Here is a 57,671-nt window from a genome sequence, read left to right as displayed (position 1 = left end):
TCACGGCTGGCTGATCCGCAATGACCTCGGCTGGATGGTTGGTGGTGGCCAGGAACTGTATCTGGGCGCTGATGTGGGTCACGTCGGCGGACCGCCCACTGCGTGGGAGTTGGGTCAGACCTTGGCCGGTGTCGCGCTCGGCTTGCGCGGAGGCTGGCATGGCTGGGCATGGGATGTCTTCGTCGGTGCGCCCATCAGCAAGCCCCACAGCTATCGCACCGCCAATCCCACCACCGGATTCAGCCTGAGCTGGTCGCTCTGACCAGTCTGAACACCTCTCGCTTTTGCCCGCCTGCCGCATCGCTTTGAAGGACCTCACGGATGAACAAGCACCTCTATCGCATCGTCTACAACCACGCCTTGGGTCTATTCCAGGTCGTGTCGGAATTGGTGCGCAGGCCAGGAGGCGGTGCATCGGCCAACGATGCCTCGATGACGACCGCCACAGTGCGACCGGTCAGTCTGAGTCTGTGGGTCGCGTTCGGCTGGATCGGCTTCGCCTCCCTGGCGACGGCCGGACAGATCGTCACCGACCCGAATGCACCGGGCAATCAGCGCCCCACGGTGCTGGGTTCATCCGGCGCGGCGCCGCTGATCAATATCACCACACCCAGCAAGGCCGGCGTGAGCCGCAACACGTATAGCGATTTCAGCGTGGACTCTGCCGGCGTGGTGCTCAACAACTCGCGCACCAACACGACCACGCAGCTTGCCGGCACCGTGGCGGGCAATCCTTGGCTCGCCACAGGCACGGCCAAGGTCATCCTCAACGAAGTTAGCGGCTCCAATCCGAGTGCGCTCAATGGCTACCTTGAAGTGGCCGGCGATCGCGCGCAGGTGATCATCGCCAACCCGGCCGGCATCAGTTGCGATGGCTGCGGGGTGATCAACGCCAACCGTTTCACGCTGACCACGGGTACGCCAGAACTCAACGGCGGTGCACTGGATGGCTATCGCGTCACCGGCGGCGCTGTCCAGATCGGCCCCAACGGCCTGGACGCGACGCGCGCGGATTACACCGACATCATCGCGCGTGCCGTGCAAGTGAATGGTGGCATCTGGTCGCCGCAGCTGCAGGTAACGACCGGCAGCAATCAAGTGAACGCGGACCAGTCCCAAGTCACCGCTATCACGGGAACTGGCGAGAAGCCCACGCTGGCGCTGGATGTGAGCGCGTTGGGCGGCATGTACGCGAACAAGATCGTCCTGCTGGGTACCGAGAACGGTGTCGGTGCGCGCAACGCCGGCAGCATTGGTGCCAGCGCCGGTGACCTGGTCGTCACCATTGATGGCCGTCTGGAGAACAGCGGCAGCCTGCAGTCGCAGGGCAACACGCAGATCAGTGCCACAGGCGGTGTCACCAATACGGGCACCCTCAGCGCGGCGCGCGAACTCGCACTCACCACGCCGGCCGACGTCGACAACAGCAGCGGCACCATGAATGCCGCGCGACTCGCCGTCGATGCCGTTTCGCTGCGCAATGTGGGTGGCACGATCGCCCAAACGGGCTCGCAAGGCATGACGCTGGACGCGGGCGCCCTCTCCAACCGCAACGGCGGTCGTATCGGTGCGGCGGAATCGGCTGCGGGTGGCTCGACGGGCGCATCTGGCTCGACCGCCGGCCAAAGTGGAGGGTCGGGCGGTGGTGGGAGCGCAAGCGACAGCGGCGGTGGCACGGTGTCTGGCGGAAGCACTGCACCCGCCACACCCATCATCCCGCTGGCCGACGGCATCCTGCACATCAGCGGCCTGCTCGACAACGACGGCGGCCGCATCAGCGCCGCGGCCGGCTTTGATCTCGACAGCAGTACAGGCCTGTCGAACGATGGCGGCCAATTGGAACTGCGCCAGCTGACGCTCACTGGCGGCAACCTGAGCAACCAGGGCGGCACGTTGCTGATCGATGGCACCTCCACCATCCATGCGAATCAGATCAACAACGACGCAGGCAAATTGAACTTTGCCAGCGCCGTGGCCATGGACGCACAAGCCCTCTCCAACCGCAGCGGCACGCTGACGATGGCCGACAGCGCACCGATGACGTTGAGTGTCGCCGGCCTGTTGGACAACACCAACGGCACACTGGCCACCAACGCCACGCAGTTCACCTTGAACAGCGGCACGCTGATCAATGAGCACGGCACGATCAACCATGCCGGTAGCGACGGCCTCGCGCTGACCACCGGCGACTGGCACGGCGCTGGCGGAACCGTCGTTACCAGTGGTGCCGCTACCGTCAGTGTAGGCACAGTGGATCATCAGGGTGCCACGCTGAGCGCCACGCAACTGACGCTTCACGCCGCCAACCTCGACAACCGCGGCGGTGTCATCGCCACGGCCGGCGAAGCAAGCAACACGCTGCACGTCGAAGGCACATTGGACAACAGCGACAAAGGCGCCATCGAAACCAATGGCGATCTCGCCATCTCGGCCACGACCCTGGGCAATACCGGCGGCACCATCCAACAGGCCGGCACCACTCAAGGTCGCGCGGCCGGCACGCTGGCCATCGCCGCGACCACCTTAAACGGCCAAGGCGGCACGCTCGCCACCAATGGCACACTTGCCCTCAGCGGCACGACGACAGACCTGCGCAACGGCACCACTTACGCGCAGGCAGTGGCCATCGATACCGGCGTGCTCACCACGGCCGGTGGCACGCTACAAGCCATTGGCAATGGCGCCATGGTTGTGCGCGCCAACAGCGCCTGGGATAACACCGACGGCAAGGTCGCCACCAATGGCGCGCTGACGATTCAGGCCGGTGCCCTCGACAACACGCGGGGCACACTCAGCGCGGCGGGCTCGGACGCCACGCAGCTCACCATCGCCCACACTTTCACCAACTCGGGCGGCAAGCTGGCCAGCATGGGTGCCACCACCGTGCGTGCGGGCGCGTTACTCAATCAGGGCGGCACCATCCAGGCGGCCGCTGCGTCCCAAGAGGGGACTAGCTCCGCGTCGCCGCTTACGATCACCGCAGATGGCTTGTTGGATAACAGTGCACACGGCGTGCTGACCAGCGATGGCAACCTTACCGTCACTGCGTCCACGCTCGACAACACCCAGGGCACGATCGCCCACGCCGGCGATGGCGCGCTAACGATTGCCGCCGCCACGCTCAACGGCCAGAACGGCAGCATCGCCAGCAACGGCGCACTGACCCTCACGGGCAACACCACCAACCTGCGCGATGGCACCACTTACGCGCAGTCCATCGCCATCGACACGGGTTCGCTCACCACCGCAGGCGGCAGCCTGCAAGCGCTGGGCACCGATCCGCTGATGCTCCACGTCCACAACACGCTGGACAACACCAGCGGCACGATCGTCGGCAATGGCGCGCTTGCCCTTGACGCAGGCGCACTGACCAATCGAAACGGGCAGCTCACTGCCGCAGGTGCTGACGCTTCGTACCTGCGGGTCGCCGGGCTGTTCGACAACACCCGCGGCACCCTCGGCACGACGGGCGCCACCACGCTGCATGCCGGTGCGCTCGATAACTCCGACGGGAAGATCCAAGCCTTTAGCGCGGATATGTTCCATGTCACCGTAGATGGCCAGCTCACTAATGAGCGCGGTGCGCTCCAGACCAATGGTGCGCTCGACCTGACCGCTGGTGCACTAGGCAACCACAGCGGCACGATTCAAGCGCAACAAGCCATTGCGGCCCACGTCGCCGGCACGATCGACAACACGGGCGGCCTCATGGTGGCGGGCGGCGATCTCGACGTGCACGCGCAGAACCTGCTCAATCGCGACACGCTGACCATCGATCCTGCCGCATCACCGACCGGTCTGTACGGACAGCGCGTTACGCTCGATGCCGCCACCGTCGACAACAGGCAGGGCCAAGTCCAGGCGCGCGATGCCCTTTCCATCCAAGGCGACACACTCACCAATGTGCGTGGTGTGCTTGATGGCACCGGCGCGGTCAACATCACCGGCATGACGCTGGACAACACTGGCGGCCAGGTCAACCAGCGGGGTGACAGCGGCGCTCTCTCCCTCACGCTGAGCCAGGGCCTGACCAACATGCTTGGCGGCCGGATAGGCGCCGAAGGTGCAGCAAACCTGCATGCAGGCAGCTTCGACAACAGCGGCGGCACGACCTTCGCGCGCCACGACCTGAATGTCAGCACGGATGGTGACCTGCTCAACCGTAATGGCGGTGTGCTCCAGACCAACCATGCGCTCACGATCAATGCGTTGGGCACGCTCGACAACAGCGGCGGCAGCATGGGTGCCACGGACGCCGCCGCCATTGGTGCCGGCGCCATCGCCAATGTGGGCGGGCAAATTCTTGCTGGCAACAGTGGCAGCGCCGATGCGGCCTTACGAATCATCGTCAACAGCGCCATCGACAATCGAGGTGGCACGATCGGCGACCGGGGTGGTGATGCCACGGTTACGGCCGCCAGTATCGACAACAGCAGCCGCGGCACGCTAGTCGCGCAGCGTGACCTTAATCTCGACGCCGTCGGTACATTGAACAACAACGGTGGCACTGCCTACGCCACGCGCAAGCTCAGCTACCAGAATGGCAGCGCTACGCTCGACAACACCGGCGGCAAACTGGGTGCCGGCGATACGACGTGGCTTGATCTTGCCACGATCACCAATAGCAATGGGCGCATCCAGGCCAACACGATCTGGCTGACCACACCAACGCTAACCAACGACGGTGGCGAGGTCGACGGCTCCGCCGTCCATGCCACGCTGGCAAACCTCAATGGCCTGGGTCGCCTGTATGGTAGTGACCTACTCGATGCGAACTTCACCGGTGACTACACGCACCTCGTCAGCCAGCGCCTGGAAAGCGACGGCATCCTCAGCCTAACCGTGGCCGGCACGCTGACTAATCAAGGCACGCTGCAGACTGCAGGCGAGTTGGACCTCAGCGCCGCCCGCCTCGTCAATCTGGCCGGTGGCGTCATCAACGCCAGCAACGAGTCTGGCAACGGCGTGGTCCACATCGTGGCCACCGACTCCATCGACAATCAGACAGGTGCCTCGCTTCAGGGCGACAACCTTACGCTGAAAGCTCACGACGTCACCAACACCGGGGATATCACAGGCAACACCTTGCGCGTGGACGCTGCCACGCTCACCAATGGCGCGGACCTCGGTCAAACCACCGACAACGCGGCTTACCAAAGTGGCCTCATCGCCGCGGTCGATAATCTGTCGCTCTACATCACAGATACGCTACTCAACCGCGATGCCACGCTCTACTCGCAAGGCGATCTGATCATCGCCGGTAGCGACAGCGGCGCACGCACGCAGTCGGTGACCAATCTCTCAGGCGACATCGAAGCGCGTGGCAATCTGGTGCTGAGTTCGCAGCAGTTTGCCAACGCGCGCCGTGTGATCGAAACGAATACGTTCACGCTCTCACCGGCCGAGCAGACCACCAATGTGCAGACCGTCACGGCGCCCATGTACGTCTACGACGATCCGCTGGCCGCGCATCAAGTGCCCAACATCGATCCGGGCCAAATCGTCAGCGCTGCTCAAATTGCAAAAGCGCAAGCCTATTGCAGTGCCAACGAGGCATCCAACGACCGCTGCGTCTTCTTTCAGCAAGGAAACCATACGGGCGCTCCGGCCACCTACCAGAGCACGACCACCGACACACTGCTATCGGTGACCACCGTCACCGCTGCAAGTGCGGAAAGCCGCGTGCTTTCCGGTGGCGACATGGCGCTGGATGGCGCCGTCCTCAACAACGCCTCCTCGATCGCCGCGGGCCGCAACCTCGCCATCAATGGGCAGGACGGTGTCGCGAGTACCGATAGTGTGCAAAACATCAACTGGGTGCCGACGGGACTCATACAAACCACCGTAGACGACCAAGTTCAATCGCAATACCTCGTCCATAACCCTCGCACGTGGCTCCTGGGCGCGTGGTGGACCTACGACACCACCACCAGTTCGCAAACCGTATTGCTCCAACCCGGCAGCGTACCCGGCTGGATCACCTACGCCGCTGGCGATGGCTTGAAAGCATCGATCACCGCGGGCGGCGACCTGACCATCAACGGTGGCCCGATCACCAACACGGCCGTTGGTCGCGGCAAGACCGGTGACGCCATTACTCCCACTGACGTCTCCGGACCCGAGAGCAACTCACTCCATGACGTCCACGGCGCCGGAGCGGGCACAGTCGATCGCGTGACCGGCGCGTCCGGTGACACCGTCCATGGCGGCGGCAACACGTACAACGCCGCTGCACAAACCGTCGGCAACGCAACGCAGGCGCTACCCAACCTGGTGCCCCCGGCCAACGGCATATACAGCCAAAACGGAGACCCCGGCGCGCCCTTCCTGGTCACCACCGCGCCGCGCTTCGCGCATGGCCCGGTGACAAGCTCCGACTACCTGCTGCGCGCCTTGGGCGATGACCCTGGCAGCATCCACAAGCGTCTGGGCGATGGCTACTACGAACAAAATCTGGTGCTCGACCAGATCCTCCAATTGACCGGCCGTAAAACGCTTAACGGCGGCGACGGCCTGTCGCAATACACCGCCCTGATGAACGATGCGGCGGACGAAGCCGCGCGTCTTGGTTTGCAGTTGGGCGCCCCGCTCACCACCGCCCAGATTGGTGCACTGTCTTCGGACATCGTGTGGCTGGTCGATCAGGTAGTGAACGGCGAGCATGTACTGGTGCCGGTGGTCTATCTGTCTAAGGCCACCAGTGATGCCATGCACAGCGACGGCGCTCTGATGGCCGGCAACACGGTAAACATCCGATCGTCCGGGACGGTGCGTAACGATGGCACCATCACCGGCACGCAAGGCACCGCCATCAGTGCCGACACCTTGATCAACACGAGCACATTGAAGAGCGCGGGCACGCTGGCCATTGCCACGCGCAACGACACGATCAATGCGGGCACGCTCAGCGGCGGTGCCGTAAGCGTGATGGCGGGACGTGACCTGATCAATACGGGCGCCGTCACCAGCGCGAGCGATATGGCGCTCGTCGCCGGTCGCGATCTCACCACAGGCGCGGTACCCATCCAGGCCAATGGCAATCTCAGCCTGGTCGCCGGTCGCGATCTGACCGCCACGGCCAGCACGATACGCGCGGGCGGCAATGCCCAACTCGTCGCTGGCAACAACATCACCCTGGATGCCACCGGCCATACGACCCGCACGCAAAGCAGCCAAACCGTCCAGGAAAACCTCACCCACAACGTCACCGGCATCAGCGCGGGCGGCAACTTGGCGCTAGTCGCCGACAACGACCTCACCAGCTATAGCGCGCAGCTCAACGCCGGCAACCAGCTGGGTGTGGCGGCAGGCAACGACATCCACCTCAACACGGTCACCGACAGCCAAAGCGTGACCAGCATCAGCACCTCGGGCCGTACCGTCACCAAGACTGCGACCTACGACGAGAGCGTGCGTGGCACCACGCTGAGCGGCACCAACGGCGTCGTCGCCACCGCAGGCCACGACCTCACCGCTACTGCGGCCACCATCAGCAGTACCAACGGCGCCATCGGCCTGATGGCCAACAACGATCTCACGCTCAACACTGCGCAGGAAACCCACAGCAGCGTCACCGATACCAAGAAGACCAGCGGTAACGTCATCTCCAACAGCAGTACAGGCACGCACGATGCGGTCAGCGATAGCTACGCCATCGGCACCACGGTCAGCGGTAACAGCGTGACCATGGCCGCCGGCCACGACCTGACGGCCACCGCCGCGCAAATCGTCGCCGATCACGACATCGTGATGGCCGCGGGCAACAACCTCACGCTCAACACCGCAACCGACACCCACACCGAAGAGCATAGCGTCAGCAAAACCAAGAACGGCCTGATGGGTGCCGGCGTGGGCGTGATGGTGGGTCAAGCCAAGCAGAGCGAAACGGCCACCATCACCCAGACCACGCCCGAAGGCACCACGGTCGGGAGTATTGGCGGCAGTGTGACGATGAGTGGCGGCAACAACGTGCACCTTACTAACGCCACCGTTCTAAGCCACACCGGCACCGCCATCGTGGGCAAGAACGTCACTATCGATGCGGCGATGGGGACGATGGACGTGACACAAACCCAGAAGCAAAGCAGTAGCGGCCTTACCTTGAGTCTGGGCCGCGGCGGCGTCTCAGCGGCCCAAGGCGCGTATGCCTCTGTGCGTCGCGGGAGCGAAGTCAAGGACGATCGCCTCAAAGCGCTATACGCCGCCCAGGCCGGCTATGCGGTCAGCGACGCCGCGCCCGGCGTCGCGGCGATGGCCAATGCCGGCAGCGCCAAAGACGCCGCCTCGGCGAGCGGCGTCAACCTCCAACTGGGTATCGGTGGCAGCAGCGCCAAAGCCGCCACCACCTCGCACGACGAAACCGCTTACGGCAGCACCATCAAGAGCAACGGCAATGTCTTGATTGCCGCCACCGGCGGTGATCTCAACGTGATCGGCAGCCAGATCAGCGGTGACAACGTCGCCCTGGCAGCCGCCAACAACATCAACCTACTCAGCCTAGCCGAAGATCACACGCTCAAAAGCGAGAACAAGAACGCCAGCGGCGGCGTGGGCGTGCAGATCGGCACGGATGGCATAGGCTTCTACGCCCAGGCATCGGCTGGTAAGGGCGATGCCCACGGTAACGGCACCACACACGCCAACACCAGCGTGGATGCGAAGAACACCCTCTCGCTAGTCAGCGGCGGCGACACCACCATCCAAGGCGCCCAAGCCAAGGGCAATTCCGTGCTGGCCGATATCGGCGGCAATCTGAACATCCGCAGCGAACAAGACACCAACGACTACGCTAGCAAGCAACAGCAGGCCAGCGCCAAGGTCGTGGTCGGCTACGGCGGGAGTGTCAGCGGCAGTTACAACCAGAGCGATGTCGATAGCCACTACGCCAGCGTGACCACCGTCAGCGGCATCGGGGCAGGCGATAGTGGCTACACCATCCGCGTCAAAGGCAATACCGACCTCAACGGCGGTGTGATCGCCAGCACGGCCGATCCAGCCAAGAATCTGCTCGACACCGGCAGCCTGACCTTTGCCAACATCGAGAACAAGGCGGACTACAGCGCGAGCAGCTTTGGTGTTGCCGGCGGCACGGGTGGTGCGGCGGGCGGCCCTAAGGGCGTCGCCCCGAACATTGGTATACCGCAAGGGGACGACAGCCACAGCATCACCAAGGCCAGCATCGCTAGCGGCACCATCATCACGCGTAACGGCGAGACCGATCTGAGCGGTTTGGATCGCAACACAACGCTGGATCAGCAAGGGCTTAAACCCATCTTCGATTTGCAGAAGGCGCAAGAGCAGCAGGAGATGGGTCAGGTTGCGGGGGCCGTCGGTTTCCGTGCTGCGGGCGACATCGCCGGAAAGATGGGCTGGCCCGAAGGCAGTACGGAGCGCACCGTACTGCATGGTGTTGTGGGTGCCGGCGTGGCTGCGTTGGGCGGCGGTGATGTGATCGGTGGTGCGGCGGGCGCAGCTGCTAATCAACTCGCGATCAACGGCATGGCGCAGTACCTCGTCGATCAGGGCTATGACCCCAAATCAGCGGAATTTGCCACGATGTTGCAGGCTGGAAGCGTGGCCATCGGCGCCGTGGCGGGCGGTGGTGCAGGTGCGGCTACGGCGCTGGATGGTACGCAATACAACTATCTAACGCATCAGCAGGTGGATGCACTCAATAAAGCTTGCAAGGGCGGCGGTGCATCAGCTGCTTGTCAGCAGGCCGTCGCTGACGCAAATAAGCAATCTGATCAACAAAATACCGCAATGGTCGAGACCTGTACGAACAACCCTTCTGGGAATGCATGCCTGAATGCAATGAGTGAAGCCAAGGCCTATAGCACGGGCGCATATTACGGTTTTAATGGTAGTCAACTGGCCGGTGCGGGCGCTCTGATGACCAAAGACGTAGCCACCAGCTACGAGGCTTACAAAGAGGCCAATTATCAAGCAACCCCCATACTTCGCTATGGCAATCCAGTAGTCGACGGAGTCGTGAAAGAGATCTTCTCGTTGCTCGCCTGCGGCGGCTGCGACGTCGATTACAAGGCACCTACAGGATCGGGAGAGGTGACGCCGGTCGCGTTCCCGGGCGAGGTATTTCTCTACGGCGCGCGAGTTCCGGCAACTGCAAAGGTCGAGGGAGAAGCAGCCAGCGCCACAGGCAATACAGGTTATATGTTTGATGCAATGAATCCCGGGCCGCTGTCGAATGAGGCTGCTGGAACATTTGCTGGCGGGCGCTATAACGTTGGAGTAATCGAGGCAACGGACGGTGTACTTTATAAAGCCGGAGATGCAGCCAATGCCGGTGGATCGTACTTTAACTTCTTCCCTCCGACGAGCGTGACCCAGGCGCGTATTGACAATGCCGTGTTGCCAAATTGGACGAATATGAAAACGGGAGCGTTAACGGGACGGTCGCCGATGAACAGCGTAATCACCGCAGACTTTCCGGTCGGAACGGTTTACTACTATGGGCCGGTCGGGTCGCAGGGTGGAGCCTATCTCGGCAACAATTACAACATCCAAATATTCATTCCAAATGGAAGAAGCATTGGCACCTTTACGCCAATAGGACCTTTGCAATGACGAGAGAAGAGCAAATTAGGCTTTTGATCGACAGCTTGCGAGAGATGGTTTCCCTGTTGGAACGAGACTCGTCTTGCGGCTGGGTACGCCACTTTAAGATGAGTTTGGACGAAGCAATTGATCTGTCAATAAACGGCTGGAATGAACGGGATCTCGCTGCATTATCATCGTCAATCAGATCTGTATATGCGGGAATGGGTTCATTTAATGACTATTTTCCGGCACGCTACGATCCTGCCACAGGTCGCTATGCTTCGTTTCCGTGGGCTGATCAATTTGATCGACTGCGTGCGAGCACATTCAACCAGGCGGTCGCTCTCGTTGTTCGAACAAAGTAGATATAACTTAAGATTGTCCCGTCCACGCCTGAACAAAAAGGCGCCAGGGACAATTTCCAAAAAGGTGCCAGGGACAATTTCCGACATCAAATCGGCTGAACAGATGATGTTCGACTGACTGAGTCGCTACGTTATAAACAACGAAACAGTCGGACGTTCGTTGTAGGTGTAGGGCGTACTCTGATCTGTCGTCTGGAGTATTGCCTGCGTTGACGTGACACACATCACGCTAGTTTTCTGGAATCCACGATACGCCTCTGCTACAAGGCTATCCTATTGATCGCAAGCGTGCGATCGCGTTTCCAGGGGAATCCATGTTTTTTCGTCGCACGGCTTTCTGGCTGCTGGTGCTCTTTGGGCTGGCGTTTTCCCTCGCTACGGCTCCGACACCCGTACATGCTCAAGTCCAGAACAACGGATCGACGGAGTCCCAAGCGTACGCCGGGTGCGTGTACGACATTTCTTACTTTAATTTCTATCAGTATTACGGAACGTATTGCCGAAATGTCATCTCCCGATGTCAATGGGTGCTATACGCCCCCAGCGGCACCATCTTGGGAGGCTGGTTCTATAACTGCGGTTCTCCCCAAGATGATTTTCAAACCGCCGTCAAGAGTTTAGGTAATAGCACGGGTTGCCATTGCAGTGAGGGTGACTCCGGAGGTGGAAAGCCTTCCAGCGGAACGCCGATGGCGGGCGACCCCATAAACACATTCTCGGGCAACGCGTATCTGCAAGAAGAAGATTACAGCAGCGATCAATGGCTCACTTTTCGACGCTTTTACAATAGCTACAACGTTGTTGCATCGGCAGCGATGGGTCTGCAGTGGCGTCATAGTTTTGATCGTTCTCTGGATATCTCTGGCACACCGGCTACCGATATCGTGGTGCTTCGTCCCGATGGTACACAAGAGTTCTTTACTAAGACGAACGGGCAATGGAATACTGGTTTCGATAGCGCGGATACGCTCGCCGAGATCGATGACGGTCAAGGCAACCCCATTGGATACACGGTTTTCCTCGCTGCACTTGGCCACGTTGAGGCATATGATGCGAACGGTCTGCTTCAATCGGCCGTCGACAGGACCGGCAATGGCATCAACCTGACGTACAGCACGTCGCAGACTCCGACGACGGTCGCTCCTGCGTCAGGGCTTTTGCTGACGGTAACGGACCCTAAGGGGCGGCAACTCAAGTTCACATATGACGTCGGCTATCACCTCCATCAGGTCACGCTTCCCGATAGCGGAACACTGACATACGCGTACGACAGAGTCGGCAACTTGCAGTCAGTGCAGTATCCCGACAACTCCATTCGCACTTACGTATATAACGAATCCAATCTAACGAACGGTGGAACCCCTACGTCCGCCATGACCGGCCTGGTGGATGAGGCCTCTACGCGGTTCTTGACCACTGCGTTTGATTCGACCGGCCGGGCCATATCGACGTATCTAGCGGGTAACGTCAATGCCACCAGCGTTACTTACAACGCCGATGGCTCGTCCACCGTGCAGTACGCTTTGGGCGGTTCGACAACAATAAACTTCGCGGCCGCGAACAATGCCGTTCAAGTGGGCTCCGTCAGCCAGTCCTGCGGGACGTCGTGCGGCCAGCCCTGGAAGACACGCACCTACGATACGAACAGCAATCCAGCCAGCTACGTTGACTTCAACGGGTATACCACGGCGACCACCTATAGCAACGCCGCATTGTTGACCCAGCAGATTGACGCGAGGGGCCAGCCCACTCAGCGCACCACCAACTTCACCTGGGACACCGCACAGCGCGTCCCGCTCACCAGAACCGTCTTGGACAACAACGGCAACACCGTTGCCTACGGTGCATGGGTCTACAACAACGCCGGTCAGGCGAGCGCACGTTGCGAAGCGGACCCCACGGTCGCCGGAGGCCTGGGATACGCCTGCGGCAGCAGTGCCAATGCCCCTGCCGGCGTGCGCCAATCGCGCTATACCTACTGCACCGCCGTCAACACAACGCAGTGCCCGCTCGTCGGTCTGCTGCTGAGTGTTGATGGCCCACGCACCGATGTCTCCGACATCACTAACTACAGCTACTACCTCGGCACGGATGAATCCGGCTGCGGTACGCAAGGCGGCGCTTGCCACCATGTCGGTGATCTCTATCAGGTCACCAACGCGCTGGGTCAGGTCACAACCTATGTGGCCTACGACAAGAGCGGCCGTGTGGTGCGCCAGGCCGACGCCAATGGCGTGATCACGGATCTCACCTATAGCCCCCGAGGCTGGCTACTGACGCGGACGGTGCGTGCCAACAGCAATGGAACGCCCTCCTCCGGCGACGCCGTAACCACCATCGGCTACACGCCCTACGGCTCGGTGGCCTCGATCACGGATGCCGACGGAGTCAAGGTGAGTTACACCTACGACGCCGCGCATCGCCTCACCGACATCACCGATGCCTTGGGCGATCGCATCCACTACACGTTGGATGCGGCGGGCAACAAGACGCAGGAGCAGACGTTTGATCCCAGCGGCACGGTACGTCGCACGCTATCGCGTACGTACAACACCCTGGGCCAGCTCACCAAGGTGACGGACGGGCTGAGCCATGCCGTGTTCAACGCCACCTATAGCGACAGCTACGACGCCAACGGCAACCTGGTGCACACCGCCGATGCGCTCGGCGTCCAGCGCAAACAGGGTTATGACGGGCTGAACCGCCTGATCAGCACCATCGACAACTACAACGGCACCGACACCGCCACGCAGAACACGCAGAGCGTGTTTGCCTACGACGCCAATGATCGCCTGGAAGGCGTGGGCGATCCGGATGGGCTCAACACCACCTACAGCTACGATGGCCTGGGCAACGCGACTGGCGTGCAGAGTCCCGATACGGGCGGCACCACGTACGTCTACGATGCAGCGGGCAATGTCACGCAGCGCACGGACGCCAAGGGCGTAGTGAGCAACAGCACCTATGACGCGCTCAACCGTCGCACCGCCACCACCTATGCCGATGGCACGCTCAACGTCGCCTACGGCTACGACGAGCCCAACAGCGTCACCGGCTGCACGGCCTCGTACCCGACCGGTCGCCTCACCCGCATCGTCGAAACCGCCGTCACCACGGTCTACTGCTATGACGCGCATGGCAACGTCACGCGCAAGAGCCAGATGCAAGGCACGGGCACCGACATCACCGCCTACGGCTACACCCTGGCCGACCGCGTGGCCAGCACGCTGACGCCGTCGGGCACATCCATTCAGTACAGCCGCGATGCTGCTGGGCGGATTAACGGCGTCACCGCTCTGCCTCCGGGCACCAGCGGCGCGGGGGCGGGCAATGTGGTCACGGCCATCAGTTACCTGCCCTTCGGGCCTATCGCCAGCTACACGCTGGGCAATGGTCAGACCATCACACGCACCTATGACGCCAACTACGCGCTCACCGACGTGGTGAGTCAGGCGCTCAACTTGCACTTCGCGCGCGATGCGATGGGCAATATCACGGCCCTGGGTAATGCACCGGGCGCCAATCCGGCCGTGGAGAGCTACAGCTATGACCCGCTGTATCGCCTTACCAGATTGACCGACGGCAACGGCAACGTGGAAGAGGCGTACACCTATAGCAAGACCGGCGACCGCCTGAGCAAGACCGCTAGCGGCCTCGCGACGGGTGTCTACACCTATCAAGCCGGCACGCATCACCTGGCCAGCATCGGCAACGCCTCGCGCGCTTATGACGCGAACGGCAACACCACGGGTAGCGTCACCGGCGGCAGCACATTCGGCTACGGCTATGACGGCCGTAACCGCATGACGGTAGTGCAACGCGATGGCAGCACTGTAGGCACGTATACGTACAATTCACTCGGGCAGCGTACTGCGAAGGTGGCGACCTTCCCTGCAGCTGGCAGCCAGCGTTTTTCGTACGACGAATCGAGTCAGCTACTTGGCGAGTACGGCAGCGCTTTGCGCGACTACATTTGGCTGGGCGCCTTGCCGGTTGCCGTGGTGGATACGGCGGGCGGCGTCAGCGTGGTGAGCTATGTGCATGCTGATGGACTGAGTACGCCCAGAGTGGTCACGGACGCGACAGGCGCTTCCATCTGGCAGCTGGCGTATCAAGGGAATGCGTTTGGCGAGCAGCAGCCGACGACTTCAGGGGGCTTCGCCTATAACCTGCGATTCCCCGGCCAGTACTACGATGTGGAAAGCGGCCTTGTCCACAATGGTTACCGCGACTACGAGCCGGCCATTGGTGGATACGACCAGCCCGATCCGTCTGGGTTAGCTGCAGGACCGAGCTTGTATGCCTATGTAGGTAGCAATCCGCTGAGCTTCGTGGATTCGCAGGGATTGCAGGCAGAGAACGAGCGTGACTTACTCGAACCTGTCGATCTGGCCGGGCCACTCCAAGGCGCCAATTACCGGGAAACGCTCAATCGTGTTCGGCAGTATGACCCGGACTTCGAAGACTCCGTCGCCTCACGAAAAGAAGCAAACTACACGCGAGCTGACGTTGAGCGCTTGGAAGAAGTGTTGCGCGGGAAAGCGATGGAAGGATGCCGCGCTCCATCAGCGCAACGTCCGTCTAAGACTCCAAATACCGGAGCGCCGGGAACAACCTACACGAATCCAGGGAGCGGTCAGCAGCGCACATATGGCCCGGACGGGAAGCCGCTTTTTGACGTGGACTACGACCATGATCATGGCCAAGGAGTGCCGCATACGCACGATTGGACTGATGGTGTTCGCGGGCCTGGCGTGCCATTTAATCCCAATAATGGGAACTGACTTTTCTCGAGACCAATGATGACCGACACAATTGCACTAGTTTTAAATCCGCAGCCCGTGGAGAGCCTTTCTGCGCTCGCTGAAAAATTACCAGTGTGGGTCGTTTCGACATCGGAGAATGCAGCGGCGGTTCAAGCGTTGCGCTCATCGTTGCCGCCAGGGCATTTGACAACAATTCTTAAACGCCCCGGCGAGAGCGACGAAGATCTTGCTGTTCGATCGGCGCTGGATATTGATGATCACTACGGCGCAGCAAGCCAACCCAACCCCTACACCGTGCTTTGGGTTATTGGATCGAATGACAAAGTGCTTGCTGAGCAGTTAAAAGAAGATCTTGAGTTTAATGGGGTAGAAATGACTAGCGATGGGTTCAAGGTAATGCGCTAACGATTGCGCAGTCTGAAAGGCGGAGATCATGGACAATGATGATCGCTTGAGGCTTGCCGTGGAGCGTGTTGCCGATATCGCCGAATCGATCTCCGGCGACCGCGACAAAGCGATCGAGTGGATGAGCCAGCCACTCGCCACGTTCGCTGGAAGAACCGCGCTTGAACTGATCGCCGAAGGCAGCACCGATGACGTGATCGGTTATCTGCAATCTTGTTCATCCGGCTACGTCGGATGAACACCACGAGCACGTGACATCGGTAGCGCGATACTCCGCTACCGATGTCACGTGCCAGGAGAGAGGTTGATGAGCTACGCCACCGACGATGCATAAATGTCGAGCACGTGGGAAATCCTCTTCCATTGCAGCGGCCTTCTCTCGCCAGAGATACCCTAGAGGCCATCCGACACATCGCCCTGACTTGTAGTCAGGGGACAGACGTGGGTGGAGTGAGGCGTGGCGCTGACTGCAGAGGCATTGGATGAGCCAGCCGCAGTTTGGGGCGCACAGGGGGCGCCATATTCGTCGGCCGTGCGCACGGCGCGACGCGCGACGCGCGACGCGTTCAATCTCGCCGAGCAGCACCTCAACGCCACTGCTATCACCCTCGGCACGATGCAGCGCGAGAACGCCGCGCTTGAAGTCTTCCGCCGCAGCGTCAACGCGAGTGGTGATGTGCGGGGGTCGACCTCGGAGCGGATGCCGGTCTTTCGCTTCAGAGAACTGATCAACTTGCCAAGCTCAGCGGACGGGTCGAACGTCTTTACCTTCCGCCGGCTCATGCTTGCCTCACCGTTCTTGGCGTGTGTGGTGTCTTCCGCCCGTTCTCGTCGAGACCGTATTCGGCAAAGATCTGGGCCATCGTCTTTTCGCCAGAGGCGATTTGCTTCTTCTCAAGCTCGAACTGTTCTTTACCAATGATGCGGTCTCCCCGAACCTGGCTAAAGTCCGGCTCATACACCGGCCAGGCATATTTCGGTCGCGGCGGCAGCGGCTCAGCGTCCAGGTCGTCAGCGTCGTCGTACCTGACAATTGTGGTGGTCATTGGTTGGAGCCTTCCTTGGCCAAGAGATAAATAAATCTGACCCCGCTATTGCGCCGCAGCCCCTTCCGAACGGCACCGCCGGTTCATTGCCCCTGCGACCGCCAGGGCCGCCAAGGCTCTGCGTCATGCCCCGGAGGCCTCCAAACGTCGTCCTGACCCGGCGACGGCCATCGCCCGGCCACGAGGCAATCAGTGAACCGGTGGCGTCAGGAAGGCCGGCCCGGATCTGATCACCGGACCGCCGAACAGGGGCATTCCAAAATGGCTCCCGGCAGCCTTCTTTGGCGTTGCCATGGACTGCACCGACATAGCGCCACTCCCCGCCGCTTTGGAGAGTTGCCATACTGCGTTCCAGGGAGTTCCGGAGGCACCCGATCAGAGGCGTAGCTGGTTGGGGTCGTGACGCGGTCGTGCGATGCGCACGGCCATCGCGATGAGCGGCACATCGGACGGGGAGAACGGATATGGCCTTACCCCTGGCGGCACATGGCATCGATCTGAATTCACGATGATGCCTGCACGCATGAGTCGCTCGCTCTTGCAGGCGATACTTGCCGCGCTGCTGCTCCACGCAGCAACGGGGCACGCGCAGGAGCTGGAACCGCGAACCTATTCACCCTCCCCGACAGGCACGAATTTCGTCGGCCTGGCCTATAACCGCCTTACGGGAGACGTGCTGACGGATCCTTCGCTTCCGATCTCGCATGTCGAGGCACAGATCAACACCGTCGCACTTGGCTATGTGCGCACCTTCGGACTGGCTGACCACACGGCCTCGCTCGGCATCGTCATACCTGGCGTCAGCGGCGACCTCAGCGGTAACGTGATCGATGCGCCCACCGCCATTCACCGCGAAGGCATGGGCGACGTACGCCTGCGGTTCGCATTGAATCTCGTTGGCAATCCGGCGATGTCTCCCGAGGAATTCGCCAAGCGCACGCCCGAGACCTCGATAGGTGTGAGCCTGACCATGTCCGCGCCGACGGGACAGTACACGTCGTCCCGACTGGTGAACATCGGCACCAACCGTTGGTCGTTCAAGCCCGAAATAGGACTGATGCAACCGTGGGGGAAATGGTTCGTTGAAGCCTCCGTCGGTGCGTGGATCTTCACCACCAATCACGACTACTACGGCGGAAAGACGCGCAGCCAGGACCCGTTAATGACCGCCCAGTTGAACGGCGGATATACCTTTGGCCCGGGACTCTGGCTTGCGGCTGCCATCGGGTACGCAACGGGCGGCAGAACCAGCCTCAATGGCATCGATGATGACAACCGACAATCCAACGCCCGCTACGGGCTGACCCTGTCTGTCCCCTTCGCCCGAGGCTGGTCGGCGAAGCTCGCGCTGACCAACGGACTGGTGACACGCGTCGGTGGCGACTACAAAGGCGTCTCCCTGGCCATCCAGTATCACTGGTTCGATCGGTGAGTTGATCGCGTTGGCGTGGTGCTCTGACCACAAAGCGGTGATGGCGGCGACTCGGTTGCGGATTCTGATCAACGCATAGCCTGCCCAGCACGCGCCTCTCCCAACACCGCACCACGTCGCCCGGGGGCCTGAATCAACGCAGCGCGATAGGCCTCACGCGCCGCTGCGGCATCGCCTTGTAACAGCAGCAACTCGCCCAATTGCTCGCGTGCGGGAACTGCCGGGCCGGGTGTTACCGGGCGCTTCTCCAGGCTATCTTCGCGATCGGCGGCGGACTGCAGCAGCGACCGCGCCTGGTCGGCATGGCCCGTGGCCTGGCTCTGCCATGCGGCGACCTCGTCGGCGAGTATGGCCGTCTGGGTGGCCCAATAGTCATCGCCAGAGTCACGCAGCTGCTTTTCAAGCTGACGGAGCCGCGTGACTTCTGCACCGGCGTCCGCTGGGTGACCGGAGCGCGCAAGACCGATGCCTTTGGACCAAACCGCGATGGCGAGGATGGTAGGCGATGCCCGGGGCATCGGCGCCACCTCAGCCGCATCACTCCAACGACCGCGCTCGACCGCGAGCCGTATCGGCATGATGGTGGCTGCATAGGCGATCGCGAACTCCGTTACGTCCAGTGCACGCATGGCTTTCATCTCATCAACCACGCGTTGGGCGTCGCCATCTTTCCCCTCCTGAAGATAGGCGTAGACCAGGTAGTCCATGGCGTGAAACTCGCCCATCGTATCGCCATGCTGATGTGCGGATTCCTTGGAGGCGAGATTGGAGTGGACCGAATCGTCCCATAGGCCAAGCCGGGTGAAGATGTGCGAAGGCATATGCAGCGCGTGGGGTGCTGACGGGGCGATCTTCGCGTACACGCGGGCGGCCGGCAGACCTTGCTTGGCCAGTTCTTCGCTGTCGCAGGCATGGATCATGTAGTGGGCAAGGCCCGGATGATCTGGATGCGCGCGAAACAGCGGCTCCAATATTGCGACGGCATGCTTCTGCTTGGCGTGTGTCTTGTCGGCTGGTGATGCATTGGATAGCAGGGCCAGGGCGTAAAACACCTGCGCTTCCATATCCGTCGGGTGGTCGCTTGCCACTTGCTCCATCGCCTGCTCGTAGGCTTCCGTTCTCTGGTTCGCCTTGAGCCCCGGGGTCGCCTGAAACAGCACGCTGCCGGCGCTGATGAAGCCCTTTTCGCGATCGGATGCCGCACCAAGCTCGACAGCCCGCTGCATGTTCCGCTGCGCCTGCCCAAAGGATGCTGGCGGTAACGATGGCGACCACACCGGATGAAAATGCACCATTGCCAGGCCCCAATACGCCATGGCGCAATGCGGGTCCTTCTGCGCAATAGCCTGGAAAGCCTGCTCCGCTGGCGCGTAGGCGAACGAATGCAGCAAGGCGACGGCGCGATTGAAGGACGGTTGCACCGAAGGGGCGCATGAGATCGGGAACGATACGTCTCCCAACTTTTCAGGGACGCCGTGATCGTGGGCCTCTTGTGCCAGGGCAGGCGAAGCGATCAAGACAAGCACGTACAGAGCTCGCAGGTATCGAAACATGGGCTACTCCCCGGAGTGCGCAGGTATTGTGCATCACTGGCGGGCGAGAGTTTGTGCATGGCACTCGGGCGTATGGCCTATTTCTCGCTTGGCGCGAGAGCAGACCCTCGATTGCAGCGGGTCGCCAAAGCAGCATTAGCGGGGGAAAATGCACCCTGCCCCGGCCTCACCAGTTTCAGCGCACAGGATTTGCTCCCACAAAGAGCAGCCAAGCAACGTTCAATCCGTGACCCATGGGCCTGCGTGCCCCCTTGTGGGAGCGCACCTTGTGCGTGACCGCAGCGCTGGGATGTGCCGCTCCGAAGGCTTGTCGCGCACAGGGTGCGCTCCCACAAATGGCGGTCCGCTGCCGTTGATCCACGACCCGAAGCCGGTGCCATCCACTGTAGGAGCGCACCTTGTGCGTGACCGCAGCGCTGGAATGTGCCGCTCCGTAGGCTTGTCGCGCACAGGGTGCGCTCCCACAAATGGCGGTCTGCAGCCGTTGATCCACGGCCTGAAGCCGGTGCCATCCACTGTAGGAGCGCACTTGTGCGCGACTGCGGCGCGTGGATGGACCGCTCTGTTGGCTGGTCGCGCACAAGTGCGCTCCTACATAAAGACTCTCGGTCAGGTTGCCTGTTTACGGGTGCGCTGTCGTCCTCGTTGCTCCTGTTCCAGAACCCGTTGCCGCCTCGCTCGTCGCCCGCAACGGCGCCAACGATTCAAACTTGCGCTGATATTCGTCCGTCACCTGCTTGGCTTCTTCACTGCTGGTGATCACACGCAACGGAAACACCACCTTGATTTACACTTTCGAGCGTTGAAAACCGTGGTAGCGCAGCGCATAGTCATGCCAACCAGGAATCTCCCGGGCGTCCCGTTACATCCAGCCGTGCAACGCTTGCATCGAAGGATTGGCTCGTTGAACGAAGAGAAGGCTCGGTACGGCATCCTGATCACCGACGACCATCCGGTCATGCGTGATGGCTTGCGCATGGTCATCGAGGAAGAGCCCGACCTTGAAGTGGTCGGCGAGGCATCGGATGGCAAGGAAGCGATCCAGCTGTTCCGCAAGTTTCTTCCCGACCTGTTGTTGATCGACTTGCAGATGCCCGAGGTCGACGGCTTGCAGGCCATCACCACGATCCGCGGCGAATTTCCCGATGCCACCATCATCGTGTTGACCACCTACCCCGGCGATGCGCGCGTAGTTCGCGCGTTTACCCTGGGTGCGACGTCCTACATTCTTAAAACGGCCCGCCGCGACGAGATCATCAAGGCGATACGCGGCGCGCTGGCCGGACGTCACACCGTGGCGCCTGAAGTCGCCCAGGAGATCGCCACCCATACCGGCCGGGAACGACTGACGGAACGCGAGATCGGCGTGCTGCGCCTGGTCGCGGAAGGCCACAGCAACAAGCAGATCGCCGAGGTGCTGTTTATTTCGGAGGACACCGTCAAGGCGCGCATGAAAAGCATCATGGGCAAGCTGGAGGCTGAAGACCGCACCCATGCCGTCATGATTGCCATCCGGCGCGGCTTCATGGATGCCCCCAGATAAAGACATCCATGCTTGCGGGCAGATGCTCAGACCGTCGCCCTGCCATGACTGGCCAATGATTTGCGCCACGCGCGAGGCGTCACGCCCATCTTCTGGGTGAACACGCGGCTCAGGTGGCTTTGATCGGAGAACCCCACGTTGCAGGCGATATCCGCCAGCGATGCGTCGGGATTCGCCATCAGGTCAAGGGCCAGCTCGAGGCGACGCGACAACAGCCATTGATGCGGCGAGACGCCGGTGCTCTTTTTGAAGCCCCGGATAAGCGCGCCCACGGAAATACCGCAAGCTTCGGCCAGTTCGCTGACCGCCACGCCTTCAAAGACCTTGTCGCGCATCATCTGCATCACCAGCCGTTGCTGCCACGGCGCCAACGCACCGCGGGTGATCACCGGCCGTTTGGCCGTGCCACCGTATTCGGCCGCCAGATAGGCGCACAGGCCGTGCAGCAGGTGCTCCACCAGCTTCTGGTGCGCGCCGCCAGGGCTCGCGAAGATGGGCAGCAGGGTCTGGCCGATACTCGAAATGATCGAGTCATGGAAACATTGCCAGGGCGGCGTGGACAGCTCACCCGCATCGCCCGTGTCGCGGCATGCTCCGAGTTCTCGCAATGCCTCTTGCGGCACGTAGAAATACAGCGAGTGCAACGGATCGCCGATGTAGGCCACCGGATCGCACCTCAGATCGAGCACATAAACGGTGCCGGCGGGATACGGCGTCGAACATACCGATCGTCCGTCGTACCAAAGCTCGTGCGTTTTCTGTTCAAGGAAATTGAGGCAGACCAGATAGGCGTGCTCCATCCCCATCGGACTGGTGATGCCATAGCCTGCGCGGTCGATCCGCAGCTCGGTGACGGCGAGCCGGATGCCCTGCTGCGTCTGCGCCCGCAGCACGCGCGGATTGCTGATCTGGAAGGAGCGACCGAGTCGCTCGCCAAAGGCACCTTGATACATGGATATCTCCGGGCCAACGTCTTCGTAGAAGCTTGCTGGCTCAGCTAGCCCCTGAGCTCAGCAAGTTACCGATGACGAGCTAGGCCCGATGCCTCCCTCCGGGTACCTGTGGTCACCCGAAGGCCTGAACAAAATGACTCGAAAGTGTCGAAAAGAAGCCCGGCCCCCGCGAGGGCCAGGCTGAAGTTATCGACTTCGCAGGATTTTGCCGCCGACCGTCGAGCAGCCTTGATCAGGCGCACGGTCTGGCAAGCGGTCGCCTCAGCTTGTAGTGCTGGTGGCTGGTTTGGCGCCCGGGCCGGTTTCATGCAAGAAGAACGAGACGACAATCCCGATCGCAATCACCACCACCCAGAACTCACTGGAGTGGAAGAAGTGAACGCGGGGATCCACCACCGACGAGCCCACCGTGTTGCCCAGTTTCCGCGCGAACACGGGGCCCACGAGCGCGGTGACACTGAACGTGATGAAGTTGATCGCACCCGTCGCACTGCCTTTCACGCGATCAGGATTGGCTTCCTTGATGATGGTGTAAGGGATCATGGCCGATCCGGAGGCCACGCCAAACAACAGCAAGGTCGCCCAATTGGGGATCAGATCGGGAAGCCAGGTCAGTTGTATCGCGCAGATCAACATCAGCACTGCGCCAGCGATGAGCGCCACCTTCCGCCGACCCAGCGCATCGGCAAGCCAGCCGAACAGCGGGCAACCGAAAACCCATCCCAGCGGAACCATCGAGATGGCGAGCACGGCGTCGTGATAGCTGAACTGCCGGTCCAGCTGAAAGAAGCGCACGCCCCACACCATGTCGCCGATGGTGGTGGGAACAAACAGCAGGCCGGCAACGATGCCGCACAGATACGACTGCGGGTTGCTCAGCACCACCTTGTATGGCGCCAGGAATCCACCCGGCTCATTCGCTTGCCCTGCCCGGCTCTCGCTGGGCGTCATGGCCAGCAGCGCGACGCCCACCAGCAAGACAATCGCCCCCATCGCATTCCAGAATTGCGGAACGCTCACCATCCCGTGAATCAGCGGCCCCACGGCGAGCTGCCCCATGGAACCACCGAGCATGCCCAGGCATTGGGTGAAGCCAATCACCGTGGCCAGGCGCGTCGCCGAAAAACCCCGCGACGCCAGGTAGACGGCGCCAGTAAATGCAAATGCCGAACCCGCGCCTTGCAGCAATCGGCCAACGGTGCCGGTATTGGCATGAGGCAGGGCAAACAGAAGACATCCGAGCGCCAGGATCAGCATGCCCGCGGGCACCACATAGCGCGCGCCCAGGCGATCCAGCAGTACGCCTGCCACCAGGCTGGTCACGGAATAGGTGTAGTAGTAAGTGCCAAGGATGCTGCTGACGCCCAGCGCATCGACACCGAAGGCCCGCATCAGCTCGGGCAGCATCACGGCGGGCGACGATCGCGAGGCGTACTCGAGAAAGTAGAAGATCGCCGCCAGACACCATGCGACCACAAAAGCCGTGTGTTGCCGGGAGGGAGACACGGAGACGGAAGGCTGGGTCTTCATCACATCGACGCCTCGTTGGCCAAAAGGCAGCTGCGCACACCCCGAAGCGAAAAGGCACACGCCACCGCGTTCAGGGCGGCATGTCTTCCAGCTTCATGTCGTCCCGAGCGTAAGGATCGCCATCGCACACTGATTGGAGGATTGTGTGCGGGGTTGGCAATTCCTGATCCGTCCATGCTGGCGATGCCCTGCACCACTCAGGCATCTGTCGTGGGTCGGCCACCGGGCGGAAAATAGTGCTCGATGAACATGCGCGGAAGAATAAGCCCGATGGTCATGAAGAGTACGACCAGAAAGGCGGTTGTTCCGTTGGCAATTACGCTGGTGATCAGCTCGATCGACGCTGCCTGCGAAGTACCGCCCACCAGACGAAGCAGCGCACTGGCCGATTCGAACAGATAGTACCCAGGCATCATGGAGACGACTGCCGAGAACGCGATCGCCGCAAACGGCAAACGCAGGCGATCCACCACGGGCGTGATGACGGCGCCCACCAGCAGGCAGGCGACGAGCGCCGCCGTTGTCACGTGAAAACCCGCCAACGCGATAAGCACCCAGCGCAGCGCGTGCGCGAGCATTCCGATGGCGATGGGAAATGGCAGGAGACGCCAGGGCATCGAGAAGAACGTGCCAAAACTCGCCACCGCGAAACCCGCGGCGATCACATCGGCTAGGAACGGCACCGCCGCCGGCGTATCGGCCGGCAATGCCGTGATGCCGCCTGCGCCGAGTCCCGCAAGCAAGCCCACGCAGGTCAACAGGATCAACACACCCGCATAGGCGAGCCGTGATATCCCCAGCGAAATGCGGGTGCGTGCCAGGTCGATCGCGCCGTTAAGGATATGCGGACCGGGAATCAGCACCATGCACGGGCAGAAGGCCACCAGCGTCGGCGACGTCGACAGATGCATGCGAATGACGATGGCTCCAAGCAGTCCCGCCATCGCCGAGGCACATAGCGGCTGCGCCAGCGGACTGGTCCGCAGCCGCGCCAACCCGCGGCGCGCCAGCGCACCCGCGCCGGCACTCAGTGCGATAAGCCACAAGCTTTGGGCACTCAGCGCGCCGAAGATTACGCCCAGCGCCGCGGCGCCCAGGGCCGAAAACAGAACAAAGCGCAGCGTGGAGACCGCGCCTGTGCGTCCGGCCTCAACCAGCAAGGAATACGCGGTTTCTCTGGGCAGGGACTGCTTGCACACCCGATCCACCGCGTGGGATACGGCGAGCACTTTCCCCATGTCCACGCTCAGAGGGGCGCTCGAGGACACCTCGGAGAGCAGCGTGCCCTCGATCTCAACGGTCAATTCGCCCCATTGCGGCAGCACCCTCACGTCCAAACCGAAGGATCGCCCAAGCTGCTCCGTGGCAACCACGGTCCGTTCGGTCGTCTGCCCGTTTGCAAAGAGCAGACCGGCGGCAAGAGCGACCGTATCCAGCGACAGATCGCGCTCTTTTCGAACCGCGGCCGAGGGTGGGCACTTGCCGGCATCTGTCATGGCCCTGGTCCCTGCTTTCGACGACAAAGCCTTGCCTGATGCAGGTTGCATCTATCGGTGGAATGTCCTGCGCCAGGATAGGCAGCGCGCGCTTCTGCGGATTGGAGATCTTTGAGTCGAGCTGGAGATTATTGATACTTTCTGCACGGCTCTGCTTCGAAAATGTGACCCTGATCGTCGCCATCAAACACGGTGAGACACACGGGCATGGCAACGATTTTTATACCTGCCGTGTCAAACCCATTCAATCCGGCGTGATCGATTGAGCGTAATGTTCGTCTGTTGGAATAGCCCCATGCATTGACGCCGGAACCTGGGTGCAACGAGTGGCCGCCATCGGCCGCCTCTGCCATACGAGTCTCAGTCATATGAACGAAATGCCCGCATTCGCCTCGGACGCTCCGATCGAGACCCATCTGTCCGGCTTCGACTTGATCAACACCTCGATGCTGAACAAGGGAACGGCTTTTACCAACGAAGAGCGCGATCGCTTTCGCCTCCACGGCCTGCTCCCTCCCCATATCGGCACGCTCGATGTACAGGTGGCACGCCGCTTGAAAGTCCTGCGCGCGTTCAACACCGATTTCGAGCGTTATGCGTTTCTGCGCGACTTGCAGGACATCAACGAAACCCTTTTTTATGCGTTGCTGGTGGGCAATCTCGCCGAGCTGCTGCCCTTGGTTTATACGCCCACGGTGGGCGAAGGCTGCCAGCGCTTCAGCGAGATATGGCGCAAACCCAGGGGCTTGTTCCTGAGCTATCCGAACAAGCACCGCATCCGCGAGATTCTGGCTGACCCGCGCTTGGACAAGGTTCGCGTGATCGTTGTCAGCGACGGCGAGCGCATCCTGGGGCTGGGTGACCAAGGCGCCGGAGGCATGGGCATTCCGATCGGCAAACTGTCGCTCTACACCGGTTGCGCCGGCATTCACCCGGAATTGACGCTGCCCATCCTGCTCGACGTCGGCACCAACAATCAGGAGCGTCTTGCCGATCCGCTCTATGTTGGCTGGCAGCATGAGCGCGTCACCGGCCAGGACTACGACGACTTCGTCGAAGCCTTCGTCAGCGCCGTGATCGAACGCTGGCCGAATGTTCTTCTGCAATGGGAAGACTTCGCGGGATCCAATGCCAGCCGCCTGCTGGAACGCTACCGCGACCGGCTGTGCACGTTCAACGACGACATCCAGGGCACGGCCGCGGTGGCTACGGCCAGCCTGTTGGCGGCGATCAATGTGACCGGTGTGCAGCTGACCGACCAGCGCATCGCGATCGTTGGCGCCGGTTCGGCGGGCTGCGGCATTGCTTCACTCCTACTGCAAGCGATAGTCGATGCCGGTGCCAGCGAAGCAGATGCGCGTCAGCGCTTCTTCCTGGTCGACCGCAATGGACTGCTGGTGGAGGGCATGGCGAATATCACGCCCGCGCAGGCGCCCTTCGTGCAGAAGCGCTCGGCGGTGGCGTCCTGGACGCAGGAAAGCGCGAGCGAAATATCCCTGCTCGATGTCATGCGCAACGCCAGGCCAACGGTCCTGGTCGGCGTATCGGGGCAACGCGGCGCGTTCACCGAGACGGTCGTTCGCACCATGGCGGAACATGCCGAGCGTCCGGTCATCTTCCCACTGTCCAATCCCACGTCTCGTTCCGAGGCGACGCCGGAGCATTTGCTGGCCTGGACCAATGGCCGCGCCCTGATGGGTACCGGCAGTCCGTTTGATCCGGTGGCGTGGGACGGGAAGATGGTTCCAGTCAACCAGACCAATAACTCCTACATCTTTCCCGGCGTGGGACTGGGCGTGCTCGCAGCAGGCGCACGACGGGTCACGGATGCGATGTTCATGGTCGCCGGCAAAGCCGTCGCAGCGATGTCGCCAACCGTCAACGACAAGAATGGTCGGCTTCTGCCCCCTGTCGCTCAGCTGCGTGACGTGTCCATCGCCGTGGCCAAGGTGGTCGCCCGGCAGGCCCAGCTCGATGGTGTCGCCGATGACTGTGACGAGGCGACACTGTCCGCACGCATCAGCGCCCTCTTCTGGGAACCGCACTATCGGCCTTATCAGACTGCAAACGAGGCGTGATCGATGGGCGCGTAGCCTCGCGACAGGTGGTATCGCTCGCCAGTTTCACGGTGCCGCTTGCTTACTCTGCTGAACATCCGTACCAGAGACCCTGGTGAGCGTGTCGACACTCCAGTCGCCACCAACGGCCTTGATCAAGCGGACATCGGACTCCAGCTGACGCCGGGACAACTCGACGTAGGCACGCCGCTGCGCAAGGCTCACGCTTTGCGTGGCGACCACTTCCAGGTAGTCGGTGGCTCCCGCCTTGTAACGAGTGAGGGCCAGCTGTTCGGCGCGGCCGGAAGCGTCGACTGCGCGTTGCTGCGTGCCCGCTTCTTCGTTCAATACATGCACGGACGCCAGGTTGTCTTCTACGTCCTGGAAGGCCGAGAGCACCGTCTGTCGATAGTCGGCCGCGGCACCGTCTTCCTGGGCCTCGGCCTGGTGCAGCGCCTGCTTGCGGCGGCCGCCATCGAACAAGGTGCCGACCAGCGCTGGGCCAATCGCCCAGAAGCGGCTGGGCAGCGTCGCCAGCTGGGTGAATCGCGAAGCCTCGACACCACCCGACGCAGACAGCAGCAAGTCGGGAAAGAACGCTGAGGTTGCTTCGCCGACATCGGCATTGGCGGCAGCCACCCTACGCTCGGCTGCGGCAATGTCAGGGCGTCGCTGCAGCAAGGTCGAAGGCAGGCCCGGAGGAACCACCGGCATGGCGATCGCGCTGGTGGATGCGGCAATGGACAACTCCGCCGGTGCCACGCCGACCAACGTGGCGATGGCATGTTCAAAACGCGCGCGACTCTCGCCCAGGTCCACCAGTTGCGCACTGGCGACCTGCAACTGGGTCTCTGCTTCGGCAAGATCCGAATCCGATGCAATGCCGCCAGTGAAACGTACCTGCACGAGATCGCGCGCCTGCGTAAAGTCGGCAACGGTCTGCTGCAGCAAGGCCGTCTCCGCATCCACGCTGCGCAGGTCCACATAATCGATGGCCAGTTCCGCATGCATGGCCAGTCGAACGGAGGCGAGATCCGCCTCGTCGGCCTGGTAGCGCGCCTTGGCAGCGTCGACCTGGTGACCGATGCGATCGAACAGATCCGGCTCCCACGAGACATCCAGTCCGGCCTGGTAATCCGACACGGTTTTGCCGGCCAATGAACGCCCGACGACGTTCTGCGAGGTGTGGTTGCGGTCGGCGGCGACACCGGCCGTGATGGTCGGGTAGTACGCGGCACGTGCCTCCTTTTCCTGCGCCTTCGCGGCCTGCAGATTGGCGATGCTCTTGGCGATGGACTGATTGCCTGCATCGACACGTGCTTCGAGCTGGTCGAGTGTCTGGTCATGGAACAAGGTCCACCAGTCGCCGCGGCGCACCGTGTCGTTCGGCTGCGCGGCAACCCAGCCTGGTGCGGCACGCTGTGCCTCGGTTGCAACGGGCGCCGCCTCCTTGAAGTGATCCGGCACGCTGATCGGCGGCCGCACATAGGCCGGCCCCGGCGTGCAGCCCACCGACAAGCCCAGGCCGACAGCAACAGCCAGCGTGCTGGCGACGCGCGAAATAGTTGGGTTACGCATGGCTATGCCTCCGTCGCTCAGGTTGCATCTGCGGGGTGCGTGTTGATGCTCACCGGTTGCCCGTTGCTGACGGCATCGCCCGGGTTGACGATCACACGCTCGTTGCCACTCAGGCCCGTGAGAATCTCAACGCGCGTGCCGAAATCCCGGCCCAGGGTGACCGTCATCAAGCGCACTTGCCCCTTGCCGTCGACCGTCGCCACCTGCACGCCCGATGGACGAAACAGCAACGTATTGGCCGGCAACGAAAGCATGGCCTTGGGTGCTGCAAGGGCGAGACTTACCTGGGCATAGGCGCCCGGGGGAACGGCGCCATCGGCGTTATCCATATCCACTTCCACGCGCAGCGTGCGGCTGGATGGATCGATCGCGCCAGCCGTGCGTGCCACGCTTCCCACAAAGGTCCGGCCCGGATACTGCGGCAAGGTCAGCGTCGCACGGGCACCGATGGCCACATCCGCGGCATTGTCCTGCGGCACGTTGACGAAGATGCGCAGCTTGTCCGTTTCGGCCAGTTTGAAGAGCGCAGCCGGCGTGCCACCGTTGCCGGCATCGATCAAGGCGCCGACATCGATATTGCGCACGGTGACGACGCCATCGAAGGGAGCGTAGACCTTCTCGAACGATTGCAGCTGCTGAAGTCGGTCCACGTTCGCTTGTGCGGCTGCGAACATGGCTTGCTTCGCCTTCATCGTGCTCACGTTCTCCTGGCTGGATTGCTCGGATACCGCATTGCTCTTGAGCATGCTCTCCCAGCGCGAGGCGGTGACCTTGGCGATCTGATAGTTGGCTGAGGCGGTCGCCGCGTCTGCACGAGCCTGCGCGAGCTGCGCATCAACTTCCGGCGATTGGATTTCGGCCAGCAGCTGTCCGCTGTGAACATGCGTGCCGATATCGGTCAGCCACCGTCCCAGGTAGCCGCTGGTGCGCGCATAGATGCTGGCCTCCTGGAACGCCTCCACGTCGCCTGGCAACACGAGTGACTGCTGGAGCGGTGCATGGTCCGGGGCAACCACGGCCACCGTCGGCGTGCTGAGCGCCGCTGTCTGGCGCACCACCGCCGCGTGTGCAGACAGCCTCGGCAATCCACCGGCAGCCAGCGCCAGGCAGATGGCAGCCACCGGCAGAATGGCGGGAAGGCGCGAACGTGACGATGTCGGAACTGGAATAAGCGCGTTCATGGTGACTCTCCCATCAGGGCGTCGGAAGCGGGGAAGGAAGTGCGGGCAAGACATGTTGGCGGCGGCCGAGCCACGCGTGCACGGCGGCGAACACCACCGGGACGAAGACCAGCGTGGCCACGGTGCCGAACATCAGGCCGCCGATGACCGCGCGGCCCAGGGGCGCGTTCTGCTCACCGCCATCGCCCAGGCCCAGCGCCATCGGCAGCATGCCGATGAGCATGGCCAGTGCCGTCATCAGCACCGGACGGAAGCGGGTGCTGCCGGCATCAAAGGCGGCTTGCAGTGCCGTCGCGCCTTGCTGGAGCCGATCGCGCGCAAAGCTGACCACCAGGATGCTGTTCGCCGTGGCGATGCCGATACACATGATGGCGCCGGTAAGTGCGGGCACGCTGATGGTCGTACGGGTGACAAACAGCATCCACGCCATGCCGGCCAGTGCGCCCGGCAGCCCGCTGATGATGATCAGCGGATCGGTCCATGACTGGAAGTTCACCACCATCAGCGCGTACACCAGCAGTACTGCAAAGGCGAGCCCGAGCATCAGGCCCTTGAACGAGGACTGCATGGTCTGCACTTCGCCGCGCACCGCGATGCTTGAGCCCGCCGGCAGATGCGCCTTTGCCGCTGCAACCAGGCGATCGATATCGCCCGCCACCGCACCCAGGTCGCGTCCCTGCACGCCAGCGAAGATGTCAATCACGGGCTGCACGTTGTAGTGCGATACCACGGCGTCCTGCGACGTGCGGCTGAGCGTGCTCAGGGAGCCCAGGATCGGCGGCGCCACTTGCTTGACGCTGCCTGCGGTCAACGGAATATTGCCCAGCGCCTGCAGCGAATCGATGGTGTACTGCGGCGCTTCCGTGGTCAGCGGATAACTCACCCCGTTCTTGGGGTTCAACCAAAAGTTGGGCGTGGTCTGCGCGCTGCCTGACAAGGCAATGAGCAGGTTCTGGGCGATCGTGCGCTGCTGGAAGCCTGCTTCAAGCGCCTTGACGCGATCCACATCGACATTGATGGATGGCGCATCGTTCGGCTGCTGGATGCGTGGATCGACCAGGCCATCCACGTGGCGAAGCTGGGCCAGCAGTTCTTCGGCGACCTTGCGATTGCCCTCCTTGTCGTTGCCCACCACCTGCACGTCGATCGGCGACGGCAAACCGAAGTCCAGTGTCTGGCTGATGATGTCCGCCGGCAGGAACGAGAACGTCACGCCGGGGAAATCGTGATTGAGATGATCGCGCAGCGCGCTGACGTACTCCTCCGTGGGCCGGTGGTCGGGCTTGAGGGAGATCAGGACGTCGGCATCCGCAGAGCCCACGGGCAACGAGGAATCATAGGTCATGTTGATGCCGCTGACCGGCAGCCCGATGTTGTCGAGCACGCTGCCCAGCTCGCGCGGCGGGATGACCACGCGGATGCGCTGCTCCACCAGATCGACAAGCCGTGCGGTCTGCTCGATGCGCGTACCGGTGTGAGCGCGCAGATGGAGGCGGATTTCGCCCGTATCCGAGGTCGGGAAGAAATCACGGCCGAGGAAGGGCACCAGCAGCAGCGAACCGCCGCACACCAGGGCGAATATCACCGCCAGCCCGCGTGGGTGGGCAAGCAGTGTCTGCAAGGCGCCCTGATACCGCCCGTGAAAGCGCTCGAAGCCACGCTCGAAGCGCTGCTGGAACCGACGCAGCGCGCCGGCGCGCCCCTGCCCTGCACCATCGGCCACGCGATCGTTGCGCAGCATGTACATAGCCAGCGTAGGGATCAGAGCGCGCGAGAAGAAATACGACGCCAGCATCGCGAACACCACCGCTTCGGCCAGCGGCACGAACAGATAGCGCGCCACACCGGACAGCAGGAACATCGGCAGGAACACGATGCAGATCGACAAGGTCGATACCAGCGTCGGCAAGGCGATCTGCGCCGAGGCATCGATGATCGCGTCATGCAGCGACTTGCCCATATCCCGGTGGTGGCTGATGGCCTCGATGGCCACGGTGGCATCGTCGACCAGGATGCCCACCGCCAGCGCCAGGCCACCCAGGGTCATGATGTTGATGGTCTGCCCGAGCACGGAAAGCGCAATAAGCGAGGTCATCACCGACAACGGAATGGTGATGGCGATAATGAGCGTGGACCGCCAGCTGCCAAGAAACAGCAGGATCATCATGGCCGTCAGACCAGCGGCGATGAGGCCCTCGCGAACCACGCCCGCCACGGCCGAACTCACGAAGACCGACTGATCGGACACCGGCTTGATATCGAGCGCCTTGGGAAGACCCGCGGCAATCTTCGGCAGCATGCCCTTGACGGAGGCAATGATGTCCAGCGTCGATGCGTCGCCTGATTTCTCCACCTGCAGCAAGGCAGAGCGCGTACCGTCGACGCGCACGATATTGGTCTGCGGCGCAAAGCCGTCGCGCACCGTCGCCACGTCGCGCAGATAGGTCACGCCACCGTCCGTCGCCCTCACCGGCAGCATGTTCAATGCATCGACCGAGGTCGGGCTGCCGTTGAGGTTCACGTTGTATTCGAGCTCGCCGATCTTGGCGGTGCCGCCGGGCAGGATCAGGTTTTGCGCGTTCACCGCGTTGACCACGTCCAGCGGCGACAGGCTGTGCGCCTGCAAGGCCTTGGGATCGATGTCGACCATGATCTGCCGCACCTTGCCGCCGAACGGCAGCGGAATGGCGGCGCCCTGCACTGTCGCCAGCTGGGTACGGATGAAGTTATTGCCAAGGTCATACAGCTGCTGCTCCGGCAGGGTATGACTGGACAATGCAAGCTGCAGGATCGGCACCGTGGAGGCGTTGTACGAGATCACCAGGGGTGGCAAGGTACCCGGCGGGAGCACGCGAAGAATCGACTGCGCATTGGCCGACGCCTCGGCAATCGCGCGGTTGATGTCCGCGCCTTCGTGGAAGTACACCTTGATCACCGCGGTGCCGTTGACCGTCTGCGACTCCACGTGCTCGATGTTGTCCACATCGGAGGTCAGGGCGCGCTCATAGGGCGTGGTGATGCGGTTGGTCATGTCATCGGCCGAAAAGCCGTTGAACGACCACACGATGCTCAACACCGGAATATTGATGTTGGGAAAGATATCGGTCGGCGTCCGCAACACCATGAGCGGGCCAATGATGGCCAGCAGCAGGGCCAGCACGATGAAGGTATAGGGTCGCCGCAGCGCCAGTTGGACGATCCACATAGCAGGCTCCGTCTTGGACAGGTCAGGTCAGGCTGAAGGCTAGATTCAGGGCGCTTGCATGCCCCTGACCGCTTCCTGACAAATCTGTAATCACGCCTCCCGGACGCCCCGCGTATGATCGGCCCAGGCACCACGCGAGACTCCCCATGCGCCTGCTGGTTATCGAGGATGAGAAGAAAGCCGGCGAGTACCTGAAGAAGGGACTCGAAGAATCCGGCTTCACCGTTGACGTGGTGGCCAACGGCATCGATGGCCTGCACCATGCGCTCGAAGAGGACTACGACCTGGTGGTTCTCGACGTCATGCTTCCGGGCATGGACGGATGGGAGGTGTTGCGCCGCCTGCGCACCAAGAAGGACACCCCGGTCCTGCTGCTGACCGCGATCGACGAACTCGAAGAGCGCGTGCGCGGGCTTGAGCTTGGCGGCGACGACTATCTGGTCAAGCCCTTTGCCTTCGTGGAGCTGCTGGCGCGCATCCGCACCCTGCTCCGGCGGGGACCGCCGCGCGATATTGAACACGTCCATATCGGCGACCTGGAAATCGATGCCGTGCGACGACGCGTGCGGCGCAGCGGCCAGCGCATCGACCTGACGCCCAAGGAGTTCTCGTTGCTGCAGTTACTGGCGAGACGGCGCGGTGAAGTGCTGAGCCGCACGCAGATCGCCTCCTATGTGTGGGACATGAATTTCGACAGCGATACCAACGTGGTCGAGGTCGCCATACGCCGATTGCGCGTGAAGATCGATGACGGTCACGACACCAAGCTCATCCACACCGTGCGCGGCATGGGTTATGTGCTCGATGACGAACGCGGGGACGACTGATGCGTCGCCTCTCCCTCGCCACGCGGCTGACCGTCACCTTCACGGTGATCACAGCGGCGTGTTTCATCCTGGTGGGATGGCTGCTCTACCGGGCGGCGGAACAGCGCATCCTGGAGCAGGACGAGACCAACATTGTGCTTTCAGCCCGCCATCTTCGACGGCTCGTGGCCGAGCTGGACTCCATGGAGGACCTGAAGACCCATCAGGATCGCATGGTGGTCAGCGTCCTCGGTGATGACAACAACGCCTTGCGCATGGTCGATGATGCCGGGCATGTCATCGTTGACCACAATCCGACAAACCTTCCGCTCGCCCCCCAGGGCGTCGTGCCCACCGGTCAGCGTATCGTCGCCAGCATGCTGAACACATGGCATGGCGATCATGATTTTCCCATACGCGGCGTGGCCGTGGTGGGCCAGATGCGGGACGGTGCACACGTGACCATCATGGTGGCGCGCTCGTTTGCCGACCGCGCAGTGTTGCTTCGAAGATACCGGCGAGACATGGCGCTGCGCCTGTTGGCGGGCATGATCGCAGCGATGGTGCTCAGCTATCTGCTGGTGCGCCGCGCCCTTCGGCCCTTGCGATCCATGGCTGCCGACGCGGCCACCATCCATGCACAGAACCTCCATACGCGCCTGTCGGCCGGCAATGCGCCGACGGAGTTGCACGCCCTCGCCCATGCCTTGAACGAGATGCTCGATCGCCTCGAAGGCGGATTCGCGCGGGTCTGGCAGTTTACGGTCGACCTCGCGCACGACCTTCGCACGCCAGTGGGCAACCTGCGCGGCACCAATGAGGTAGCGCTCACGCGTCTGCGCACGAGCGCGGAGTACCAGGCCTTGCTCGGTTCCAATATCGAGGAATGCGACCGCGTAAGCCGGACTATCGAAAGTGTGTTGTTTCTGGCGCGCGCGGATAACCCCCAATTTGCGCTGCAGCGTTCGACCCTCGACGTACGCGAGGAGCTGCAGCGTATCGCCGATTACTTCGAAGGCATTGCTTTGGATGCAAGAGTCGGCATCGAGATCCAGGGTTCCGCCACGATCAGCGCAGACCGCGAACTATTTCGCCGGGCCGTGGGCAATCTCTTATCCAACGCTCTTCGCTATACCCCGCCGGAACAGATCATCACACTCCTGGCCAGCCGGACAGATGAAGCGGTGACAGTCGCGGTGGAGAATCCCGGCGCAGGCATCTCAGCGGAGCACCTGGACAAGCTGTTCGACCGCTTCTACCGGGTGGATCGTTCCCGCAGCGACTCGGCCAACTCCACGGGACTTGGCCTGTCCATCGTGAAAAGTATCATCGAACTTCATGGCGGCCGGGTCACGGTAGACAGCCAGCCACAGGGCATCACACGTTTCGTGCTCTGGTTTCCCGTTCACTGAGCAAACAAGCCCAAGGTCGAACATCCCGTTGACACAGCGACTGCGCTGGGTCGGGAGCGTGTTTCATTTAGCCATCCAATGCCTGCAGCAGTTGCTGTCGACCATCCTTGAGTACTTCATCGGCCAGTTCGGGATCGGCCTCGACCACCGCACGCGAAAGCACGAGTGAACCGACCATCTGACTGAACAATGCGATGGCCTTGCTCCTGCGCTCCTGCGCATCCTCGCCTTTCAGCACACTCGCCAGCTGGTCGATATTCCAGGTCAGTCCCTGCGCATAGGACTGCCGCGCTTCCTTGCTGAGGCGCCGCACATCGCCGGCGAATCCGGTCAGCGGACAACCGGCCTCGACATCGGCCCGGTGTTCCTCGGACAGATACCAATCGACGTGGCGCTTCATCGGATCGGCCGCGTCGTCTTTGGACGCTTGAATGCCAGCCAGCAGCCGCTCCGCTCCCTCCTCCATGGCCTTCTCCATCACCGCCGCGACCAGGGCATCCTTCGACTTGAAGTGGTTGTAGAAGCCCCCCTGGGTAAATCCGGCGGCCTTGGTCAGCTCCGACAGGCCCACGGCAGCCACTCCCCGCTCGCGGAACAGCTTTTCCGCTGCGGCGACGATAGATCGTTTATTTTCAATGGCTTGCTGCTTTGTAACACCCATGTCGCTACTCCTGGCCAAGGCCCAACAAGACCATTATCTCAAAAAACAATGGTGATCACCATTGACAATGGTCCAACCCGGTGCCAGTCTACTCTACGTCAATGGTGATCACCATTGTGATCTCCAGCCGTCCGGTCAACTGAGCCGCCAGACTTCCAGAGGAAACGACCATGTCCACGACCTCCGCCGAACAAAACAAAGCCCTGGTGCTTGAGGCCTTCGACACGCTGTTCAACCAGCGCGACTACGAAGCGGCCAAACACTACTGGTCCGATCAATACATCCAGCACAGCGCGCATATCGAGCCCGGCCGTGACGGCCTGTTCAATCTGATCCGCAGCATTCCCGACACGCTGCGCTACGAACACGGGTTGATCCTGGCCGAGGGCGACTACGTCATCGTGCACGGGCGCTTCTCCGGGCACGGTCGTCCGGCTGCGTGGATTGCCGCCGATGTCGTGCGCATCGAGAACGGCAAGCTGGCCGAACACTGGGACGTGCTGCAAGACGAAGCCACCCAGGCCGAATCCAAAAGCGGTTTGCCGATGTTCGGCGAACGCTTCCCTTCCTGATTTCCTTCGAGGAGTACGCTCATGAAACTCACCGGCAACACCATCTTCATCACCGGCGGCGCCTCCGGCATCGGCCGCGGACTGGCCGAAGCCCTCCATCGATCGGGCAATAAAGTGATCATCGCCAGCCGCCGCAAAGCGCTGCTTGATGCGGTGACGCAAGCCAATCCAGGCATGCAATCGCTGGTCATGGATGTGAGCGACGTGGAGAGCATCCGCAGCGCCGCCGCCGAAGCCATCGAACGATTTCCCGACATCAACGTTGTCATCAACAACGCGGGGATCATGGATATCGACGACGCATCCCGCCCGCTGGACGACAAGCAGATGCTCGATACGGTGACCACCAATCTGCTTGGCCCCATGCGCCTGACCTCGGCTTTCGTCGAGCACCTCAAGACCCGCAAGAACGCCGTGATCGCGTATGTCACCTCGGTCCTCGGCTTCGTACCGCTGGCGCCCGCCGCTGTGTACTCGGCAAGCAAGGCCGCCATGCACTCCTACGCGATGTCGCAGCGATTCATGTTGAGCAACGATGATGTGCGCGTGCTCGAAATCGCCCCGCCCTGGGTGCAGACCGACCTGCTCAACAGCAGCGAAGAGCCGCGTGCGATGCCGCTCAAGCCCTTCATCGAACAAACCATGGCTGCGCTGGCCACCGATGCCGACGAAATCCTGGTGGAACGTGCTCAAGCGCTGCGCGCCAATCCTGGCCCGGGCGAAATGGCCTTCGTGACCGAGTTCAATGGCGCGTTTCTTTCGGGCGCGGCAGCCGCGGCCTAGATCAGACTGCACGTGAACGAAACGCCGGAGACATGCGAACGGCGCTGATACGCACCTGACAAACGCCTCTCCACCCGAAGGCACGTCACGACCAGCCGCTTTTCGCTATGCTGCGCGGACCCTGGCCGACCTGCCATCGGGAGGAGCGTGTATGACCTCCGTTCGCTTGACTGATCTGGCCCACGGCGGTGGCTGTGGCTGCAAGCTCGCACCATCGGTGCTGCAGGAGTTGCTTGCCAACAAGCCCGCGACGATGCCGTATGCGCATCTGCTGGTGGGCACGGAAAACAGCGACGATGCGGCCGTGTGGCAGGTGGATGAAAGTACCTGCGTCATCGCCACCACCGATTTCTTTATGCCGGTGGTCGATGATCCTTATGACTTCGGGCGCATCGCCGCCACCAATGCGCTATCGGATGTGTATGCCATGGGCGGCAAGCCGATCATGGCGCTGGCCATCCTGGGCATGCCGCTGAACAAGCTCGATGTGGACACCGTGCGTGCGATTCTTGCTGGCGGCGAAGCGGTTTGCACGCAGGCCGGTATTCCGGTGGCGGGCGGCCACTCGATTGATTCTGCCGAGCCGATCTACGGACTTGCCGTGGTCGGTTTGTCGGCGGCGCGCAACGTGCGGCGCAACTCCACTGCACGCGCCGGCGACGCACTGATCCTGACCAAGGGCATCGGTGTCGGCATCTATTCGGCAGCCTTCAAGAAGCAGGCGCTGCCCGCCGACGCGTACACCGAGATGCTGGTATCCACCACTTTGCTCAACCGCATCGGTTGCGAACTGGGCAAGGACGAAGACGTGCATGCGATCACCGACGTCACCGGCTTCGGTCTGCTGGGACACGGCCTGGAAATGGCGCGGGGCAGTGGCCTGCGCATACGCCTGGAACAGGCGCGCATTCCGTTCTTCCGGCAGGCACAGGCCCTGGCCGAAGCGGGTTACGTCACCGGCGCTTCCAACCGCAACTGGAACAGCTACAGCGACGGCGTCACCCTGCCCGCGGATTTGCCGGCATGGCGCCGCGCCTTGCTGACCGATCCGCAAACCTCGGGCGGCCTGCTGGTGGCGTGCAAGCCCGAGCGGGCCGAAGCGATTCGGTCGCAGATCGAGGCGGCCGGCTATCCCTGCGCGAGCATCATCGGCACGCTGAGTGACGGAACGCCGGGCATCGACGTCGTATAAGACAACCGCCAGAGATGGCGGAAGAGCATGGGAGTCGAACCCACCCGAGACAGTCTTATCTGCCTCACCCGGATTTGAAGTCCGGACGCCCCACCGGAGACGATGCTCTTCCTTAATCGCGCGATCACGACGAGGCGGGTCCGTACAAGTCGAGGGAGCGCGCCTGCATCCTGCGCATGCTACCGCGATTGAGCGTGACGCCCTGCCGGTCGAGAAATTCTAGTATCTGGATGGCGACTTTACGACCATTGTCCAGGCGATCGCGAAACTGCGCCGCGGTGAACCGCCCGTCACTGGATTGCGCAGAAATATCCGCCGCGATCATGACCATCTCGTGCATGGTCGCGCGCAGGAAGAAGTGGTCATGCGCCACTTCGTCGGCCAGGCCCATGCGCGCCGCCAAATGCATCAGCTGCCGAATCTCCTGCTCGGGGCGCGACAGCACGCCGGCAATGTCGCGAACGCGCGGCGGACGAAAGCGCTCGCCGCCGCCCAAAAGCGGCGCCACGCGTTGCCACATCGCCTCGCTGGCCGGATTCATCTGCAGGGAGTGGCTGGCCAGGCGCACAAACGCACCGTCACGGACCACGCGTCCCGCGAGGTCGGCGTGTTGCAAGGCCAGCGCAAATGCCGACGGCGGCAATTTCGGTTGCACGGCCAGCCGCAGCTTTTCCCGGCCCATGCCTTGGACATCCGGGTTGTTGGCGTGAAACGCTTCCAGTCGCTCGATCAGATTGGCGACAAAGGTCGGCCAATGTGCCTGGCTGATCGCAATGCGTTCGTCGTCTGCCTGGAAGATGATCGGCGCCAGCGCCGCTACGACGCCTTCCATCACGGCATCGGAGAGTGCGCGATCCCGCGCGAAAGCCAGCAGATCCCAGGCGAACGGCGGCGCCTCCAGCAGGCTGGCCAAGGCTTGCCGAGGATCGCTGATCGCTTGCGCTTCACGCTGCGCTTCACGCGCTGCCGTTCGCCGTTGCCGCGATGGTGCGCGCAGATCGAAAAACTGTCCGCCACCCATGGTGCGCTGGGCGGACACGTCACGCAGCACGAAGCGATCAAACGCTGCCGCGGCAATCGGACGGCTCAACACCAGTTGCACGTCGGCCATCTGGCCAGGCAAGAGCTGCTGCCCTTCGAGCAGGACGATGCGTGCGCCCACTTCCACCGCGGCGTGATGCAGCCGTGCCGGAAACCATTGGCCGATCGGCCGGGGTTCGCCAGGCAAGAGCTGCAGGCGCGCATCGATGCGATCGGTGGGCGCGTGCAGGAAAGGATCGACCACCATGTCGCCGCGATGGATCGTGTCCTTGGCGATGTCCTCGCCGACCAGGTTGAGCGCGCACCGGTCGCCTGCACGCCCGCACTCCACGTCGCGGTTCTGCGCGTGCACCGAGCGCACGCGTGCGGCAAGCCCCGTGGGGCTGAGCAACACCTGGTCTTTGACACGAACCACGCCCGACAAGACGGTGCCCGTCACCACCAGTCCGATGCCGGGCAAGGTGAAAACGCGGTCGACCGCCAGGCGAAAACGGCCGTCGCTGGCGCGCTCGCCCAGGGCACGCGCCTCGGCGACGAGTCGATCGCGCAGTGCATCGACACCCTCACCCGTGATCGAAGAAACCGGCCATACCTCGGCGCCTTCCAGTACCGTCCCTGCCATCGCCTCATGGATCTGTGCACTCACCTCGGCAAGGCGTCCGGGCGTTACGCGATCGACCTTGGTCAGCGCAACCAGGCCACGCTCGACCTGCAACAGATCGAGGATGGCCAGGTGTTCGAGGGTCTGCGGCATCACGCCATCGTCGGCTGCCACCACCAGCAGCGCGATATCGATGCCGCTCGCACCCGCCACCATGGTGTGCACGAAACGTTCGTGGCCCGGCACGTCGATGAAGCCGAGGATGCTGCTGTCGTCCAGCGGAAGAAACGCGAATCCCAGGTCGATGGTGATGCCGCGGCGCTGCTCTTCCTTCAGGCGATCGCCCTCGACACCGGTCAGGGCGCGCACCAGCGCCGTCTTGCCGTGATCGATGTGGCCCGCCGTGCCTACGATCATGGAGCGTGCGTGGCGGCGGCTGGGAGCTGGGCGAGCGCCTCGAGGAATGCGTTCTCGTCCTGTTCGTCCAGGCAACGCAGGTCCAGTCGCAATGCGCCCACGGCGACCCGGCCGATGATGGGACGCGGCAGCGCACGCAGCGCCGCGGTCAAGCGCTCCAACGCGCTCTGGCTGCCACGCGCGCGTATCACCAGGGCAGCGCTGGTCAGCGTATCCAGCGGCAAGGCGCCGGAACCGACCTGGCTGAGGCAGTCGTCGACATCCACGGCAAAAGCGTCGCCGAGACGCTCTGCTACGGCGGGGAGCAATCGTTGCGCCTGCGCCTGGATATCGGACTGCTGGCGTGCAAGAAAACGCAACGTCGGCAGCCGTTCGGCCAGGCGATCCGGATCGTGATAGAGCTTGAGCGTGGCCTCGATCGCAGCGAGGCGAAGCTTGTCCACGCGCAGCGCGCGCTTGAGCGGATTGCGGTTGATTTGTTCGATCAGCGCACGATCGCCGACGATGAAGCCGGCCTGCGGACCGCCCAGCAATTTGTCGCCGGAGAAGGTGACCAGCCGCGCGCCCTCGCCCACCGCCTCGCGCACGGTCGGTTCCTTGGCCAGCCCGTAGTGCGACAGATCCACCAGGCTGCCGGAGCCCAGGTCGTTCAGCAGCGGCACACCGGCGGCATCGGCGATGGCCGCCAGCTCGGCGGCGCCCACTTCGGCGGTAAAGCCCTGGATGCGGTAATTGGAGGTGTGCACCTTGAGCACGATGCCCGTGCGTGGGCTGAGCACGCTGCGATAGTCGGCAGCATGGGTGCGGTTGGTGGTTCCCACTTCCACCATGTGCGCGCCTGCGCGAGCCATGATGTCGGGCATGCGGAAGGCGCCGCCGATCTCGATCAGCTCGCCTCGCGAAACCACGGCGTCACGGCCGAGCGCAAAGGTGTTGAGGCAGAGCAGCACGGCGGCGGCGTTGTTGTTCACCACGGTGGCGTCTTCGGCGCCGGTCAGGCTGCACAGCAGGGAGCGCAGATGATCGTCGCGGTCGCCGCGCCCGCCTTCGTCCAGGTCAAATTCGAGCGATACGGGATGACGCATCGCCTCCACCGCCGCATCGATCGCCGCCTCGGCCAGCAGCGCGCGACCGAGATTGGTGTGCAGCACGGTGCCGGTAAGGTTGAACAAGGGGCGCAGGCCCGGCGTGCGTGCATCCAGCCACGCGCCGGCACGCTGGGCGAGTTCGTCGGCGCCGGGTGCAGTGCCGGGAGCGGCGCGCAAGGCGGCACGCGCGTCGTCGATCATGCGGCGGATGGCGTCGGTGGTCGCCACGCGCCCGTGTCGTTCCAGCAACAGCATCGCTTCAGCCGTTGCCAGCACCGTGGCAACCGCCGGAAGTTGGCGCAGCGAGACGACATCGGGTTCCGCCATGGCGCGTATCCAGTGACATCGGCGGGCACGCTTGCGTGCCGACCGATGATGGCTAATGTTGGCCCTATGCTGCTGGGCGCGTTCAAGCCGGTCAAGGCGCTTCGTCACCACGCCTGCCTGCACATCGGATTCACGAACGACCGTGGCTATGGCCTTCGCTAGGGTGACATTGGCCAAATGCCGTAGCATGCTCTCTCGCGCGACTGCACCGCAGCCGCGATGGGCTTGCCCCTGCACAGTGCGTCCGGCCTGTGGCAGAGGTGGCAATGGCGTGCCCTGTCAGGGCCGTGATGTCACGACTGTTCGTGGGGATGTCCATGTCTGCTGCAATTCAAACAGCGCGTCATGTCCGCTGGTTCGTGTTCCTGTTGCTGGTGGTTGCCGGCTTGTTCTACGTGAAGTGGCATCCGTATTACGGACGCGCCTTTGTCGCCGCATCCCAGCATTCGATCGGCCACTCGATCCTGATGGGCGACCAGGCCAGCGCACCAGCGCCGTCCTGGAGCGCCGCACTCGGCTATGCCGTCGCTTATGGCAAGGCCATCTGGCAGGCGATGGTGCTCGGCTTGTTGCTGGGCTCGGGCGTCCAGGCCTTGCTGCCGGTACGCTGGGTGGAGCGCGTGCTTGGTCGCTACGGTTTCGGCAGTGTGCTGGCCGGCGGGCTCCTCGCGGTGCCGGGAATGATGTGCACCTGCTGCGCCTCGCCGGTGGTGGTGGGCCTGCGCGCACATCGGGCGACGCCCGGTGCGGCGGTCGCTTTCTGGCTGGGCAACACGATGTTGAATCCGGCGACGCTGATCTTCACCGGCTTCGTCCTCGGCTGGTACTGGACCGGGCTGCGCCTGCTGCTCAGCGTGCCGATGGTGTTCGGGCTGGGCTATCTGGCCAACCGGATGTCGACACCGGGCGCGGACGTGCCGATCCCGGCGCAGCCGCTGGAGTCCGAACCCGTGTCATGGGGCGAAACGCTGAAGCGCTGGGCGCGCATCTTCCTGAGGATGACGGTGCGACTGATTCCCGAATACGTGGTGATCGTGTTGCTGCTGGGCGCGGCGCGCGCCTGGATGTTCCCGCATATCGGTCCGGAGATCGGCAACCAGTGGTTCTGGATCGCGGCGCTGGCCGTGGCCGGCATGCTGTTCGTGATTCCCACCGCGGGTGAAGTGCCGATCGTGCAGGCCATGCTGGCCCTTGGCATCGGCGCCGGGCCTGCGGCGGCCTTGATGATGACCTTGCCGCCGGTCAGCCTGCCCTCGCTGGTGATGGTTGGCCGATCTTTCAATCTGCGCCTGCTGCTGGCGCTGGCAGCGGCCGTGGTCGGCTTCGGCATCCTGGGTGGCGCGCTGGCGTCAGGGCTGGGTCTGCACTGAGGCACGCGATGGCGGTGGCTAGTCGGCCACCGCTTCGCCATCGCCCACCAGCAGCAGCGGGTTGGGCGCGTGGCGGGCAAAACCCGCTTCGGTGACCAGGATGTCCAGGCCGAGCGAGGCCAGATCGTCCGCATACGGATCGACCTTGGTGTCCTTCAGCTGATAGAGGACCTTGGCGTAGGTGTGGCATTCGGCGCAGGTTTCGGCCTTGACGATGCCCGGGTCATCTTCGATGCCTTGCAGGAACAGCTTGCGTGTACCGCCGCAGGTGATGCACACCGCACGCATGTGGTTCCACGCGGCGGAGCACATCGAGCACGACAGATAGCGCGTGCCGGGCGTCACGCCGGTCGCCGTGATCACGCCCGATACCGAAGGCGAGCCGCAGCATGGGCAGAGCGAGCGTTCTTCGAGCAGGCGCAGATCGTCGGCCCGCAGACGCGCTGCCGAACAGGTGAAATACACTTGCAGCGCCGCGGCAACGAACACCACCGCGCCCACTTCGGCAGCCTCCAGTTCGCCACGCAGGAAGTGGTCGGCCAGTTCGTCCAGCGCGGCGGCATCGCTGCGCTGCAGTTGCTCCATCGCATGCACGGCCGCCGGTGGCAGGCCAACGCGATCGATGCGTTCGAGCAGCAGCGCGAGGCCAGCACGCCATGACGCGTCACGACGATGGCCGTCGGCGGCCAGCGGCGGCAGGCGCGCTTCCACTGCCTGCGCTACCCACGCCTCACTGAGTTCCGCTGCAGGCGTCAACGTGGTTGCCACTTCGTGCTGCGCTCGCGAGAGCATCGACATGAACTGCAACCAAGCCTCCATCGGATGCCCGTCTGCCAGCTGCTCCAAGCGCTTTGCCGTGGCTGCAAAGCGCTTGCCCGGATCGGCCAGCACGATCGGATCGGGCGAACGGACGCCGGCGTGCTGCGGGCCGGTCCATTTGCCCTCGGGCGGTGCGCCAGCCTGCTTCATGGACGCTTCCTGATGCTGTTCTTGCCGTTCTGGCCGGACGCCAGCTCCCACAGCCATTTGCGGTGATGGCGCCAGGCCCAGCCCGGCGTCACATAACCTTGGGTCATCGCACGCACCGAGTGACGCACCCAGATGCCGGCATACACGTGGACGATCCAGATGATGATGGCAAGGAAGGCTGCGGTGCTGTGGATCAGCACGGCGGCGCGCTGCACCGGAATGGAGGTGGCTTCGCCGAAATACACTTCCCAGATCGTCAAGCCGGTGATGAACAAGGTGGGGATCAGCAGGGTCATCGACCAGAACACCAGTTTCTGGCCGGCATTGTTGTGGCCAACCGCGGGTATGTGTTCCTCATCGTCCTCGATCACCGCGGGCACCGACTTCATCCACGCAGTATCTTCCTGGCGCCAGAGGTTCGCACGCCAGAACTGCGCGATCATCCCGATATAGCTCGCCATCAGCACGCAGCCTATCCAGGGATGGATCGCGCGCGTCCACTGGCCGCCGCCAAACAGATTGGACAGCCAGAACATGATCGGGTGAAACATCGACAGGCCCGACAGCACCATCAAGGTAAAGCAGATGGCATTGATCAAGTGGTTGACCCGCTGGGAGGTGGTGTAGCGAACAATGACGGTCCTGGGCCGGTTCATGGCGTCTTCTCCGCGGCATCCTCCAGCACGCGCTCGCCCTGCACCTCGTCCTCTTCAGTCACTTCGTTGGGACCCTTCACGATGTAATGGAAGAAGCCCACCACGGCAGCCAGCGCGATGCCCACCATCGCCAGCGGCTTGGCAATGCCCTTCCATGCTTCCACCGCAGCGCTGATGCGCGGGTTGTCGGGCAGGCCCGAATACAGCGAGGGCTTGTCGGCGTGATGCAGCACGTACATCACGTGGGTGCCGCCCACTTCCGGCGGGTCGTACAAGCCAGCCTTTTCGAAACCGCGCGATTTCAGGTCGACGATGCGCTCGCCCGCCCAGTGCGCCATGTCGGTCTTGGTGCCGAACATGATGGCGCCAGTGGGACATGCCTTGACGCACGCCGGCTCCAGGCCCACGGCGACGCGATCCGAACACAGCGTGCACTTGTAGGACTTGTGGTCCTTCTTGCTGATGCGCGGAATATCGAACGGGCAACCCTTCACGCAGTAGCCGCAGCCGATGCATTTGTCGCTGATGAAATCGACGATGCCGTTGGCGTATTGCACGATCGCCCCCGGCGCCGGACACGCCTTGAGGCAGCCGGGATCTTCGCAGTGCATGCAGCCGTCCTTGCGGATCAGCCATTCCAGATTGCCCTGCTCGTTTTCGTATTCGGCAAACTTCATCAGCGTCCACACATCGGGGCTCAGATCATTGGGATTCTGATAAGAGCCTTCGAAGTGGCCAATTTCCTGGCGAAGGTTGTTCCACTCCATGCACGCCGACTGGCAGGCCTTGCAGCCGATGCAGCGGGTCACATCGATGAGCTTGGCCACCTGCTCCTCGGTGCTGCGCGCCATGGGCGGCGTCATCGTGGAGGCGGAACGCCGGATGTAATCTTGCGATTGCAGATCGGACATGACGGCTTCCTCAGGCGGCGACTGGCGCCGTGGTCTTTTCAATGTTGACCAGGAACGCCTTGAACTCCGGCGTCTGCGTATTGGCGTCGCCCACGGACGGCGTCAGCGTGTTGGCCCCGTAGCCCTTCCTGGCCTGGCCGGTGAAGCCCCAATGCAAGGGCACCCCGATCACATGGGTCGGCTTGCCATCCACGGTCATCGGCTTGATGCGCTTGGTGACATAGGCCTTGCAAATCACTTCGCCGCGCTTGGACGACACCTTCACCCAACCGCCCTGCTCGATGCCCTTCTCCTTGGCCAGCACCTCGCCGATCTCGATGAATTCCTCCGGCTGGAGGATCGCGTTGATCAGTGCGTGTTTGGTCCAGAAGTGGAAGTGCTCGGTGAGGCGATACGTGGTAGCCACATAGGGAAAGTTCTTTGGACTGCCAAACGCAGCGCGGTCATCGGCGAACACGCGGGCTGCCGGGTTGTTCTGCACCTTGGGATGCAGCGGGTTCGCCACCGGCGATTCCAGCGGCTCGTAGTGCTCGGGGAACGGCCCCTCCGCCATCAGCTTGCGGGCGAACAGCCGACCCAGGCCTTCGTCGTTCATGATGAAAGGACTTGCGCCTGCCGACGGTGCCAGGGTGGGCGTGTAATCGGGCACGTCGATGCCCACCCAGCGTATGCCGTTCCACGAAATGACCGGCTTGGCCGGGTTCCATGGTTTGCCTGCGGGATCGGCACTGGCACGGTTGTACAAGATGCGCCGGTTCGCCGGCCACGCCCACGCCCAGTTCGGCGCGATGCCTTGCTCGCGTGGATCGGTGGCGTCGCGCCGCGCCATCTGGTTGCCCTTCTCGGTGAACGAGCCGGAGAAGATCCAGCAGCCGGACGACGTACTGCCGTCATCGCGCAATTGCCCAAAGCCATCGAGCAAGGTGCCGGCCTTGGTCACTGCACCGGTGGTCGCATCGGTGAGATCGGCCAGGGCGCGACCATTCATTTCCTTCGCCAGCTCTTCCGGGTCGGGACTCAGCGGATCGGTGTATTTCCAGGTGAGGTTGAGCAGCGGATCGGGGAAGGCGCCGCCTTCCTTGCGATACAGCTCGCGCAGCCGGTGATAGATGCCGCTCATGATCCAGATATCGGACATCGAATCGCCCGGACCTTCCGCCGCTTTCCAGTGCCACTGCAGCCAGCGCGCCGAATTGACCAGGGAGCCGTTTTCTTCGGCGAAGCAGGTGACCGGCAGCTGGAATACTTCGGTCTGGATCTCGGCCGAATTGGCCGGGTTCTGCGGACCGAAGTCCTGCCAGAAACGCGAGGTTTCCGTATCCAGCGGATCCATCGTCACCAGGAACTTCAGCTTGCTCAGGCCGCGGCGGATCTTGCCGCGATCCGGGAAGGCCTGCAGCGGGTTGAAGCCCTGGCAGATGTAGCCCGTCATCTGGCCGTTGTTCATCATCTCGAACGCCTTGATGATGTCGTACAGCGGGATGTCGAGCTTGGGCAGCCAATCGAACGCCCAGTTGTTTTCCTGCGTGGCGGCGTCGCCGTAGAACGCCTTCATGAAGCTCACGAACAGCTTGCGGGTGTTTTGGTAGTAGCTGATCTGTCCCGGGCGCAAAGGCTTGAACTGACGGGTCGACATGTAGATGTCGAAGTCGGTTTCCTTGTCGGTGGGCAGGTTCATATAGCCCGGCATCTGATTGGACAGCAGGCCGACGTCGGTCAAACCCTGGATGTTCGAATGCCCGCGCAAGGCATTCATGCCGCCACCGGCCACGCCGATATTGCCCAGCAGCAGCTGGATCATCGCCATGTTGCGGATGTTCTGCGCACCCACCGAGTGCTGCGTCCAACCCAGTGCAAACAGGCTGGTCATGGCCTTGTCGGGCGCGCAGGTGCTGGCGATCAACTCGCAGATATGCAGGTACTTGTCCTGCGGCGTGCCGGTAATACGCGAGACCATCTCCGGCGTGTAGCGGGACACGTGATGCTTGAGCAGGTTGATCACGCAACGTGGGTCTTGCCAGGTGTCGTCGGCGCGGGCAAAGCCGTCCTTGTCCAGGTCGTAGTCCCAGGTCGACTTGTCGTAGGTACGCGTTTCCTCGTTGTAGCCGGTAAACAGGCCATCCTGGAAATCGAAACCGTCCTTCACGATCAGGCTGGCATTGGTATACGAGCGCACATACTCATGCTGGATCTTGTCGTGCTCCAGCAGGTAACGAATCACGCCATTGAGGAAGGCGATATCGGTGCCCGGGCGTATCGGCGCGTAGTAATCGGCCACCGAGGCCGTGCGCGTGAAGCGCGGATCGACCACGACGAGCTTGGCGCCGTTCTCGATCTTCGCCTCGATCACCCATTTGAAGCCGCACGGATGCGCCTCGGCAGCGTTGCCACCCATGACGATAACGACATTGGCGTTCTTGATGTCCTGCCAGGTGTTGGTCATTGCACCGCGACCGAATGATGGGGCCAGACTGGCCACCGTCGGTCCGTGTCAGACACGCGCCTGGTTGTCGAACACCACCATGCCGAGCGAGCGAACCACCTTCCAGGTCAGGTAGGAGGTTTCGCTGGACGACGCCGACGCCGCCAGCATGCCCACGCTGGTCCAGCGGTTGACGGTGTCGCCCTTGGCGTTCTTCGCGATGAAGTTCTTGTCGCGATCGTCCTTCATCAGACGCGCGATGCGGTCCAGCGCGAAATCCCAGGACACGGTCTTGAACTCGGTGCCGCCGGGCGCACGGTAACGCGGCTCTTTCAGTCGCGTGGGTGCATGCACAATGTCGAGCAGCGCCGAACCCTTCGGGCACAAGGTGCCGCGATTGACCGGATGATCCGGATCACCCTCGATGTGGATGATGTTGGACAGCGCGTTCTTGGCGCGATCACCCATGCTGTAGATGATGATGCCGCAGGCCACTGAACAATACGTGCAGGTGTTGCGTGTTTCAGTGGCGTGGGCAAGCTTGAAAGGTCGAACGGCGGCGGCTTGCGCCACCCCCGATTCGCCAAAGCCCAACACGCCGAGACTGGATGCTGCCAGCCCCAAGCCTGTGAACTTGATGAACTCGCGGCGAGTCATTGGCATCGCGTAGCGCTCCCGGAAATCTGGCTGGACCAACCGCCCAATCCAGGGCGTCGACGTGGCTCGAAAACTCCGTGGCGACGACGGCAATGAAGCTGTCGCCTGCTCAAAAAGGTAGCACAGTTCTCCGGTCCGAGGGGTCGGATTTCTTGCGAATTTCCGTTGCCCTGAAAAGCGTTTTTGGCGGATGCAAATCGTCACATTTCTCTTAGACGAAAGTATGAAGCCGGACCCGAATAAACACGTCCGATCACACTTTCGTCACGCTGCCCTTCGGCTACGGATGGGCAGCGTTGACTGCATTGGCTATCCGCGGCATGGCCACGGCAGGCGCATCGCCGCCATCGAAATAATCCAGTCGCGTGACCTTGCCCGCGGCGTCGCGCACGGGCACGAAGTAACTGAGTTCGTCCGGCACGAAATAGAGCTTTCCATCCGCGGCGACCTGCATCGGCACCGCATGACGACCCGTGCGTTGGGCGTAGAGCTGGTGATCCTGGACCGACAGCGTCTGCGTGGTGGTGGCGTCGATGCGATACGCGCCTTCCAAGGCACTCAGCGCGGCATCGGTTGACGTCGCCGCCGCCGGCGTCACATAGGGCCGGCCCAGCGCGATGGCGGCCAGCCGGCGGCTCATGGTGCGGGCATCGAAATTGTCATCATTAGCCAGCACAATCACTGTCACATCTTGCTTCGGCAGGTACGCGACGGCGGAACAGAAGCCGTCGATCTGCCCGGTATGCCCAACCATCTCGCTTGCGCGCACGCGCCAGAGATACATGCCCATGCCGTAGGGATGCGCAGCGCCGGGCACGGCCGGCGTGATCATCATCTGGAAGTCCTGAGCGCTGATCACACGCCCATGCGTCAACGCACGCATCCAGCGCACCAGATCCTCCGCCGTGGCAACCAGGCCGCCTGCCGCTGCGGGGATGCTCATGCTGATAAACGAAGCATTCTTGACCTGGTGTGCCGGGTTGTCCGTCGTGTAGCCGGCAACGCGCCCTGGCATGACCACGGCATTGTCGCCATAGCGGATGTGTTGCAGACCCAAGGGCTCCAGCAAGAGGCGCGTCATGGCCGCATGCCAGGGTTCGCCCGTCACCTTCTCGATCACCGCTCCCAGCAGGATGTAACCACCGTTCGAGTACTGCTGCTGCGCGCCCGGCGCAAAGGTCGGCGTGCGCTTGCGGATTTCGTCCACCAGCGTGGCCGTATCCACATCGCGCTTCATGAAGCCGGGCTGCGGATCCTTGGTCTTGTCGGAAACGCCTGCGGTGTGATTCAACAGTTCCCGCAGCGTGATGTTGCCGGCATCGGGGAAGTCGGGAAGATAAGTGGCGAGCTTATTGTCCAGCGACAGCTTGCCCATCTCGGCAAGCTTGATCACCGTGGCGGCGGTGAACATCTTGGTGACCGACGCAATGCGGAACACCTGATCCGGATCGAGCGGCACGCCCAGTTCGATCTGGGCCAGCCCGGTCGCACCGCGAAACACGATGGCGTCGCCCTTGGCAATCACCGCCACTACACCTGGGCCGTTCTTGATCGATGCACTCTCCAGCGCCGCCTGCGCGGCTTTGGCCAGCGGAGTATCCGACGTGGGGGATGTGGTGGCCGTCGCCGTCAGCGAGAACACCAGGGCAAACACAGCCAGGCCGATACGCAAGCGCATTCCCGTCTCCATAGGGGCACCCGGACGCAGCATGCGTCCATCCACCAGCGCGCGAAGGTATGACACCGTGCCTCTGCCTCGCAACTGTTCCCGCACGATGACGACGCGGCTCAACTTCTTTCGATGGGTCGCGTCAGGCGCTCCTCAGCAGTGAGTTCGCCTTACTCTCACGCAGACTTGCCTGCAACGAGCGCAAAATGCAGGCTTGTCGCAACACTTTGTATCCCTATCGGGCTTAGGAAGACCAATGAAACTCGGCATGATCGGTTTGGGCAGGATGGGAGCCAATATGGCTCAGCGGCTGATGAAGGGCGGACATCAGATCGTCGGCTTCGATCCGCAAGAGGCAGCGCGCAAAGCGCTGGAAAGCAGCGGCGCGCAAACAGCCGAATCGCTTGCAGCGCTGGTTGCCGCCCTGCCCGCTCCGCGCACGCTGTGGCTGATGGTGCCCGCCGGCGACGTCACGGATGCCAGCCTCGACGCGCTGCTGCCGTTGCTCGCCGCAGGCGACACCATCATCGACGGCGGCAACTCCTACTACAAAGACACGTTGCGCCGCGCGCAGCGTTTCGCCGGGCATGCCATCGCCTATGTCGACTGCGGCACCAGCGGCGGCGTCTGGGGACTGGCCGAGGGTTACAGCCTGATGATCGGCGGCGATGAGGCAGCGGTAGAGCGTCTGCGTCCGATTTTCGAAGCGCTGGCACCTGCCAGGGATCAGGGTTGGGCGCGTGTCGGGCCGGTGGGTTCGGGCCACTTCACCAAGATGGTTCACAACGGCATCGAGTACGGCATGATGCAGGCGTATGCCGAAGGCTTCTCCATCCTGCGGCACAAGGCTGAATTCGAGCTCGACTTGCAGCAGGTCGCCGAGATCTGGCGCTATGGCAGCGTGGTGCGTTCATGGCTGCTCGATCTGACCGCCGACGCACTGAAAAAGAATCCCGATATGTCCGGCATCGCTCCCTACGTGGCCGATTCCGGCGAAGGCCGCTGGACGGTTGATGAAGCCATTGAGCTGAACGTGCCCGCGCCGGTCATCACCCAGTCGCTGATCGAGCGGCTGCGCTCGCGCGACAAGGATTCGTACACCGACAAACTGCTGTCGGCCATGCGCAACGAGTTTGGCGGTCATCCGATCAAGAAGGAATAACTCGCCAGCCGCCAGGCCCTGCCGCTATCGAGCGAGCAGGGCCTTGGCGCGTTGGCAGACCGCATCGACGGTGAAGCCGTATTCTTTCAGCAGCACTTCGGCGGGTGCGGATGCGCCGAAAGTCTCGATGCCCATCATGTCGCCGCGCGAACCCACGTAGCGCTCCCAACCTTGGGATATGCCCAGCTCCACGGCCAGTCGCGCCGTCACCGACGGCGGCAATACCTCGTCACGTTCGGCTTGCGGCAACGCCTCGAACAACTCCCAGCTCGGCATCGACACGCAGCGCACAGCGACGCCCTCTTCTTCCAGACGCTGGGCGGCCTCCACGATCAGGCCGACTTCCGAACCGCTGGCGATCAGGATCAGCTCGGGCTTTTTACCCGGTGTATCGAATAGCACATAGGCGCCGCGACGCAGCCCATCGGCGGATGCCATGCGCTCGCGATCCAGCGTGGGCACGTTTTGCCGGGTCAGCACCAACAGCACCGGACGGCCCTTCGTTTGCAGGGCCACACGCCAGGCGACCGCGGTTTCGTTGGCGTCGCCCGGGCGTATCAGCGTGAGATTGGGAATGGCGCGCAGCGCGGCGAGCTGCTCCACCGGCTGATGGGTCGGCCCGTCTTCGCCAAGCGCAATGCTGTCGTGCGTGAACACATGGATGACGTGCAGCTTCATCAGCGCCGCCAAACGCATCGGCGGACGCATGTAATCGGAGAAGATCAGGAAGGTGGCTCCAAACGGAATCGTGCCGCCATGCGCTGCCAGTCCGTTGACGATGGCGCCCATCGCATGTTCGCGCACGCCGAAATGCAGATTGCGGCCTTGGAAACTCCAGCCCGACACATCGGAACCCTGCAGATCCCCGCCCTTTGACGCGGGCGGATTGAAGTCGCCCAGGCCCTTCATGGCAGTCTTGGTGGAGGGATTCAGATCCGCTGAGCCGCCGGTAAAAGCAGGCACTTTGGCGGCAAACGCATTCATCACCTTGCTAGATGCGTCACGTGTCGCCATGCCCTTGGCATCGGCGGGAAACACCGGGATATCCGCGTCCCAACCGTCGGCCAGTTCGCCGCGCAGGCTGCGTTGCACTTCATCATGGAGATCGGGGAACGCCTTCGCATACGCCTGCATCCGATCGTCCCACGCCGTTTCAAGTTCTGCTCCGCGCGGCAGCGCCTTGCGGAAATGGGCGAGCGCATCCTCCGGCACGTAGAAGTCCGGCTCTAGCGGCCAGCCGAGATTCTCTTTCGTCCGGCGCACGCTTTCCGCGCCCAGCGGCGAGCCATGCGCCTCGAACGTATCCTGCTTTGGCGAACCATAACCGAGGCTGGTGCGCACCAGGATCAAGGTGGGTCGCGTGGCTTTGGCGCGCGCCGTCTCCAGCGCCGCATCGATCGCCACCAGATCGTTGCCGTCGGTCACGGCGATGGTGTGCCAGCCATACGCATCGAAACGCTGCCGCACGTCTTCGGTAAACGTCATGTCGGTGGCGGCGGACAGCGTCATCGCATTCTGGTCATACAGGCAGATCAGCTTGCCCAGCCGCAGATGCCCCGCCAGCGATGCGGCTTCCGAAGCCACGCCTTCCATCAGATCGCCATCGCTCACGATGGCATAGGTGTGGTGATCGATCACCGCATGCTGCGGACGGTTGTAGCGCGCCGCCATCTGCGCCTCCGCCATCGCCATGCCCACCGCATTGGCCAGACCCTGCCCCAACGGCCCCGTGGTGGTCTCCACGCCGGGCGTGTCGCCGCGCTCGGGATGTCCGGGCGTCTTGCTGTGCCATTGGCGGAACTGCTTGATGTCGTCGAGCGATACGTCGTAACCGGTGGCGTAGAGCAGGCTGTAAAGCAAGGCTGAGCCATGACCTGCGGACAGCACAAAGCGGTCGCGATCAAACCACTCCGGGTTGGCCGGGTTATGCCGGAGCCAGCGTGTCCACAACACATAAGCCATCGGCGCCGCATCGAGCGGCAGGCCGGGATGCCCGCTATTGGCCTTCTGCACCATGTCGACCGACAGGAAGCGCAGCGTGTTGATGCCTTTCAGATCGAGCTCATCGGTCATGCGGGTCACCTGTGGGAGTGCGTACCAGACTGCTGAAACAGCGCGTGGACTTATGCCTTGGCCAACTGTGCGCTCTTGTCGGTGATGCGCTGGAGCAATTGCTTCCACGACGTTACGAAGGCCGCCGCGCCTTCCTGCTGCAGCTGTTTTGCCAGCGCGTCGAGATCGATACCGGCATCGGCAAAACGCTTGAGAATGACGTCCGCGTCCCCGCCATGCTCGGGCAACACGCCCGTCACTGCGCCATGCGTGGCGAAGGCCCACAGGGTTTTCTCGGGCATGGTGTCGACCGTATCCGGTGCTGCCAGTGCCTCGATGTAGAGCGTGTCGGACACGCTGGGATCCTTGGTTCCCGTGCTCGCCCATAGCAGACGCTGCGGACGCGCGCCCGCTTGGGCGAGCTTCTGCCAGCGCGACGAGGCCAACAGCTCGCGATAGGCGCGATAGGTCTGCTTGCCTACCGCTATGCCCAATGTGTTGCGCAAATCCTGCGGAACCTTGTCCTTCACCGCAACATCCCAGCGGCTCACGAACAGCGAAGCCACCGAGCCAACATGAGGATCCAACCCAGCTTCGATGCGACGCTCGACGCCGCGCAGGTAAGCCTCTGCCGCAGCCAGATACTGATCGCGAGAAAACAGCAAGGTCACATTGATCGGTATGCCTGCAAAGATCGCTTCCTCGATCGCCGGGATGCCTTCCGGCGTGCCGGGTATCTTCACGAAGAGATTGGGCCGATCGGCCTTTTTGAAGATGTCCCGCGCCGCCTGGATGCTGGCCTGCGTATCGAAGGCCAGCAAAGGCGACACCTCCATCGATACCCACCCGTCGACATGCTGGCTGGACTGGAACACGGGCTGGAACAGATCCGCGGCGCGACGAAGATCTTCCAGCGCCAACTCGACGAACAGGCTTTCGCCAGCTGCACCGTTGCGTGCCTTCTCGCGTATGCCGTCGTCGTAGGCATCGCCATCGCCGATCGCGGCATTGAAGATCGAGGGATTGGAGGTAAGGCCGGTGACTGACAACTCGTCGATGTAGCGGCGCAAGGTACCGTTGTCGAGGATGTCGCGGGTGATGTTGTCCAGCCAGAGGCTCTGGCCGAGGGCGTGCAGTTGTGCGGTGGCTTTCATGATTCAGTCCGGTGCTGCGGCGTGCGGCGCCTGTTCAAGACGAGTCTGGCCGGCGGGCTCGCCCATGGGAAAATCGGACGAGGTCAGGCTGACCAGATCGGCAATGTGCATCACGGTCTTGTCGGGCATGGGATCGATCACCAGATGCTCCGCTTCGCGCGCGTAATGCCCCTGGTTCACGAAGATGGTGGTGATATGCGCGCCAAAAATGCGCTTCATCGCCGCCAGCAGCTGCGGCTTGTCGTCGACCATCACATAATGCGTGGCCGGAAACGCGCGCTGGATGGCTTCAGTCATGCGCTCCTTGTGCACATACACCAGCACCCTGCCCTCCACCGCCGCCCCCAGGCCGGAGTGCGCGATCTTGCGCGGCTGGAAGACGATGTCGCCATCGGACAGGATCACTGTCGAGCCCAGGGTGCCCATGTGTGCGAGTGCGTCCAGCGCGCCGGGAAACACCTTCTCGGCGAACGGATAGTCGAGCAGGAAGTTGGAGAGCGGCACCAGGCCCGGGTGGTACTCATGGCCCAGCCGGAATTGCTGCAGCGCGCCCAGATAATCGGCAAAGCCGAGCTCGTCGCGCAGCTTGTTGTAGATGGACCAATAGCGCTCGCGCTCCATCGCGCCAAAATCGCGATCGAGCCGTGCGGTGAGATCGGCGGCAAAGCCGTCGTTGTCGAGCAAGGTGTTGTCGACGTCAAGCAAGAACACCAGTGATGTAGCAGTCAGCACGGACGTGTTTCCTCCGGTTTGGGATCATGCCAACCGCCGTCGTCGGCGGTCAGCGTATTGGCTGCGGCCGGGCCCCAGCTGCCGGGCGCATATTCGTGCACCGGGTCGGTGTGATCGAGCACGGGATCGACGACGGCCCATGCCGCCTCCACGCTGGCATCGCTGGTGAACTGCGAGCCGTCGCCGCGCATCGCGTCACCCAGCAGGCGCTGGTAGGCCGATTGCTCGTGCACTGAGCGATGGCGCGCGACCAGCTCGACCGGTTCACCGCGCATTGCTTCGCCGGCCCGCTTCACGCGGGCACCGGTGGAGATGACGACGTCGGGGCTGAGGCGAAAGCGGAAGTAGTTGGAGTTCTGCACGGGCGAGCCGTCGAACACGGCCAGCGGCGGCTGCTTCAAGGTGACCATGACTTCGCACGCCGTCACCGGCAGGCACTTGCCGGCGCGGATATAGAACGGCACGCCCGACCAGCGCCAGGTATCGATATGCAGGCGCAGCGCCGCGTAGGTTTCCACCTGAGAGTCGGCTGCCACGCCCTTTTCGTCGCGATAGCCGCGGAACTGGCCGCGTACCACCTGGGCAGGATCGAGCGGCCGCATCGCCTGAAAGAGCCGCTGCTTCTCCGAGCGCATCGCAGCCGCCTCGTGCCCCACCGGCGCTTCCATCGCCAGCAGCGCGGTCACCTGCAGCAGATGGTTCTGCACGACGTCGCGCAAGGCACCGGCTTCGTCATAGAAACTGCCGCGGCCCTGGATGCCGAAGTTCTCCGCCATGGTGATCTGCACGTTGTCGATGTACGTGCGATTCCACACCGGTTCCAGGAAGGCATTGGCAAAGCGGAAGTACAGCAGATTCTGCACCGCCTCCTTGCCCAGGTAGTGATCGATCCGAAAGATGCTGGCTTCGGGAAAGACCTCATGCAGCGTCAGGTTCAATCGTCTGGCCGAAGCCAGGTCGCGGCCGAACGGCTTCTCGATGACGATGCGCGCATTCTCGGCGCAGCCTGAGCTCGCCAGGCCCTGCACTACGGTATCGAACATGGTTGGCGGTATCGCCATGTAATGAATCGGGTGCATGGCCTCGCCCAAGGCCTGCTTCAGGCGGGCGTACGTCGATGGGTCCTGGTAGTCGCCGTCGATGTATTGCAGCCTGGCCGAAAGCTTTTCGAACGCCGCTGCGTCGAAGTGGCCGTGCTGCTGCAAGCTGTCTTTTGCGCGGTCGCGCAATTGCTCCAGCGTGTAGTGTCCATACGCCACGCCGATGATGGGCATGTCCATCTCGCCCGCCTGGACCAACGCCTGCAGCGCCGGAAAGATCATCTTGTAAGCGAGGTCGCCCGTGGCA

The 57,671-nt window shown here is 62.7% G+C and carries 37 protein-coding genes and 1 tRNA gene (2 of these 38 cut by a window edge); 16 read left to right on the top strand and 22 right to left on the bottom strand.

The window, feature by feature from the left end; genetic code table 11:
- The 6 genes from AC1DKY_RS12550 to AC1DKY_RS12525 form a co-directional block, all read left to right on the top strand.
- Nucleotides 1–262: the 3' portion of a ShlB/FhaC/HecB family hemolysin secretion/activation protein gene (locus tag AC1DKY_RS12550; RefSeq protein WP_441603775.1), read on the top strand. It extends 1,385 nt beyond the left edge of the window; 262 of the gene's 1,647 nt are visible here — the last part of the coding sequence; its start codon lies off the left edge, out of view; it ends in the stop codon at nucleotides 260–262.
- Nucleotides 263–321: 59 nt separating this feature from the next.
- A complete protein-coding gene (locus tag AC1DKY_RS12545; protein ID WP_441603657.1) occupies nucleotides 322–10,587 on the top strand; it encodes a two-partner secretion domain-containing protein in 10,266 nt (3,421 codons plus the stop codon).
- Entirely contained in the window at nucleotides 10,584–10,925 is a 342-nt protein-coding gene (locus AC1DKY_RS12540) for a DUF6966 domain-containing protein (protein WP_441603656.1), read from the top strand. Before AC1DKY_RS12545 ends, AC1DKY_RS12540 begins: the two co-directional genes overlap by 4 nt.
- 314 nt (nucleotides 10,926–11,239) lie before the next feature.
- Nucleotides 11,240–15,709, top strand: a complete 4,470-nt coding sequence (locus AC1DKY_RS12535) for an RHS repeat-associated core domain-containing protein (protein ID WP_441603655.1) — start codon at nucleotides 11,240–11,242, stop codon at nucleotides 15,707–15,709.
- Between the two features lie 18 nt (nucleotides 15,710–15,727).
- The gene (locus AC1DKY_RS12530; protein WP_441603654.1) at nucleotides 15,728–16,096 is read left to right on the top strand and encodes a hypothetical protein; all 369 of its coding nucleotides are present in this window, start codon (nucleotides 15,728–15,730) and stop codon (nucleotides 16,094–16,096) included.
- Between the two features lie 28 nt (nucleotides 16,097–16,124).
- Entirely contained in the window at nucleotides 16,125–16,334 is a 210-nt protein-coding gene (locus tag AC1DKY_RS12525; protein ID WP_441603653.1) for an antitoxin Xre/MbcA/ParS toxin-binding domain-containing protein, read from the top strand.
- A gap of 541 nt (nucleotides 16,335–16,875) precedes the next feature.
- On the opposite strand, the gene AC1DKY_RS12520 is transcribed toward AC1DKY_RS12525, so the two are convergent.
- Nucleotides 16,876–17,142, bottom strand: a complete 267-nt coding sequence (locus AC1DKY_RS12520; RefSeq protein ID WP_441603652.1) for a hypothetical protein — start codon at nucleotides 17,140–17,142, stop codon at nucleotides 16,876–16,878.
- 415 nt (nucleotides 17,143–17,557) lie between these two features.
- On the opposite strand from AC1DKY_RS12520, the gene AC1DKY_RS12515 reads away from it, so the two are divergent.
- Nucleotides 17,558–18,574 carry a transporter gene (locus tag AC1DKY_RS12515; RefSeq protein ID WP_441611384.1) on the top strand — a complete coding sequence of 339 codons (1,017 nt, stop codon included), beginning with the start codon at nucleotides 17,558–17,560 and terminating at the stop codon, nucleotides 18,572–18,574.
- 68 nt (nucleotides 18,575–18,642) lie between these two features.
- On the opposite strand, the gene AC1DKY_RS12510 is transcribed toward AC1DKY_RS12515, so the two are convergent.
- Nucleotides 18,643–20,127, bottom strand: coding sequence for a tetratricopeptide repeat protein (locus AC1DKY_RS12510; RefSeq protein ID WP_441603650.1), 1,485 nt, complete (start codon nucleotides 20,125–20,127; stop codon nucleotides 18,643–18,645).
- A gap of 931 nt (nucleotides 20,128–21,058) precedes the next feature.
- On the opposite strand from AC1DKY_RS12510, the gene AC1DKY_RS12505 reads away from it, so the two are divergent.
- Nucleotides 21,059–21,670: a response regulator gene (locus AC1DKY_RS12505; RefSeq protein WP_441603774.1), complete on the top strand. Its 612-nt coding sequence runs from the start codon at nucleotides 21,059–21,061 to the stop codon at nucleotides 21,668–21,670.
- A gap of 26 nt (nucleotides 21,671–21,696) precedes the next feature.
- Here AC1DKY_RS12505 and AC1DKY_RS12500 read toward each other — a convergent pair whose 3' ends face one another.
- From AC1DKY_RS12500 to AC1DKY_RS12490, 3 genes are all read right to left on the bottom strand, one after another.
- The gene (locus AC1DKY_RS12500; protein ID WP_441603649.1) at nucleotides 21,697–22,623 is read right to left on the bottom strand and encodes a helix-turn-helix domain-containing protein; all 927 of its coding nucleotides are present in this window, start codon (nucleotides 22,621–22,623) and stop codon (nucleotides 21,697–21,699) included.
- Nucleotides 22,624–22,884: 261 nt separating this feature from the next.
- Nucleotides 22,885–24,153 (bottom strand): MFS transporter, encoded by a 1,269-nt coding sequence (locus AC1DKY_RS12495; RefSeq protein ID WP_441603648.1) that lies wholly within the window; start codon nucleotides 24,151–24,153, stop codon nucleotides 22,885–22,887.
- Nucleotides 24,154–24,350: 197 nt separating this feature from the next.
- Entirely contained in the window at nucleotides 24,351–25,649 is a 1,299-nt protein-coding gene (locus tag AC1DKY_RS12490) for a threonine/serine exporter family protein (protein WP_441603647.1), read from the bottom strand.
- A 368-nt stretch (nucleotides 25,650–26,017) separates the two neighbouring features.
- Here AC1DKY_RS12490 and AC1DKY_RS12485 point away from each other — a divergent pair, with 368 nt between their 5' ends.
- Nucleotides 26,018–27,727 (top strand): NAD-dependent malic enzyme, encoded by a 1,710-nt coding sequence (locus AC1DKY_RS12485; protein WP_441603646.1) that lies wholly within the window; start codon nucleotides 26,018–26,020, stop codon nucleotides 27,725–27,727.
- A gap of 45 nt (nucleotides 27,728–27,772) precedes the next feature.
- On the opposite strand, the gene AC1DKY_RS12480 is transcribed toward AC1DKY_RS12485, so the two are convergent.
- From AC1DKY_RS12480 to AC1DKY_RS12470, 3 genes are read right to left on the bottom strand one after another with little or no spacing between them, the layout of a single operon-like run.
- On the bottom strand, nucleotides 27,773–29,284 hold the full coding sequence (locus tag AC1DKY_RS12480) for an efflux transporter outer membrane subunit (RefSeq protein WP_441603645.1): 1,512 nt from the start codon (nucleotides 29,282–29,284) through the stop codon (nucleotides 27,773–27,775).
- Nucleotides 29,285–29,301: 17 nt separating this feature from the next.
- Nucleotides 29,302–30,465 carry an efflux RND transporter periplasmic adaptor subunit gene (locus AC1DKY_RS12475; protein WP_441603644.1) on the bottom strand — a complete coding sequence of 388 codons (1,164 nt, stop codon included), beginning with the start codon at nucleotides 30,463–30,465 and terminating at the stop codon, nucleotides 29,302–29,304.
- Nucleotides 30,466–30,478: 13 nt separating this feature from the next.
- Nucleotides 30,479–33,670 carry an efflux RND transporter permease subunit gene (locus AC1DKY_RS12470; protein ID WP_441603643.1) on the bottom strand — a complete coding sequence of 1,064 codons (3,192 nt, stop codon included), beginning with the start codon at nucleotides 33,668–33,670 and terminating at the stop codon, nucleotides 30,479–30,481.
- 146 nt (nucleotides 33,671–33,816) lie between these two features.
- Here AC1DKY_RS12470 and AC1DKY_RS12465 point away from each other — a divergent pair, with 146 nt between their 5' ends.
- Both AC1DKY_RS12465 and AC1DKY_RS12460 read left to right on the top strand, forming a co-directional pair.
- Nucleotides 33,817–34,497: a heavy metal response regulator transcription factor gene (locus tag AC1DKY_RS12465; RefSeq protein WP_441603642.1), complete on the top strand. Its 681-nt coding sequence runs from the start codon at nucleotides 33,817–33,819 to the stop codon at nucleotides 34,495–34,497.
- Entirely contained in the window at nucleotides 34,497–35,888 is a 1,392-nt protein-coding gene (locus AC1DKY_RS12460; protein WP_441603641.1) for a heavy metal sensor histidine kinase, read from the top strand. The genes AC1DKY_RS12465 and AC1DKY_RS12460 overlap by 1 nt, the downstream gene beginning before the upstream one ends.
- A 67-nt stretch (nucleotides 35,889–35,955) precedes the next feature.
- Here AC1DKY_RS12460 and AC1DKY_RS12455 read toward each other — a convergent pair whose 3' ends face one another.
- Nucleotides 35,956–36,567, bottom strand: a complete 612-nt coding sequence (locus tag AC1DKY_RS12455; protein WP_441603640.1) for a TetR/AcrR family transcriptional regulator — start codon at nucleotides 36,565–36,567, stop codon at nucleotides 35,956–35,958.
- A 152-nt stretch (nucleotides 36,568–36,719) separates the two neighbouring features.
- Here AC1DKY_RS12455 and AC1DKY_RS12450 point away from each other — a divergent pair, with 152 nt between their 5' ends.
- The 3 genes from AC1DKY_RS12450 to selD all read left to right on the top strand — a co-directional run bounded on the left by AC1DKY_RS12450 (nucleotide 36,720) and on the right by selD (nucleotide 39,096).
- On the top strand, nucleotides 36,720–37,121 hold the full coding sequence (locus AC1DKY_RS12450) for a nuclear transport factor 2 family protein (RefSeq protein ID WP_441603639.1): 402 nt from the start codon (nucleotides 36,720–36,722) through the stop codon (nucleotides 37,119–37,121).
- A gap of 21 nt (nucleotides 37,122–37,142) precedes the next feature.
- Nucleotides 37,143–37,904, top strand: a complete 762-nt coding sequence (locus AC1DKY_RS12445) for an SDR family oxidoreductase (protein WP_441603638.1) — start codon at nucleotides 37,143–37,145, stop codon at nucleotides 37,902–37,904.
- Nucleotides 37,905–38,055: 151 nt separating this feature from the next.
- Complete coding sequence (gene selD / locus AC1DKY_RS12440) at nucleotides 38,056–39,096, top strand: selenide, water dikinase SelD (protein WP_441603637.1); 1,041 nt, start codon at nucleotides 38,056–38,058, stop codon at nucleotides 39,094–39,096.
- Nucleotides 39,097–39,111: 15 nt separating this feature from the next.
- On the opposite strand, the gene AC1DKY_RS12435 is transcribed toward selD, so the two are convergent.
- From AC1DKY_RS12435 to selA, 3 genes are all read right to left on the bottom strand, one after another.
- A tRNA-Sec gene (locus AC1DKY_RS12435) sits at nucleotides 39,112–39,208 on the bottom strand.
- Between the two features lie 12 nt (nucleotides 39,209–39,220).
- Entirely contained in the window at nucleotides 39,221–41,155 is a 1,935-nt protein-coding gene (gene selB, locus AC1DKY_RS12430) for a selenocysteine-specific translation elongation factor (protein ID WP_441603636.1), read from the bottom strand.
- Nucleotides 41,152–42,570, bottom strand: a complete 1,419-nt coding sequence (gene selA, locus AC1DKY_RS12425) for an L-seryl-tRNA(Sec) selenium transferase (RefSeq protein ID WP_441603635.1) — start codon at nucleotides 42,568–42,570, stop codon at nucleotides 41,152–41,154. Before selA ends, selB begins: the two co-directional genes overlap by 4 nt.
- A 317-nt stretch (nucleotides 42,571–42,887) precedes the next feature.
- Between selA and AC1DKY_RS12420 the strand changes: the two genes are divergently transcribed.
- Complete coding sequence (locus AC1DKY_RS12420) at nucleotides 42,888–43,940, top strand: permease (protein ID WP_441603634.1); 1,053 nt, start codon at nucleotides 42,888–42,890, stop codon at nucleotides 43,938–43,940.
- 18 nt (nucleotides 43,941–43,958) lie between these two features.
- On the opposite strand, the gene fdhE is transcribed toward AC1DKY_RS12420, so the two are convergent.
- The 6 genes from fdhE to AC1DKY_RS12390 form a co-directional block, all read right to left on the bottom strand.
- Nucleotides 43,959–44,909 (bottom strand): formate dehydrogenase accessory protein FdhE, encoded by a 951-nt coding sequence (gene fdhE, locus AC1DKY_RS12415; RefSeq protein ID WP_441603633.1) that lies wholly within the window; start codon nucleotides 44,907–44,909, stop codon nucleotides 43,959–43,961.
- Nucleotides 44,906–45,565: a formate dehydrogenase subunit gamma gene (locus AC1DKY_RS12410; protein WP_441603632.1), complete on the bottom strand. Its 660-nt coding sequence runs from the start codon at nucleotides 45,563–45,565 to the stop codon at nucleotides 44,906–44,908. The genes fdhE and AC1DKY_RS12410 overlap by 4 nt, the downstream gene beginning before the upstream one ends.
- Nucleotides 45,562–46,476, bottom strand: coding sequence for a formate dehydrogenase subunit beta (gene fdxH, locus AC1DKY_RS12405; RefSeq protein ID WP_441603631.1), 915 nt, complete (start codon nucleotides 46,474–46,476; stop codon nucleotides 45,562–45,564). The genes AC1DKY_RS12410 and fdxH overlap by 4 nt, the downstream gene beginning before the upstream one ends.
- A gap of 10 nt (nucleotides 46,477–46,486) precedes the next feature.
- Nucleotides 46,487–48,955 (bottom strand): formate dehydrogenase-N subunit alpha, encoded by a 2,469-nt coding sequence (fdnG, locus tag AC1DKY_RS12400; protein ID WP_477179763.1) that lies wholly within the window; start codon nucleotides 48,953–48,955, stop codon nucleotides 46,487–46,489.
- A gap of 12 nt (nucleotides 48,956–48,967) precedes the next feature.
- Complete coding sequence (locus tag AC1DKY_RS12395; RefSeq protein WP_046972997.1) at nucleotides 48,968–49,561, bottom strand: sulfate ABC transporter substrate-binding protein; 594 nt, start codon at nucleotides 49,559–49,561, stop codon at nucleotides 48,968–48,970.
- A 274-nt stretch (nucleotides 49,562–49,835) separates the two neighbouring features.
- The gene (locus tag AC1DKY_RS12390; protein ID WP_441603629.1) at nucleotides 49,836–51,233 is read right to left on the bottom strand and encodes a serine hydrolase domain-containing protein; all 1,398 of its coding nucleotides are present in this window, start codon (nucleotides 51,231–51,233) and stop codon (nucleotides 49,836–49,838) included.
- Nucleotides 51,234–51,480: 247 nt separating this feature from the next.
- Here AC1DKY_RS12390 and gnd point away from each other — a divergent pair, with 247 nt between their 5' ends.
- The gene (gene gnd, locus AC1DKY_RS12385) at nucleotides 51,481–52,386 is read left to right on the top strand and encodes a phosphogluconate dehydrogenase (NAD(+)-dependent, decarboxylating) (RefSeq protein ID WP_441603628.1); all 906 of its coding nucleotides are present in this window, start codon (nucleotides 51,481–51,483) and stop codon (nucleotides 52,384–52,386) included.
- 24 nt (nucleotides 52,387–52,410) lie between these two features.
- Here gnd and tkt read toward each other — a convergent pair whose 3' ends face one another.
- The 4 genes in view from tkt to zwf are tightly spaced (at most 50 nt apart) and all read right to left on the bottom strand, a layout consistent with a single transcriptional unit that may run on beyond the window.
- Nucleotides 52,411–54,459 (bottom strand): transketolase, encoded by a 2,049-nt coding sequence (tkt, locus tag AC1DKY_RS12380; RefSeq protein WP_441603627.1) that lies wholly within the window; start codon nucleotides 54,457–54,459, stop codon nucleotides 52,411–52,413.
- 50 nt (nucleotides 54,460–54,509) lie between these two features.
- A complete protein-coding gene (gene tal / locus AC1DKY_RS12375; protein WP_441603626.1) occupies nucleotides 54,510–55,592 on the bottom strand; it encodes a transaldolase in 1,083 nt (360 codons plus the stop codon).
- 3 nt (nucleotides 55,593–55,595) lie between these two features.
- On the bottom strand, nucleotides 55,596–56,324 hold the full coding sequence (locus AC1DKY_RS12370) for an HAD family hydrolase (RefSeq protein ID WP_441603625.1): 729 nt from the start codon (nucleotides 56,322–56,324) through the stop codon (nucleotides 55,596–55,598).
- Nucleotides 56,318–57,671: the 3' portion of a glucose-6-phosphate dehydrogenase gene (zwf, locus tag AC1DKY_RS12365; protein WP_441603624.1), read on the bottom strand. The gene runs 38 nt beyond the window's last position; only the last 1,354 of its 1,392 coding nucleotides appear in the window; its start codon lies beyond the right edge, outside the window; its stop codon occupies nucleotides 56,318–56,320. The genes AC1DKY_RS12370 and zwf overlap by 7 nt, the downstream gene beginning before the upstream one ends.

This window comes from Dyella sp. 01N448 (assembly GCF_056399225.1).
The sequence above is the reverse complement of the archived record's forward strand: the minus strand, read 5'-3'. Positions and strand labels throughout refer to the sequence as shown.

What these genes read in the sequence shown, in the direction of transcription:
- AC1DKY_RS12465 (WP_441603642.1), top strand. Translation starts at nt 33,817, where the DNA reads ATGCGCCTGCTGGTTATCGAGGATGAGAAGAAAGCCGGCGAGTACCTG.
- AC1DKY_RS12420 (WP_441603634.1), top strand. Translation starts at nt 42,888, where the DNA reads ATGTCTGCTGCAATTCAAACAGCGCGTCATGTCCGCTGGTTCGTGTTC.
- AC1DKY_RS12540 (WP_441603656.1), top strand. Translation starts at nt 10,584, where the DNA reads ATGACGAGAGAAGAGCAAATTAGGCTTTTGATCGACAGCTTGCGAGAG.
- AC1DKY_RS12475 (WP_441603644.1), bottom strand. Translation starts at nt 30,465, where the DNA reads ATGAACGCGCTTATTCCAGTTCCGACATCGTCACGTTCGCGCCTTCCC.
- AC1DKY_RS12515 (WP_441611384.1), top strand. Translation starts at nt 17,558, where the DNA reads ATGCGCACGGCCATCGCGATGAGCGGCACATCGGACGGGGAGAACGGA.
- AC1DKY_RS12545 (WP_441603657.1), top strand. Translation starts at nt 322, where the DNA reads ATGAACAAGCACCTCTATCGCATCGTCTACAACCACGCCTTGGGTCTA.
- AC1DKY_RS12445 (WP_441603638.1), top strand. Translation starts at nt 37,143, where the DNA reads ATGAAACTCACCGGCAACACCATCTTCATCACCGGCGGCGCCTCCGGC.
- AC1DKY_RS12535 (WP_441603655.1), top strand. Translation starts at nt 11,240, where the DNA reads ATGTTTTTTCGTCGCACGGCTTTCTGGCTGCTGGTGCTCTTTGGGCTG.
- selA (WP_441603635.1), bottom strand. Translation starts at nt 42,570, where the DNA reads ATGGCGGAACCCGATGTCGTCTCGCTGCGCCAACTTCCGGCGGTTGCC.
- AC1DKY_RS12500 (WP_441603649.1), bottom strand. Translation starts at nt 22,623, where the DNA reads ATGTATCAAGGTGCCTTTGGCGAGCGACTCGGTCGCTCCTTCCAGATC.
- gnd (WP_441603628.1), top strand. Translation starts at nt 51,481, where the DNA reads ATGAAACTCGGCATGATCGGTTTGGGCAGGATGGGAGCCAATATGGCT.
- AC1DKY_RS12530 (WP_441603654.1), top strand. Translation starts at nt 15,728, where the DNA reads ATGACCGACACAATTGCACTAGTTTTAAATCCGCAGCCCGTGGAGAGC.
- fdxH (WP_441603631.1), bottom strand. Translation starts at nt 46,476, where the DNA reads ATGTCCGATCTGCAATCGCAAGATTACATCCGGCGTTCCGCCTCCACG.
- AC1DKY_RS12510 (WP_441603650.1), bottom strand. Translation starts at nt 20,127, where the DNA reads ATGTTTCGATACCTGCGAGCTCTGTACGTGCTTGTCTTGATCGCTTCG.
- AC1DKY_RS12520 (WP_441603652.1), bottom strand. Translation starts at nt 17,142, where the DNA reads ATGACCACCACAATTGTCAGGTACGACGACGCTGACGACCTGGACGCT.
- fdhE (WP_441603633.1), bottom strand. Translation starts at nt 44,909, where the DNA reads ATGAAGCAGGCTGGCGCACCGCCCGAGGGCAAATGGACCGGCCCGCAG.
- AC1DKY_RS12490 (WP_441603647.1), bottom strand. Translation starts at nt 25,649, where the DNA reads ATGACAGATGCCGGCAAGTGCCCACCCTCGGCCGCGGTTCGAAAAGAG.
- selD (WP_441603637.1), top strand. Translation starts at nt 38,056, where the DNA reads ATGACCTCCGTTCGCTTGACTGATCTGGCCCACGGCGGTGGCTGTGGC.
- AC1DKY_RS12480 (WP_441603645.1), bottom strand. Translation starts at nt 29,284, where the DNA reads ATGCGTAACCCAACTATTTCGCGCGTCGCCAGCACGCTGGCTGTTGCT.
- AC1DKY_RS12450 (WP_441603639.1), top strand. Translation starts at nt 36,720, where the DNA reads ATGTCCACGACCTCCGCCGAACAAAACAAAGCCCTGGTGCTTGAGGCC.
- AC1DKY_RS12495 (WP_441603648.1), bottom strand. Translation starts at nt 24,153, where the DNA reads ATGAAGACCCAGCCTTCCGTCTCCGTGTCTCCCTCCCGGCAACACACG.
- AC1DKY_RS12470 (WP_441603643.1), bottom strand. Translation starts at nt 33,670, where the DNA reads ATGTGGATCGTCCAACTGGCGCTGCGGCGACCCTATACCTTCATCGTG.
- AC1DKY_RS12410 (WP_441603632.1), bottom strand. Translation starts at nt 45,565, where the DNA reads ATGAACCGGCCCAGGACCGTCATTGTTCGCTACACCACCTCCCAGCGG.
- AC1DKY_RS12460 (WP_441603641.1), top strand. Translation starts at nt 34,497, where the DNA reads ATGCGTCGCCTCTCCCTCGCCACGCGGCTGACCGTCACCTTCACGGTG.
- AC1DKY_RS12485 (WP_441603646.1), top strand. Translation starts at nt 26,018, where the DNA reads ATGAACGAAATGCCCGCATTCGCCTCGGACGCTCCGATCGAGACCCAT.
- AC1DKY_RS12525 (WP_441603653.1), top strand. Translation starts at nt 16,125, where the DNA reads ATGGACAATGATGATCGCTTGAGGCTTGCCGTGGAGCGTGTTGCCGAT.
- AC1DKY_RS12390 (WP_441603629.1), bottom strand. Translation starts at nt 51,233, where the DNA reads ATGCGCTTGCGTATCGGCCTGGCTGTGTTTGCCCTGGTGTTCTCGCTG.
- tkt (WP_441603627.1), bottom strand. Translation starts at nt 54,459, where the DNA reads ATGACCGATGAGCTCGATCTGAAAGGCATCAACACGCTGCGCTTCCTG.
- tal (WP_441603626.1), bottom strand. Translation starts at nt 55,592, where the DNA reads ATGAAAGCCACCGCACAACTGCACGCCCTCGGCCAGAGCCTCTGGCTG.
- selB (WP_441603636.1), bottom strand. Translation starts at nt 41,155, where the DNA reads ATGATCGTAGGCACGGCGGGCCACATCGATCACGGCAAGACGGCGCTG.
- AC1DKY_RS12395 (WP_046972997.1), bottom strand. Translation starts at nt 49,561, where the DNA reads ATGCCAATGACTCGCCGCGAGTTCATCAAGTTCACAGGCTTGGGGCTG.